This window comes from Actinoplanes sp. NPDC026623 (assembly GCF_040638275.1).
Classification (GTDB): domain Bacteria; phylum Actinomycetota; class Actinomycetes; order Mycobacteriales; family Micromonosporaceae; genus Actinoplanes.
Map to the genome: position 1 here is coordinate 1 of NZ_JBEZXZ010000053.1, position 46,832 is coordinate 46,832.

The window sequence follows — 46,832 nt, forward strand, 5'->3', positions numbered from 1 at the left end:
GGCGTCGGCGTCCGCAAGGCCGGCGAGATCTACTACAACGCCATGCAGTCGAAGACCTCCACCTGGAAGTACGCCAACATCCGCACCGCGACCCTCGCCTCCGCGAAGAACCTCTACGCGCCGAGCTGCGCCGAGTTCAACGTGGTCAAGGCGGCCTGGGCCGCGATCAGCGTCCCGGCGCAGTCCGGCGAGGCGACCTGCACCGGCGGCACGCCGACCAACGACTTCTCGGTGTCGGCGTCGCCGGCGTCGGGCAGCGTCGCGGCCGGCTCGTCGGCCACCACGACGATCGGCACCGCCACCACCGCGGGCTCGGCGCAGACCGTCGCGCTGAGCGCCTCCGGCCTGCCGAGCGGGGCCACCGCCTCGTTCAGCCCGGCCTCGGTGACCTCCGGCTCGTCGTCGACCCTGACGATCGCCACCACGACGGCGACCCCGTCGGGCACCTACCCGGTCACCGTGACCGGCACGGGCTCCGCGACCCACACGGCCACGTACACGCTGACGGTCACCGGCGGCCCCAGCGGCAGCTGCGCCGGCACCAACGGCACCGACGTGTCCATCCCGGACGCGGGTGCCGCCGTCACGAGCACGATCACGATCAGCGGCTGCGGGCGCAACGCGTCCTCGACGTCGACGGTCGCGGTGAACATCGTGCACACCTACCGCGGTGACCTGGTCGTCGACCTGGTGGCCCCGGACGGCAGCGCGTACCGGCTGAAGAACAGCAGCAGCTCGGACAGCGCCGACAACGTCAACACGACGTACACGGCGAACGTGTCCTCCGAGGCGGGCGACGGAGCCTGGAAGCTGAGGGTGCAGGACGTCTACAGCGTCGACACCGGCTACATCAACACCTGGACGTTGACCCTCTGACGTTCGCGCGACACCACACGGGCCCGTGGCGTCTGCCGCGGGCCCGTGTTGTGTCCGGAAACACGGCCGCCGGGCGCGACCGTCTGACCAGGACATCGGCGACGCAGGGTGACCCCCGATACGGGGATCCGGTGGTCCAGCTCACTTCGGTATCGAGAGTTTTACCTGCTTGGTTTGGTGTCGAAGTCGTGGACCTGGATGGTTGTCCCGGAAGCGATGAGGCTTCGTCGTCACTTTCGGTGAGGGGAACGATCATGAAGCTCAAGACCAGGATGCGCGGCCTGCGCGCCCGGCTGGCCGGCCGTCGCGCCGAGCGGGTCGTCCGGCTCCGGCTCAGCGACGAGCTCGCCGCCTACCAGACCCCGGCCGAGCGCGCGGAGCTCGACCTCATCCTGGGCCGGCACACCCGCGAGGAGACGCGGGAGATCCGCGCGATTCTCGCCCGCCAGGACTCCGAGCGGCAGCGCGCGGGCAACCTCATCGCAAGCCCGCGCGGCTGACGGTCACCCCGTACCCGAGACGGCCCCGGCAGCGTCGCCGGGGCCGTCTCGGTTTTACGACTCCGGGTGTTCCTCCTCGCGGGCGCGCAGGCTGCCGGCGTGGGCGACCGTGTCGGGGTCCCGGCGCACCTTGATCAGGCTGGCCACCGTCGTGACGACGAGCACCACGAGGATCACCAGCAGCGAGACCGGCGTGCTGATCTCCGGCACCGACGTGCTGATGTCGGAGTGCGCCCAGTGCAGCACCAGCTTGAAGCCGATGAACGCCAGAATGATCGACAGTCCGGTGGAGAGGTAGACCAGCCGGTCCAGCAGGCCCTTCACGAGGAAGAAGAGCGCCCGCAGGCCGAGCAGCGCGAACGCGTTGGCGGTGAGGACGATGAACACCTCTTCCGTCACGCCGAACACCGCGGGGATCGAGTCGAGCGCGAAGAGCAGGTCGGCGCTGCCGATCGCGATCAGCGTGATGAACAGCGGCGTGGCGGTCCGCTTGCCGTCGATCTTCGTGAAGAACTTTCCGCCGACGAACTCGTCGGTGACCGGGAAGATCCGCTTGGTGGCCCGGACCACGGCGTTGTCGGGGTCGGGGTCCTCGTCGCGGTGCCGGAACAGCTGCACCGCCGTGTAGATCAGGACCAGGCCGAAGATCAGGAACATGAACGAGAAGAGCGACAGCAGCGTCGCGCCGAGCGCGATGAAGATGACCCGGAGCACCAGCGCGATGATGATGCCGAAGGTCAGCACCTCCTGCTGGTACTTCGCCGGGACGGCGAACGTGCTCATGATGATCACGAACACGAACAGGTTGTCGACCGACAGGCTCTTCTCGACGATGTAGCCGGCGAAGTACTGGGTGCCGTAGTCCCAGCCCGCGACGGAGCCGAACACGACGCCGAACGCGATGGCGACGCCTATGTAGAAGATCGACCAGGCGGTGGCTTCACGGAAACCGACGGCGTGCGGTCGCAGCACTCCGAGGGTCAGATCGAGGGCGAGCAGGGCGACGATGACCGCGATGGTCAGCGTCCAGCCGAGCGCGGTGACCTCCAGCATGTAAGAGAGACCTCCGGGCGTCTGATGCGGGGAATCGGCGCGATGCACTTACAAGATTCCCTGCTCGCGCTGGGAGAATCCTGAAAGGCCGCGGATTTCACGCCCGAGCCGTACCCGGTCAGGCGACCTGGAACGAGCGTTTGGACAGGCCCATCCAGAAGCCGTCGATCGGCTGCTCGGGGCTCTGGCCGGGGTCCGCCGAGGCGCCGAGGGTGAGAAACATGGGCGCCATGTGCTCGATGGTCGGGTGGGCGTACGGCATGCCGGGCGCCCGGTCGCGGAAGTCGGCGAGCTCGTCGACCGCGCCGCGGGCGAGGGTCTCGGCGGCCCAGGCGTCGAACTCGCGCGACCATCCCGGCGCCTGCGCGTCGGTGCGGAAGTCGCGCAGGAACGGCAGCCCGTGCGTGGTGAAGCCGGAGCCGACGATGAGCACCCCCTCGTCGCGCAGCGGGGCGAGCCGCCGGCCGATCTCCAGCAGCCGGTCGGGCTCGAGGGTGGGCAGCGACATCTGCAGCACCGGGATGTCCGCGTCCGGGTACATGACGGTCAGCGGCACGTAGGCGCCGTGGTCCAGGCCGCGGTCGGTCCGGGTGACGCGCTCGTGGTCGGGCATCAGCTTCTCGACGCGTTCGGCCAGGCCGGGCGCGCCGGGCGCGGGGTAGCGCACCTCGTAGTAGTGGCGGGCGAAGCCGCCGAAGTCGTAGACCAGCGGCACCGTCTCGGTGGCGCCGAGCATCAGCGGCGCCGACTCCCAGTGCGCCGAGGCCATCAGGATCGCCGTGGGCCGGGGCAGGCCGGCGGTCAGTTCTTGGAGCTGGGCGACCCAGGCCGGGTCGTCGACCAGCGGTGGGGCGCCGTGGCTGAGGAAGAGGGCGGGCATGGTGCTCACGAGGACCTCCAACTTGATGCTTCAACTACTGGGTCGACGGTACGTCCTTTTACTTGATTCGTCAACTAAAGTCGAGGCGGCCGGCTCGGCGCCGGCTCGCTCGGCCGCGTCGGCCTCAGCGGCCGCCGGTTTCGAAGGTGAGCCCGGCGGGGCGGGTGGGACACCGTGGCACGGTCTGTCATGACGGCGATGCCAGGGCGGGCGGGACAAGCGTTCGGTGAGGACGCCGTTCGGCCCCGGTTCGGGGCGCCATCCCACGTGACGATCGTGTTAACTATGTCGATTGTGATGATGGAGAAATGCCAGCTCGTCGGCATTGTCCACGATGCATTCGAGATCCGGCCACTCTGGACATTGCGCGGCGTGCGAGGCGCTGGCAAGCTACGCGGGGTCGCGCGGAAGCCGCTCACCGTAACGGTCTGCGGCGACCCTCGACACCCATGCGGTAACCGTCACCGCCGGTCACCGCGATCAGCGGTGACTCGACCATGCCCGCACCAGGGTGGAAGGAGAGTTTCGCCAGTGGCGTCAAGCCAGCTGCCGCTCGCCGACGATCTCTACCTCGCCGCGCACGACTCGGCCCGCGGCCGGTGCCTGCTCAGCCCGGCGACCCTCGGAATCGGCCTCGCCGCCGGCCTGCTCGCCGAGCTCGTCCTCTGGCGCCGCATCGATGTGCTCGACACCAAACTGGCCGTCGTCGACGAGCGGCCCACCGCCGAACCGGCGACCTCCGCCGTCCTCGAACAGCTGCTGCGCGAGAGTCACCACCGGCTGGTCCGGGACTGGATCTCCTTCCTGGCCACCGGCGTCGCCACCGACCTGGTCGAGCGCCGGCTCGCCCGCGCCGGGCACGTGCGGCGCGAGGAGAAGCGCGGCCTGCTCGGCACCAAGGTGCGTTTCGTGCCCACCGACACCTCCATCGCCGGCTGGCCCGGCACCCGCATCCGCATCGCCTCCAGCCGCGGCGAGTTCCTCGACCGCCCCGATCTCGTGCTGACCGGGCTGGTCCTCGCCACCGGCCTCGACCAGCACGTGCTTGTCACGCTCGAGGCAAGCGAGCGTGAGCAGTTGTTCGACCAGCTACGCCGGCGGCTGCCGGTCATGCTGCAGCAGCTCATCGGCCACGCAGAGGCCGCAGTCGGCGACGCCGTGATGGCCCGCCGAGCCTGACACCCCTTTGGAGATCCCCGTGTCCACCACCTCCACCAAACCCGCCAGACCCAGCCAGCTCTCGACCGCCCTCGCCGCCGACCGGCTGGGCGTCGCGTCCGTCGTCTTCTTCGTGATGTCCGCGGCGGCACCGCTCACGGTCGTCGCCGGAGTCGTCCCCACCGGCCTCGCCGTCACCGGGCTGACCGCCATCTCCATCGCCTTCCTCGCCGTCGCGGTCGTGCTCGCCATCTTCTCGGTCGGCTACGTCGCGATGGCCCGGCACATCGCCAACGCCGGCGCCTTCTACGCCTACATCGCCCGTGGCATCGGGCGGCCGTTCGGCGTCGGCGCCTCGTGGGTCGCGCTGCTCGCGTACAACAGCTTCCAGGTCGCCTCGTACGGTGGCTTCGGCGCCATCGCCGCCCCGCTGTTCGCCGACTGGTTCGGCGTCGAGATCCAGTGGTGGATCATCGCCCTGGCGGCGTGGGCGCTGGTCGCCGTGCTCGGCGTCCGCGACGTCGCCGTCAACGGCAAGGTGCTCGCCACCCTGCTGGTCGCCGAGATCGTGCTCGTCACCGTCTTCAGCGTCGTCGACCTGTTCACCGACAACTTCGCCCCCTCGGGAGCGGCGATGGACCCGAGCAGCCTGGTCGGTGCCGGCGCGGGCGCCCTGCTCGTCATGGCCGTCACCGGATTCGTCGGCTTCGAACAGTCCGTCGTGTTCAGCGAGGAATCCCGGGACCCGCGCCGCACGGTGCCGCGGGCCACGTACATCGCGGTGGCGCTGATCGCCGTGCTCTACGCGTTCTCCTCCTGGGCGATGATCTCCGCGACCGGCGGCAACGCCGTCGAGCGCGCCCGGACCGAGGGCCCCGAGCTCTTCTTCAACCTGGCCTCCGAACGCCTCGGCAGCGTCGCCCTGCACCTCGGCCACGCCCTGTTCCTGACGTCGCTGATCGCCGCGATGATCTCGTTCCACAACATCATCGCCCGGTACGCCTTCTCGCTGGGCCGCGAGGGCGTCCTGCCCCGGGCCTTCGGCCGCACGGTCCCCGGCACGGGCGCGCCGAAGAACGGCTCGCTCGCCCAGTCCGCGTTCGGCCTGATCGTCATCCTGGTGTACGCGATCGCGGGCTGGGACCCGCTGGTCCAGCTCTTCTTCTGGGGTGGCACCACCGGCGGCATCGGCGTGCTGCTGCTCATCACGGTCACGTCGGCCGCGGTCGTCGGCTACTTCGCCCGCCACCGCGAGGGCGAGGACTTCTGGCACCGCGTCGGCGCCCCCGTGCTCGGCACGGTGCTGCTGCTCGTGGTGACGTACCTGGCGCTGACGAACATCGACATCCTCTTCGGCGTCGCGCCCGGCTCCACGCCGACGTGGGCGGTGCCGCTCGCGTACGCGGTGCTGACCCTGGCCGGAGTCGCCTGGGCGCTGATCCTGCGCCGCAGCCGGCCCGAGATCTACCAGGGCATCGGCATGGGCGCGCGCAGCGCGTCGACCACCCTGTCCTTCAGCGACCCCGCCCCGGAGGCACAGAAATGACGCCGATCGTCCGCCCCGCCGCCGAGGCCGAGCTGCCCGCCGTCGGCAAGCTCATCGCCCTGTCCTTCGACCACCTGGAGCAGAACGCCTCACTGGTACCGGACCCGGCGGCCCGGCTGCGGGTGATGGGCGACTTCTTCACGATGCTGACCGTGCACGCGCCGCTCTGCGGCAAGGTCGACGTCATCGACGACCCGGACGGCGGCCTGGCCGCCGCGGCGGTCTGGTTCGACCGCACCCGCGAGCTGCCGGAGATCGCCGACTACGACGATCGCCTGGCCGCGCTGGCGGGGGAGTGGCTGCCCAACTTCCAGGCCCTCGACGAGGTCTTCGACAAGAACCATCCGCAGGACCCGCACTGGCACCTGGCCTTCCTGGCGGTGCACCCGGCGCATCAGAGCCACGGCCTGGGCGGCACCCTGATGGACAGCACCCACGAGGATCTGGGCCGCATCCCGGCGTATCTGGAGGCGACGAACGAGGACAACATCCGGCTCTACCGCCGGTACGGCTACACGGACATGACCCCGTTCGACATCCGGCTGCCGGACAACACCCCGTTCTACCGCATGTGGCGAGCCTGATCGCAGCGTTTCGGGTGCGGCCCGGCCGCGGGCCGCACCCGTCGATCGCTCAGCGAAGCCACGGCGGCGGCACCCGTACCGCCGCCATGCCCGCCGCCGTGGCCGCCGCGATCCCCAGCTCGGTGTCCTCGAACACGAGGCACTCCCGCGGCTCGGTGCCGAGCAGCCGCGCGGCGAGCAGGTACGCCTCCGGGTCCGGCTTCGGCCTGGCGTAGTCGCCCGCGCAGACCAGCACGGGGAAGCGGTCGAGCAGGCCCAGCGCGATGAGCGAGGCGGTGACCGAGGCCCGGGTGCTGCCCGAGACCACGGCGAACGGCACCCGGCGGTAGGCGTCGTCGATATGGGCGAGCACCCCCGGAACCGCCCTGATCTCCGGCAGGCTCTCCCGGAACAGCGCCTCGCGCCGATCCGCCACGGCCGCGACCGGCATGGCCAGCCCGGTGCGCCCGTTCAGATCCTCGATGATCTCATCGACCGTGCGGCCGCCCCAGGCGTAGAAGAGCTCCTCGGGAAACGCGCACCCCCACTCGCCGAGGGCCCGCGTCCAGGCCCGGTAGTGCGCCGGCATGGAGTCGGCGATCGTGCCGTCGCAGTCGAACAGATAGGCCTGGAAATCCCCGGGCGGAATGGGTAGTCGCACGCGGCGCAGGCTACCCGGTGGGCCCTGCCCCACCGCCGGGCACCGCCACTGGCATCGCCGCCCGGCAGAACCGGTCCTCCCGTCCGGCTGTCCGAAATGATGGTCGCCGCTCGTCATAATGTCGAAGCCGGGACGGCAGCTTCGACGTCCCGAGCACAGAGGGGAGTCAGCCATGACCACGAACGAACTTTCCGGGCGCCCGCCGATTGTCGGCATGGACAGCTGGCAGGCAGCTCGGGACGAGTTGCTGATCCGGGAGAAGGCCCACACCCGCGAGGGTGATGCGATCGCCGCGGCGCGCCGCCGGCTGCCCATGGTCGAGATCGACGGTGGCGTCGAGGTCGTCGGCCCGGACGGCCCGGTGCCGTTCCGGGACCTGTTCCAGGGCCGCGATGAACTGCTGGTCTACCAGCACATGTGGCACGACGGCGCGCCGCACCAGGGGCAGTGCGAGGGCTGCACGCTGTCGGCCTGGCATCTGCGGGACGCCGCCTACCTCAACGCGCGCGGCGTTTCATTCGCCGTGCTCGCCGCCGGCCGTTGGGACGAGGTGGCCCCGTTCGTCGAGTTCATGGGCTACACCCAGCCGTGGTATTCGGTACGCGACGTGCCGCCGCCGGTCGGCGGCGACATGGGCTATTTCAGTTGCTTCCTGCGCGACGGCGAGCGGGTGTTCCTCACCTACCGCACGACCGGCCGGGGCACCGAGCCGGCCATCGGGTCGTTCGCCCTGCTCGACATGACGCCGTACGGGCGAGCCGAGGCTTGGCAGGTCAGCCCGGAGGGCTGGCCCGACGGCGGGGAGCCCTGCTGGTACTGGCGTGCGGACGCGGACGGCAAGGCCACGCGGGGCCCGACGAGCCGCCCGGTTCCCCAGTGGACCCGGGCGGGAGCAACGCCGGAGACGACCCTCGGCCGCACCGGTGCGCACCACTGACCCGGACAGGTCCGCCGGCGCGGTCCCCGCACTCCCTCGATGTTCCGACCGGGGAGGCGGGGACCGCCCAGCAAGCCTGCGCGTAGTCCGCGACCGTGGTCATTTCCGGGCTCCGGTCCGGTTGATGACGGGGGTGAAGCGGTCGGGGTCGGCGTCGGCCCAGTCGGCCGCCCAGTCCTCGGGCGCCTCGGACAGCAGCTCGCCGAGTTCGAGCCAGTCGTACAGCTCGTCGTAGGTGCGGGTGGTGGTGTGGTCGATGCGGCGGTGCAGCATGGCCGGGGTCAGCTCGTGCGGTCCGGACAGGCCCATCGCCGCGATCAGTTGCTGGGCCTGGGAGATCGTGGCCTGCTGGTAGCGGCGCACCCGCTCGCTCTTGTCGGGCACGTCCAGCGCCCGCGCACGCCGAGGGTGCTGGGTCGCGACCCCGACCGGGCACCGGTTCGTGTGGCACATCTGGGCCTGGATGCAGCCGGCCGCCATCATCATCGCGCGGGCCGCGTTGGTGTAGTCGGCGCCCTGGACGATCCGTTTCACCACGTCGATCCCGGTGGAGACCTTTCCGCCGGCGCCGATCCGGATCCGGTCCCGTAAGCCGGTCCCGACCAGCGCGTTGTGCACGGCGATCAGCCCGTCGGTCAACGGCACCCCGACGTGGTCCTCGAACTCCAGCGGCGCCGCGCCGGTCCCGCCCTCTGAGCCGTCGACCACGATGAAGTCCGGGGTGATGCTTTCGGCGCGCATCGCCTTGCAGATCGCCAGCAGCTCGCGGCGCGACCCGAGGCACAGTTTGAAACCGACAGGTTTGCCGCCGGCCAGCTCCCGCATGCGCGCGAGAAACAGGACCAGCTCGCGAGGCGTGCGGAACACCCGGTGCGCGGCCGGGCTGACGCATTTCTCGCCCTCCGGGACGCCGCGCGCCTGAGCGATCTCCCTGGTCACCTTGGCGGCCGGGAGCACGCCGCCGATGCCCGGCTTGGCGCCCTGGCTCAGCTTCAGCGACACGCACTTCACGGCCGGGTGCGCGGCCTTGTCGGCGAACATGTCCGGGTCGAAGTCGCCGTTGCCGGTGCGGGCTCCGAAGTAGCCGCTGCCCAGCTCCCAGATCAGATCGCCGCCGCCCTCGAGGTGGTATTCGGTCAGGCCGCCCTCGCCGGTGTCGTGGGCGAACCCGCCCGCCGCGGCGCCCCGGTTCAGCGCCCGCAACGCGTTCGCGCTCAGCGCCCCGAAACTCATCGCCGACACGTTCAGCAGCGCCATGTCGTAGGGCTGGGTGCAGTCCGGGCCACCGACCCGCACCCGCGGCTGCTCCTCGGGCGCCTGCTGCGGGGCCGTGGAGTGCACCACGTACTCGTAGCCGACCGCGTTGACGTCCCGCTCGGTCCCGAAGGCCTGCTCACCGTGGATGCCCTTGGCCCGCTCGTACACCACCGTCCGGACATCGCGGTCGAACGGCCGGCCGTCGTAGTTGCGCTCGATGAAGTACTGCTGGATCTCGGGCCGGATCTTCTCCAGCAGGAACCGGGCATGACCCAGCAACGGGAAATTCCGCAGGACCGAATGGCGGCGTTGCACCAGATCGAAGCAGCCCAGCAACAGCAGCATGCCCAGCACCACGACCGCCACCAGCCACCAGAGCGACACCGTGACCGTCGCCCACACCATCAGAGCGACAAGCACCACCAGCCCGAGGAGGATCAGGAGTCCCATCACCACAACCACCGCACATTTTCTCGATGCCCGCACCCGACGTCCTGGCGTGCGAATCCGCGCCCTAACTTGCCCACCGCGGCTCGCCTTCAACCCGCTTCAACGGCCGTGCGGCAGCGTCTTGACCTGCGGTTATCGGAACAGCCTGCCCGACCGGACCCCCGTCGACGACGAGCCGCGGCGCCGGGCGGCCGGCAACAGCCGCGAAGGCGAGAGACGAAGGTGGTGCGGTGCCGTGAGGAACGCATCGACATGGCACCTGACGACCGACGCGAGATCAGGGACGGTCCGGGTCGTTCTCCAGCAAGCGGCGCACGGCTGCCCGCGCGCCGAGGAACGCGATCACCAGCAGCGTGACCGAGACGAATCCGCCGAGGCTCACGGCGTCCCCGAAGACGACATCCACGAGCTCCAGGGCGACCTTGAGCAGCACGGCGGTGAGCAGCGTCAGGGTGAAACCCTCGCTGATCACCGCCGGGACGTACTCGATGGCGAGGTTCAGGACCACGACGTAGACGAAGACATCGATCACATCGCTCGGATTCCCGCGTACCCACCGCCGCACCGGGCCGATGCGGCGGCCGGCCGGCGGTTTTCGTCCTGCTCGAGTCACCGTCTGAGTGTGGGCCGTCGGGGCATGGGTGTCGTGCACCTTCTCGCCCGGGGTGCGTACAAACCGTACATAATCTCAGCGTAAGGTCACCGCCATGATCCACCTGGTGAGCCCCCGATCGGTACGCCGATGAGAATCGCGCATCACCCCCCGAGCGCGGTAGCCGGGAATGACGGGCCCGCACGCCTCACCGTCGGCCAGGTCCGGCGCCGGGCACTGCTGGTTTCGGCGTCCTGGTGGCTCGCCGCGGCGGTGGTCTACGTGCTGGTCGCGTTCTCCTTCGCCGGCGCGCCGCTCGGCTGCGGCGGGGTCCAATGCCTCAGCACCCGGGGCATGCTGCTGGCCATGGGCGGGCTGATCGGTCTGCCGGTGATGCTGATCGGGATGGCGCTGAGCGCGGCCGTCATCGCCGCCCTGTCCCGGTCGGCCCGCTCGGGGGTGGTGCTGGGAACCCTGGTCGCCGGCGCCGAGATCGGCGTCGTGCTGGCGCTGGCGACGACGTTCGCGCTGACGAGCATCTGATTCCTGCGCAGCGCCGGGGTCGGCGCCACCCGGCCGGGGCTGCTCGTCCGGGGACGTCGACGCCGCACGCGGCCGCGCGATCGGGGCCGGCGGTGTCGAGGTTCATCCCCCTGTCGATTTCGCCTGGAGGCCGCGGACGTCCTGCGTCCGTGACCCCGACGGGAACGTCGTCGACCTGAGCCAGGCGTGAGGCCCGCGGGATGCCGGTCATCCCGCCGAGAGGTTGAGTTCGAAGCTGTAGCGGCTGGCCCGGTACAGGTGTGAGCCGTATTCCAGGGCCCGGCCGGTCGCGTCCCATGCCGTCCGGGTCATGGTCAGCAGTGACGCGCCGCGCTTCTCCCGCAGGGTGCGGGCCTCCGCCGTGTTCGCCGACCGGGCGCCGATGACCTGGGTGGCGATGCGGGGCACGTATCCCGCGCGGCGCAGCAACTCGTAGAGGCCGTGCGTGGCCAGGTCCTGCTTCTCGAGCCGGATCAGGTCCACCGGGATGGCGTTGTGCATCAGCGCGAGCGGCTCGCCGCCGGCGTAGCGCAGCCGCTCGATCCACGTCACCTCGGTGCCGGGCTCCAGCCCGAGCGCCACCGCGGCGTCGGCCGGTGCCGGGACGACCCGCAGGTCGAGGACCTCCGTACGCGGTTCGCGGTCCGAGCTGACCAGGTCGTCGTAGAGGCTGGACAGCTCGACCGGGCGGCGGACCTTGGGGTGCACCACCTGGGTGCCGACGCCGCGTTTGCGCACGAGCATGCCGCGCTCCACCAGGTACTGGATCGCGCGGCGGGTCGTCGGCCGGGAGACGCCGAGGCGTTCGGCGAGGTCGACCTCGTTCTCGATGCGGGCGCCGACGCCGATCTCACCCCGCTCGATGAGCTCCTGCAGGCGGCTCGCCACCTGGAAGTAGAGGGGCACGGGGCTGGTCCGGTCCACCTCGACGGGGCGGACCGGACTGCGTGGAGGAGAGAGATCGGGTGCCACGGTACCCCCTTGGTTTTTCAGTTTGTCATGACAAACTATTGACGTGGAAGCCCTCACGTTATTACATCGAAACGAGCCCAGGTGCCAGCGCCGGCCCCCCACCCCCGGCGACAAGGTCCTTTTCACCGCGCCGTAACCAGCACGGCATCCGCGGCGACACCGCGCGCCCGAAATCTCCCGCACCGTCCATCTGTCTATCGCTTGGGGGGCGCATGCCCGCAGACGAGGTACTGACCATGGGACGTATCGGCGTCGACCTGTACCCACAACAGGCCGGCGTGTCGCTGCGCGAGGTCCGGACGTTCGCGAAGTTCCTCGGCGGCAGCCCCACCAACGTCGCCGTCGCCGCCGCCCGCTACGGGCGCCGCAGCGCCGTCATCAGCCGCACCGGCGACGACCCGTTCGGCGAGTTCATCCACGACGCGCTGCGCGGATTCGATGTGGACGACCGCTTCGTCGCGCCGGTCGCGTCGCTGCCGACGCCTGTGACGTTCTGCGAGATCTTTCCGCCGGACGACTTCCCGCTCTACTTCTACCGCTTCCCCAAGGCGCCGGACCTGGAGATCTTCGAGTCCGAGCTGGATCTCGAGGCGATCCGCGCCGCGGACGTCTTCTGGGTCACTGTGACCGGGCTGTGCCAGTCGCCCTCCCGGGAGGCGACCCTCGCCGCGCTGCGGGCCCGCGACCGGGCCGGCATCACCGTCCTCGACCTCGACTACCGCCCGATGTTCTGGCAGTCGCGGGAGGAGGCCAGGCACTGGGTGCGGCAGGCCCTGCCCTACGTGAGCGTCGCCGTCGGCAACCTCGACGAATGCGAGACCGCGGTCGGCGTCCGTGAGCCGCGCGGCGCGGCCCGGGCGCTGCACGACGCGGGCGTCGGCCTCGCCGTCGTGAAGCAGGGGCCGCTCGGCGTCCTCGCCTCCGGCGACGACGGCAAGGAGGAGATCCAGGTGCCGCCCGTGCCGGTCGAGGTGATCAACGGGCTCGGCGCCGGTGACGCCTTCGGCGGGGCACTCTGCCACGGGCTGCTCGCCGGCTGGGACCTGGAGGCGACCATGCGCTTCTGCAACGCCGCCGGTGCCATCGTCGCCACCCGGCTCTCCTGCGCCGACGCGATGCCGACCGAGTCCGAGGTCCGCGACCTGATCGGCGGTGAGCTGGATCGTGCGTGACGTTCAGGAGCTCGTGGCGGCCCGCGCGGACCGGCCCGGCGCGATCGCGGCCGCCGCGGCCGCCCGCCGCCGGCCCGCCTCGTGGCGCGGCGAGCACGGCCGGATGATGATCATCGCCGCCGACCATCCGGCCCGCGGCGCGTTGCGCGCCGGCGCCGACCCGCTGGCCATGGGCAACCGTGCCGACCTGCTGCGGCGCATCTGCACCGCGCTCGAGCGGCCCGGCGTCAACGGCGTGCTCGGCACCCCGGACATCCTCGAGGATCTGCTGCTGCTCGGCGCGCTCGACGACAAGGTCGTCATCGGCTCGATGAACCGGGGCGGCCTCGCCGGCACCAGCTTCGAGCTCGACGACCGGTTCACCGCGTACGACGGGGACAGCCTCGCCGCGGCCGGGTTCTCCGGCGGCAAGATGCTGCTGCGCATCGATCCCGACGACGCCGGCACCGTCGCCACGCTGGAGAGCTGCGGGCGGGCCGTCGGTGACCTCGCCGCGCACGGGCTGATGGCGATGGTCGAGCCCTTCATCTCGCACCGCTTCGACGGCCGGGTCCGCAACGAGCTCACCGCTGAGGCGATGATCCGGGCCATGACCGTCGCCGCCGGACTCGGCACGACCTCGGCGTACACGTGGCTCAAGGTGCCCGTCGTCGACGAGATGGAGCGGGTCATGGCCGCCACGACGCTGCCCGCGCTGATCCTCGGCGGCGAGGTGTCCGACGACGCCGACGCCGCGTACGTGCAGTGGAGCAAGGCCCTGGTTCTGCCCACCGTGCAGGGCCTGGTGATCGGGCGCAGCCTGCTCTACCCGCCGGGCGGTGACGTCGCGGCCGCGGTCGACCGGGCGGTGAGCCTGCTATGACGCATCTGCGCAGGGGTGACGGCGAAGCCCGGCCGTTCGAGACGGTGGTGACGCCGGAGAGCGCCGGCTGGGGTTTCAGCGGATTGCGCATCCTCGACCTGGCCATCGGGACCCGGGCCACCTTCCACACCGGCGACGACGAGATGATCGTCCTGCCGCTCTCCGGCAGCTGCGACGTCACCTGCGACGACGAGCGGGTCACCCTGACCGGCCGGCGCTCGGTCTTCTCCCGGGTCACCGACTTCGCCTACCTGCCGCGCGACTCGTCCGTCATCGTGCGGACGCCCAACGGCGGCCGGTTCGCGCTGCCCGGCGCCCGCGCCGACCGGCGGCTGCCGTTCCGCTACGGGCCGGCCGAGGCGGTGCCGGTCGAGCTGCGCGGCGCCGGCCAGGCCAGCCGCCAGGTCAATAATTTCTGCACCCCGGAGTCGTTCGAGGCCGACCGCCTGATCGCGGTCGAGGTGCTCACCCCCGGCGGCAACTGGTCGTCCTACCCGCCGCACAAGCACGACGCGCCGGGCGAGGACGAGTCCGCGCTCGAGGAGATCTACTACTTCGAGGTCGCCGCCTCCCCGATGGGCGCCGCGGGCGTCGGCTATCAGCGCGTGTACGGCCACCCGGACCGCCCCATCGACGTCTGCGCCGAGGTGCGCAGCGGCGACGTCGTGCTGATCCCGTACGGGTGGCACGGCCCGTCGATGGCCGCGCCCGGCTACGACCTCTACTACCTCAACGTCATGGCGGGAGCGGGGGAGCGCAGGTGGCTCTTCTCCGACGACCCGGCCCACGCCTGGGTACGCGGCTCGTGGAGCCACCAGGAGCCGGACCCCCGGCTGCCGCTCACCTCGACAAGGGAAAGGAGGCGCCCGTGAGGCTCACTGTCGCGCAGGCCCTCGTCGCGTTCCTGGCCAATCAGTGGACCGAGCGCGACGGCGAACAGCGGCGCGCGGTCGCGGGCTGCTTCGGCATCTTCGGCCATGGCAACGTCGCCGGGGTCGGCCAGGCGCTGCTGCAGGCGCAGCGGACCGGCCGGGACGGGCCGGGCCTGCCCTATCACCTCGCCCGCAACGAACAGGCCATGGTGCACGCGGCGGTCGGCTACGCCCGGATGAGCGACCGGCTGTCCACGATGGCCTGCACCGCCTCGATCGGGCCCGGCTCCACCAACATGCTGACCGGCGCGGCGCTCGCCACGGTGAACCGGATTCCGGTCCTGCTGCTGCCGAGCGACGTCTTCGCCACCCGGGCCGCGTCCCCGGTGCTGCAGGAGCTGGAGGATCCGCGCTCCTACGACGTGTCCGTCAACGACGCGTTCCGGCCGCTGTCGCGCTTCTTCGACCGGGTCTGGCGGCCCGAGCAACTGCCGTCGGCGCTGCTGGCGGCGATGCGGGTGCTCACCGATCCGGTCGAGACCGGCGCGGTCACCGTCTGCCTGCCCCAGGACGTGCAGGCGGAGGCCTTCGACTTCCCGGACGCGCTGTTCGAGCGGCGGGTGTGGCACGTGGCCCGTCCGGTGCCGGAGCCGGCCGCGATCGCCCGGGCCGCCGAGGTCATCCGGTCCGCCCGGCGGCCGCTGATCATCGCCGGTGGCGGCGTGATCTATTCGCGGGCGTCCGCGGAGCTGGACGCCCTCGCCCGGGCCACCGGGATCCCGGTCGCCGACACGCAGGCCGGCAAGGGCGCGCTGAGCTGGGATCATCCGAGCTCGGTCGGCGGGGTCGGCTCGACCGGCACCCCGGTCGCCAACCGGCTGGCCCGGGACGCCGACGTGATCATCGGCGTCGGCACCCGATACAGCGACTTCACCACCGCCTCGCGGACCGCGTTCGCGAATCCCGCGGTCCGCTTCGTCAACGTCAACGTGGCCTCGTTCGACGCGGCCAAGCAGTCGGCGGTGCCGGTGGTGGCCGACGCGCGGGAGGCGCTGACCGCCCTCACCGCGGCGCTCGACGGCTACGTCTGCGACGTCGCCTACGCCGGCGATGTCGCCGCGTGGCAGCGCAGGGTCGACGAGGCATACCACCTCGGCCACGGCCCGCTGCCGGCGCAGAGCGAGGTCATCGGCGCGGTCAACGACGCCTGCGGCGAACGCGACGTCGTGGTGCAGGCGGCCGGCAGCATGCCCGGCGACCTGCAACTGCTCTGGCGGGCCCGGGACCCGAAGCAGTACCACGTCGAGTACGGCTACTCCTGCATGGGCTTCGAGATCGCCGGCGCGCTCGGCATCAAACTCGCCGACCCGGACCGCGAGGTCTACGCGCTGGTCGGCGACGGCTCATACCTGATGATGGCGCAGGAGATCGTCACCGCCGTCGCCGAGGGCATCAAGCTCGTCATCGTCCTGGTGCAGAACCACGGCTTCGCCTCGATCGGCGCGCTGTCGGAGTCGCTCGGCTCGCAGCGCTTCGGCACCAGCTACCGCTACCGCGGCGACCACGACGACTACGACGGCGCCCGGCTGCCGGTGGACCTGGCGGCCAACGCCGAGAGCCTGGGCGCCAACGTCATCCGCTGCCGCACGATCGCCGACCTCACCGAGGGCCTCAAGCGGGCCCGGGACGCCGACCGGCTCACGGTCGTGCACATCGAGACCGACCCGCTGTCCCCGGTGCCGTCGAGCGAGAGCTGGTGGGACGTTCCCGTCTCCGAGGTCTCCGAGCTCGACACCACGCGCGCCGCGCGCGCCGCCTATGACGCCGCCAAGCGCGGCCAGCGGCCGTACCTCTAGAAGGGACCCGAGTTGACAACCATCGAGCACTGGATCGGCGGCGGGGCCACCGCCGGGGCCGCGACCCGCCGCGGCGCGGTCTACAACCCCGCGACCGGGCAGCGGCAGCACGAGGTGGTGCTGGCCACCGCGGGCGATGTGGCCGCGGCCGTCTCGGCGGCGAAGGCGGCCTTCGCCACCTGGAGCCAGGCGTCGCTGAGCGCCCGCACGAAGATCATGTTCAACTTCCGGGAGCTCGTCAACGCCAACGTCGGGCGGCTCGCGGAGCTCGTCTCGGACGAGCACGGCAAGGTGCTCAGCGACGCGGCCGGCGAGGTGCAGCGCGGCCTCGAGGTGGTCGAGTTCGCCTGCGGCATCCCGCAGCTGCTCAAGGGCGACTACTCGGACCAGGCCTCGACCGGCGTGGACGTGTTCAGCTTCCGGGAGCCCCTGGGGGTCTGCGCCGGCATCACCCCGTTCAACTTCCCGGTGATGGTGCCGATGTGGATGTACCCGGTGGCGATCGCCTGCGGCAACACGTTCGTGCTCAAGCCCAGCGAGCGGGACCCGTCGGCCTCGAACTACATCGCGGACCTGTGGCGCCGGGCCGGGCTGCCGGACGGGGTCTTCAACGTGGTGCACGGCGACCGGGTCGCGGTCGACGCGCTGCTCGAGCACCCCGACGTCGCGGCGGTCTCGTTCGTCGGCTCCACGCCGATCGCGCGTTACCTGCACGGGAAGGCCTCGGCGGCCGGCAAGCGGGTGCAGGCCCTCGGCGGCGCCAAGAACCACGCGATCATCCTGCCGGACGCCGACCTCGAATACGCCGCGAACCACCTGACCGCGGCCGCCTTCGGCTCGGCCGGCGAGCGCTGCATGGCGATCTCCGCGGCGGTCGCGGTCGGCGCCGCCGGTGACCCGCTGACCGACATCCTGACCCGCAAGGCGAACGAGATCGTGGTCGGCTCGGGCCGCGACCCGAAGAGCGAGATGGGCCCGGTGGTCACGGCCGAGGCCCGCGACCGCATCGAGGGGCTCATCGGCACCGGCGAGCGGCAGGGCGCCAAGGTGCTTGTCGACGGCCGCGGCCACAAGGTGCCCGGCTTCGAGGATGGCTTCTTCGTCGGCCCGACGGTCATCGACCAGGTTCAGTCCTCGATGGACGTCTACACCGAGGAGATCTTCGGGCCGGTCCTCTCGGTGGTGCGCGGCGACAGCGTCGAGGCCGCGATCGACCTGATCAACGCCAACCCGTACGGCAACGGCACCGCCATCTTCACCAACAGCGGCGAGGCCGCGCGGCGCTTCCAGCGCGGGGTCCGGGTCGGCATGATCGGGATCAACGTCCCGATCCCGGTGCCGATGGCCTACTACTCCTTCGGCGGCTGGAAGGACTCCCTCTTCGGCGACAGGCACATCCACGGCCCCGAGGGCGTCTCGTTCTACACCCGCGGCAAGGTCGTCACCTCCCGCTGGCCGCACGTCGAGTCCGCGCACGGCGCCAGCATGCACTTCCCGACCGCTTCCTGATCCTTCGCACCGTCCCCCAACCGGAGGCCTCAATGCCCAGGAGATCCGTTCGAACAGTGAGCATCGCGCTCGTCGCCTGCCTCGCGGTGGCCACCGCCGCCTGCAGCAGCCAGGGCGGCAAGCAGGAGGAGGAGAAGAGCTCGGGCGGCGGCGGCACCAACACCGCGGCCGGCCCCAGGCTGAAGATGGCCATGGTGACGCACGCCCCGGCCGGCGACACGTTCTTCGACATCATCCGCAAGGGCGCCGACGCGGCCGCCGGCAACGACAACGTCGAGTACACGTACTCCAACGACGGCGACCCGACCCGCCAGGCCACGCTGATCGAGAACGCGGTCAACTCCCACCCGGACGCGTTGCTGGTCTCGGTGCCGGCGCCGGACGCGCTCAAGGCCGCCATCCAGAAGGCCGTCGCGGCGGGCATCCCGGTCATCGGCTTCAACGCCGGCCGCGAGACGTACCAGCAGTGGGGCGCCACCATGTACTTCGGCCAGGACGAGAGCATCGCGGGCAACGCGGCAGGCGTCCGGCTCAAGCAGGAGAGCGCCGGCAAGGTGCTGTGCGTGATCCAGGCGCAGGGCCAGTCGCAGCTCGAGGCGCGCTGCAACGGCGTGAAGGCCGGCTTCGGCGGCAGCGTCGAGAACATCAACGTCAACGGCACCGACCTGACCTCCGTACGCTCGACGATCGAGTCGAAGCTGCGCCAGGACCCGGCGATCACCCACGTCATCACCCTCGGCGCGCCGTTCGCCCTGACCGCGCTGCAGGCCAAGCAGGCCTCGAACAGCAAGGCCACCATCGTCACCTTCGACACCAACGCCGAGCTCGTCGGCAAGATCGAGTCCGGCGACATCGCCTGGGCGGTCGACCAGCAGCCGTACCTGCAGGGCTACATGGCCGTCGACGCCGCGGCCTTCTACCTCCGCAACGGCAACGTGCTGGGCGGTGGGAAAGAGGTCCTGACCGGACCGGCCTTCATCGACAAGAGCAACATCGCCGCCGTGAGCAAGTACGCCAAGGCGGGTACCCGCTAGCCCGTCGGCGGGGCCAACGGGCGCGACCCGGCGGCCCCGCCACCGCACCGGAGGAGATTCGGATGAGTCAGACCTTGGTGGCGCCGCCCCCGGCGCCCTCGACCGACGAACGGCTCGCACAGAAATCGATGCTCGGGCGGCTGATGGCCAGACCCGAGGTCGGGGCGCTGGCGGGCGCGGTGGTCATCTTCGTGCTGTTCTTCATCGTCGCGCCGCCCTTCCGCGAGGCGCCCTCGCTGGCGACCGTCCTCTACCAGAGCTCCCTGTACGGCATCCCCGCGGTCGGCGTGGCGCTGCTGATGATCGGCGGCGAGTTCGACCTGTCGGCCGGCGTCGCGGTCATCACCTCGTCGCTGGTCGCCTCCATGACGGCATACCAGCTCAGCGTGAACGTCTGGGTCGGCGTGCTGGTGTCGCTGGTGGTGGCGCTCGGCATCGGCCTGCTCAACGGCTACCTGCTGGTCAAGACGCGGCTGCCCAGCTTCCTCGTCACCCTGGCCACGTTCTTCATGCTCACCGGCCTCAACCTGGCCGTCACCAAGATCGTCTCCGGCGGGGTGGCCACCAAGGACATCTCCGACATCGACGGCTTCGACAGCGCGCACGCGTTCTTCGCCTCGGAGACCGTCATCGGCGGGATGAACCTGCGGATCACGCTCTTCTGGTGGGTGGTGTTCGTCGCCGTGGCCACCTGGGTGCTGCTGCGCACCCGTACCGGGAACTGGATCTTCGCCGTGGGCGGCGCCGACGCCAGCGCGCGTGCGGTGGGCGTACCGGTGCGGAAGGTCAAGATCGGGCTGTTCATGACGGTGTCGTTCGTCTGCTGGTTCACCGGCATGCACATCCTGTTCTCGTTCAACACCGTGCAGTCCGGCCAGGGCCCCGGCAACGAGTTCCTCTACATCATCGCGGCGGTCGTCGGCGGCTGCCTGCTCACCGGCGGTTACGGCTCGGCCGTCGGCGCCGCGATCGGCGCCTTCATCTTCGGCATGACCGAGCAGGGCATCGTGCTGGCCGGCTGGGAGGCCGACTGGTTCAAGTTCTTCCTCGGCGCGATGCTGCTCGGCGCGACCCTGCTCAACGTGTACATCCGGCGACGGGCGGAGACCAGGAAATGACGACGGAAGAGAAGGTCGAGACCCCGCTGGTCAAGCTCACCGGCGCGGGCAAGAACTACGGCAACATCAACGCGCTCGGCGGCATCGACCTCGAGGTCGGCGCGTCCGAGGTGACCTGCGTGCTCGGCGACAACGGCGCCGGCAAGTCCACCCTCATCAAGATCATCGCGGGTCTGCATCAGCACTCGTCCGGCACCTACGAGGTGGCCGGCAAGGAGGTCCACTTCAACTCGCCCCGCGAGGCGCTCGAGCTCGGCATCGCCACGGTCTACCAGGACCTCGCCGTGGTGCCGCTGATGCCGGTCTGGCGCAACTTCTTCCTCGGCAACGAGGTGCGCCGGCGCTTCGGCATGGACATCGCGTTCATGCGGCAGACCACCAAGAAGGAACTGCTCGACATGGGCATCGACCTGCGCGACGTCGACCAGCCGATCGGCACCCTCTCCGGCGGCGAGCGCCAGTGCGTCGCCATCAGCCGGGCGGTCTACTTCGGCGCCAAGGTGCTGATCCTCGACGAGCCCACCGCCGCGCTCGGCGTCAAGCAGTCCGGCGTGGTCCTCAAATACATCCTGCAGGCCCGCGAGCGCGGCCTCGGCGTCATCTTCATCACCCACAACCCGCACCACGCGTTCCCCGTCGGCGACCGGTTCCTGCTGCTCAAGCGCGGCCGGCCGCTCGGCTACTACCGCAAGAACGAGATCACCCGCGACGAGCTGACCGCGCTGATGGCCGGCGGCGCGGAGCTCGAGGAGCTCAGCCACGAACTCAGCGCCCAGGAGGGCGCGGTGTCGGCGGCCGCGGCGAAGATGCTGGAGGAAGAAGTGCACGACCTCGGGATCACGGGGAAGACGCCGTGAACCGGTTTCGGCTCGGCAGCTGCCCGGACTCCTGGGGCGTCTGGTTCGCCGACGATCCGCGGCAGACGCCCTGGCAGCGGTTCCTCGACGAGCTCGCCGGGGTCGGCTACCGGTGGCTGGAGCTGGGCCCGTACGGATATCTGCCGACCGACCCGGCGCGGCTGCGCGACGAGCTCGCGTCCCGGGAGCTTCAGGTCTCGGCCGGCACGATGCACGGCTACAGCGCGCTGCACCGCGCGGACGCCTTCCCGGAGATCCTGGAGCGCACCCGGGCCGTCGCCGAGCTGACCGCCGCCATGGGGGCCCGGGACCTGGTCTTCGTGCCGGTGCCCGGCTTCCGCGACGACACCACCGGCGACTACCTGGAGGCCGGGACCCTCGACGACGACGGGTGGAAGACCCTGGTGCGCTCCACCAACGACCTCGGCCGGGTGCTGGCCGAGGACTACGGGGTGCGCCTGCAGTTCCACCACCACGCCGACAGCTACGTCGAGACCCGGCCGCAGATCGACCGGCTGCTCGCCGACACCGACCCCGCGTACGTGTCGATCTGCCTGGACACCGGGCACCTCGCGTACGGGGGAGCGGACGCGGCGCAGCTGATCGCCGACCACCCGGACCGGATCGGCTACCTGCACATCAAGCAGATGGACCCGGCGATCGTGGCCCGGGCGCGGGCCGAGGACCTGGCGTTCGGCCAGGCGGTGGCGCTCGGCGCGAGCTGCGAGCCGCCGGCCGGGATCCCGGACATCCCCTCGGTGGTCCGCGCGCTCGAACAGAGAGGCACGGACACCTTCGTGATCGTCGAGCAGGACATGTACCCCGTCGAATTCGACGTGCCGGCGCCGATCGCGGCCCGCACGTACGCCTATCTCCGCGCCGCCGGAGTCGGAGGGACGTCATGACGCTGCGGGTGGGGGTGATCGGCACCGGCATGATCGGCCGGGACCACATCCGCCGGATGACCACGGTGCTGGCCGGGGTGACGGTCACCGCCGTCACCGACGTCGACGTGGAGACGGCCAAGAAGGTCGCCGAGGGCCTGCCGGGCGCCGTCCTGCACGCCACCGGCGAGGACCTGATCGCCGACCCGGCCGTCGACGCGACCGTCGTCTGCTCGTGGGGGCCGACCCACGAGCAGTACGTCCTCGCGTCCATCGCCGCCGGCAAGCCGGTCTTCTGCGAGAAACCCCTGGCCACGACGCAGGACGCCTGCCTGCGCATCGTCGAGGCCGAGGTCGCGGCCGGCCGGCGGCTGGTGCAGGTCGGCTACATGCGCCGTTACGACGCGGCGTACCGGGCGCTCAAGCGGGTGGTCGACAGCGGCCGGATCGGCACGCCGCTGATGATGCACTGCGCGCACCGCAACGCGGACGTCCCGTCCTTCTACGAGAAGGAGAGCGCGATCACCGACACGGCCGTGCACGAGATCGACATGGTGCGCTGGATGTTCGGCGAGGAGATCATCGCGGCCCGGGTGCTGATACCGCGCAAGAGCCGCAACGGCGGGCCCCTGCAGGACCCGCTCCTGCTGATCCTCGAGATGGCCGGCGGCGCGCTCGTCGACGTCGAGATCTCCGTCAACATCCGGTACGGCTACGACATCCGCGGCGAGGTCGTCGGCGAGGACGGCACGGCGGCGCTGGGCGAGCTCAGCCCGGTGCTGGTCCGCGGCGCCGGACAGGCGGCGACGCCGGTGCCGGTGGACTGGCGGGAACGGTTCCTGCTCGCGTACGACGTGGAGATCCAGGAGTGGATCGACTCGATAGCGGGCGGGGGAGTGCCGCTGGGCCCGAGCGCCTGGGACGGCTACGCGGCGGCGGTGGTCTCCGACTCCGGTGTCGAGGCGCTGCGCGGCGGTTCCCGCGTACCGGTCACCCTCGCGCCCCGGCCCGCGCTGTACGACGCGGCGGTGGGGGTGCCGCGGTGAAGATCGCGCTGGATCCCTACATGCTGCGCCGGGTGCCGCTGCTCTCGCTGCCCCGGGTGGTCGCCGACCTCGGCTATCACCACATCGAGCTGTCGCCGAGGGACGACTTCATGCCGTTCTTCCTGCACCCGCGCGCCTCCTCGGCGGACGTGGCGGCGTTCCGGCGGGAGCTCGCCGCGGCGGAGGTCTCGGTGGCCTCGGTCCTGCCGCTGTACAGGTGGTCGGGCCCGGACGAGGACGAACGCCGCGCGGCGGTCCGGTACTGGAAACGCGCCATCGAGATCACCGTCGACCTCGGCGTGGACGTGATGAACTCGGAGTTCAACGGCCGCCCGGAGTCGTCGGCGGCGAGCGAGGCCCAGTTCTGGCGATCGCTGGAGGAGCTGCTGCCGATCTTCGAGCGCGAGGGCGTCCGGCTGGTCCTGGAGCCGCACCCGGACGACTTCGTCGAGGACGGCATCGAGGCGGTGAACCTGGTCAAGGGGATCAACTCGCCGCTGGTGACGTTCCTGTACTGCGCGCCGCACACCTTCCACCAGGGCGGCGACCTGGCCGCGGTGATGCGCCACGCGGGGCCGCTGCTGACCCACCTGCACATCGCGGACAGCTTCGACCACCGCGGCTCGTCGGGCCTGCGCTACATCGTGAACCCGCCGGGCTCGACGGTCCGCATCCACCAGCACCTGGACATCGGCCAGGGCGAGGTGGAATGGGACCTGTTCTTCCGGACGCTGGCCGAGACGGGTTTCGACGGCATCGCGACCGTCTGCGTCTTCGCCTGGGAGGAACGGGCCGAGGAGAGCTCCCGCTACAACCTCGCCCAGGTCGAGCAGTACCTGTCCAAGTACGCGACGACGTGATGCCGGTGGGTCACGCCAGCCCGGCCCGGGCGTCCGCCAGGCCGGCCTCGTTGCCGGCCTGGCCGTCGATTCCGGTGAGATCACCCGTCGCGATCCGGCGGGCGAAGTAGTCGGCCTGCACCGCCCACCGGAACCGCACAAGCGCCGGCAGGCCGCGCTCGACCTCGGCCGCCGTCACCACCCCCTGATCGAGATAGGCCCGGATCAGGGGGTGCGCGCGGTCCGGGCCGCCGGCGTACATCGCCGCCGACGCCAGGTCGTACAGCAGCGGGCCGGCGACGGCCGTGCTCCAGTCGATCACGCCGCAGACCCCGGTGGCCCGGTCCAGGCGGAACGCCTCCGGGGCCGGATCGGTGTGCAGCAGCCCCCACGACAGGGTCCGCGGATCAAGCTCGTCGTAGGCCGAGACCGCCGCGGCGACGGCGCCCCGGATCCACGGGCGGACGCCCAGGTGCTCGCCGCCCACGTCGACCCAGTGGAACCGTTGCTCGCCGGGGACCGACACGTCGCGCAGCGCCCGGTGCACCCGTGCCAGGGTCGCGCCGATCAGCCGCTGGTCGTCCGTGCCGGAAAGCTCCTCGCCCGGAACCCACGTCAGCAACGCCAGCGGCACCCCGCCGGCGTCGGCGACCCACTCCGCGCGGCGGGTCGGCTCCGGGGCGCCCGCCGGGATCCCCGCGCCCTCGAGCGCCGCCGCGACCGCGAGCCCGGCCGCGAAGCAGCGGCGTGAATCGGGCCGGACGGCCTTGGCGACCCAGCGCCGGTCGCCCTCGCTGACCAGCCAGGTCGCGGAGTTCATCCCGCCGTTGTGCACGTCGATGGTCGCCCTCGAAAGCCCCCACGAGTCCGCGAGGCAGGCGCGCAGTTCGACATCGCCGATCATCCGTGGCAGTCAACCAGCCCCGGGCAAGGGGCGGGGTGGCCGGTCCCGGGCCTCCCCGCCCCTCGTACGGCGGCGTCAGCCGAGCAGCGACCACCACTGGCTGCTGCCGGTGAACCGCTTGACCGGGTTCCCGTTCGTGGAGATCGAGTAGGACGGGGAGCCGCTGTCGGCGTACCCGTTCAGGGTGATCGACTCCATGTTCCAGTTGTCGTCGGTCTGGAACGTGCCGTTGTGCGAGACCATGCGCACCTTGATGCCGGTCACGTTGCAGCTGCTCACGTGCCAGTTGGTGTTCTGGTATGCGAGCTGGTAGCTACGGTTGCTCCAGTTGCCGATCCCGCCCGAGATGTGCTGCAGCTCCACGTCGCCGCCGCCGCGCTGGGTCAGCCACACGGTGACCTCCGAGTTGTCCCGCAGGTCGTCGCCGCCGGTCCCGAGGTTCAGGTAGAAGGCGCGCAGCTCGGCGCAGCCCCCGATGGGACCCGCCTGGGCGGCGGGTGCGGTGACGGCGAGGCCCGCGGTGGCGGCCAGGGCGGCGGTGACGCCGACGATGGTGCGCTTCAGGGCCGATACGGGGTTCTTGACCATTGTGGAGATCCTTTCGTCGCCGGCGTTCGGTGCCGGACGTCTGCCGAAGACAATCCGGCCCGTGAGCCCGTACCGGAAGGCTCGGCGGGGTTGTCCGGACAGGCCCGGACGGGGCCTGGCGGTTATCCGGACGGGGCCGTACGGCACGGCGGCCGGTATCCGATGCCAGGGAAGTGACGCGCCCATTCGGCACGGGTGAGCGTCGGGTAGGCGAGCGCGCAGACGCGGCCGGCCACCCGTTCGAGGCTCAGGTCCCAGGTCCGGACCGTGCCGTCGGCGCCGGCCGTGGCCAGGCGCCGGCCGTCCGAGGTGAAGGCCACGGCGCTGACGGTGGCGGTGTGGCCGGTCAGGGTGGCGATCTTCGCCGGCCGGCGGGGGTCGCCGACGTCCCACAGCCGCACGGTGTGGTCGCCGCTGCTGCTGACCAGCGTCCGGCCGTCCGGGCTGAACCGGACCTCCTCGATGTACGCGGTGTGCCCGGTCAGGGTGGCGAGGGCGGACGGGCGGTTGGGGTCGCTCACGTCCCAGAGCCAGATGGTGCCGTCGTTGGCGCCCGTCGCGAGGATCCGTCCGGCGGGGCTGAACGCGGCGGTGTTGACCGCGTCGGTGTGGCCGGCGAGCGTGCCCGCCTCGACCGGACGGCGGGGGTCCGTCAGGTCCCACAACCGTGCCGTGTGGTCGAGGCTGGCGGTCGCCAGGAGGCGGCCGTCGGTGCTGAAGACGGCCATGTTCAGCGCGTTGGTATGGCTCCTCGCCGAGAACGAGGACAGGGTGACCGGGTGGCGGGCATCGGCGATGTCCCAGAGCCGCACGGCCCGGCTGCGCGCGCCGAGCACCGCCAGCAGACGCCCGTCGGGGCTGCACACGGGCAGCGGGACGTCGCCGGCCAGGCGGTGCGGCACCTGCGACAGCTTCTTGACGTGCCGCGGGTCGTCCAGATCGGACAGCCGCACGGTGGTCGCGTTCGCGGAGACCAGCAGCCGGGAATCCTGGCAGAAGGTCACCGAACCGTCCGTGCGGACGTCGAGCGGGTCGGTCAGCCCGGAGGTTTCACCGGCCGTCCACGCCCGTACCGTAGGGGCCCGGCCGGGGCCGAGCAGCAGCCGGCTGTCGTCCCCGCCGAACTGCAACGGCCGGACCGGGTCCGATTGCCCGGTCGGCGCCGGACCGGTCAGCTCCCACAGCCGTACGGTGTAGTCGTAGCTGCCGGTGGCCAGGGTCTGGCCGTCCGGGCTGAACGCGACCCCGGCGATGGCGTTCGTGTCACCGGGTTCGTCGGCGTGACGGTCGAGGACGGTGATCGGCACCGGCCGGCGGGGATCCGTCACGTTCCACAACCTGGCCGTGGCGTCGCCGCTGCCGGTGGCCAGGGTCCGGCCGTCCGGGCTGTACGCGACCGAGTACACCAGGCCGGTGTGTCCCCTGATCACGCTCGACGAGATGCCGCGGGCGAGGTCCCACAGCCGGGCGGTGTGGTCATAGCTGCCGGTCGCCAGCGTCCGGCCGTCCGGACTGTACGCGATCATGCTCACCACATCGGTGTGCCCGGTCAGCACGCCGGCGCCGGCGGGCCGCCGCGGGTCGGTGACGTCCCAGAGCCGGACATCGCGCTCGTCGCCGCCGGCCAGGGTCCGGCCGTCCGGGCTGAACGCCACGGCGAACCACGCCCGCTTGCCGGGGAGGGTGGCGATCGGCCGGGGGCGCCGCAGATCCGTGACATCCCACAGCCGGATGGTTCGGTCCGAGCTCGCGGTGGCCAGGACGCGGCCGTCCGGGCTGAACGCCGCCTGGTCGACGGACCCGCGATGACCGGCGAGGACGGCGATCCGGGTGACGTTGCCCGGGTCCCGGACGTCCCACAGGCCCACCATGCGATCGGCGCTGGTCGTGACGAGGGTGGCGCTGTCCGGGCTGAACGTCACCGACGACACGTAGTCCGACGCCGCGTCGAGCACGGCCCGCAGCGTCGGGCGGTGCGCGACGCTGGTGTCCCACAGCCGGACGGTCCGGTCGCTGCCGGCGCTGGCGAGCAGCCGCCGGTCGGGGCTGAACTTCACGTCGTGCACGTACCCGGTGTGCCCGGTCAACCGGATCGAGTACGGCGCCGCGAACGAGCTGAGCAGCGCCCCCCGCGCCTCCGGGGTCCGGGCCAGACGGTACGCGGCCAGGCTCAACTGGTTGGCCAGGGCCGGATTGTCGCCGCGGAGCGGGTCGGCCTCCTGGGCGACCTGCCGGGACACCGCCTCGTCCCGCTGCCGGGTGGAGATCCGATCGCTCCGCGCCGCCACCACGGTCATGGTCGTGGCGAGCAGGAACAGCACGGTGAGCGCGGCCACCAGCTGGCGCAGGCGCCGGGTCCGGCGCCGGGCGGCGTGCTGCTCGGCGAGTTCGCGGGCCACCGAGGCGGCCAGGAACTCGCGGGCCACCGGGTTGAGCGCCGGCGCACCGGTGCGCTGCGCCCACTCCCGCGCCACCGCCAGCCGGGCACCCCGGTACAGGGCGGTGTGGCAACGCTGTTCCCGCTGCCAGGTGGTGGCGGCCTCGACGACGTGGCGGCGGGTGAGCATGCCGGCGCGGTCGACCTCCAGCCAATCGCGCAGCAGCGGCCAGGCGGTCAGCAGCGCCTCGTGGCTGAGCTGGACCCGGTCGGCGTCCACCGTGATCAGTCGCTGGGCGACGAAACGGTCGAGCACCTCGGTCACCTGGTCGGTCGAGCCGTCGCATTCGGTGACGAGCTCGGCCCAGTCGCGCCGGCGCCGGGTGTCCGGTGCGTCCGCGGCGATGTGTACGAGGCCGAGGAACACCTGCCGCGCGAGGTGACGCTGGTGCTCGTCGAACTCCGCGTACACCGCGTCGGCGGAGGCCGCCACGGCGCGATCGATGCCGCCGACCTCGCGATAGTCGGAGACGGTGAGCCTGCGGTCGCGGCTGTGCTGCCACGTCGCGAGCAGCGCGTGCGACAGCAGCGGCAGCACGGCGGCATCATGGGCGCGGGTGGAGACCTCTCCGGAGCCGACCTCGGCGAGCAGCAGCTCGACGAGACCGTCCGTCACCTCGACCCCGGCCTTGCGGGCCGGTTCGGTGATCGCGCGCCGCAGCTCCGCGTCCGCCATCGGGGCGACCGTGAGCTGATTGGCGCGTACCGCGGCGACGAGGTCGGGATGCCGCAGCAGCGGAGCGTAGAAGTCGGCCCGGAGCCCGATCACGATCAGGGCCCGCCCCGGCCCGGCCGCGGCGCACAGCGCGGCGACGAAAGCCTGCCGCTGCGTGCCGTCGACGCAGGTGGTGAACGCCTCCTCGAACTGGTCGACCACCAGCAGCAGGCGGTGCGAGCCGGGATCGGCGCGCCGGGCGTAGTCCGCCGCGCGGCCGGGGCAGCCGCGCAGGTCGGCCGCCACGTCCTCGGCCGGCAGCCCGGTCGCGGCGGCGAGCTGGGCCGCGAGCTCGTCCAGCGGCGAACGGCCCGGGGTGAACAACCGCACCGACCAGCCGCCGCCGGCGAGCCTGCCCCCCAGGACCGCGTGGATCAGCCCGGCGCGCAGCAGCGACGACTTCCCCGAGCCGGACGCGCCGACGACGATCTGCATCCCGCCGCCCGCCGCGTACCCGGCAGCGAGCCGATCGATCAGCTCGGCGGTCAGGGCCTCCCGCCCGAAGAACCAGTCCGCGTGCTCGGGTTCGAAGCTCGCCAGGCCCCGGTACGGCTCGGGGCCGAGCGGGCGGGGCCCCGGCGTCTGCCGCAGCCGCTGCCAGACCGCCACCCAGGCGGCAAGCGGTACGGGGTCGGTGACGCCGCACGCCCGCAGCACCTGGACGAGCAGCTCCCGCGAGGCCGCGGCGGGCAGGCCCCGGCCGGCGAACCAGTCGCCGATGGTGCTGTGGTTGCGGTAGCTACCGGTCTGGGCCGCGACCTGACGCACGCTCAGCCCGGCGCCCTGACGTAACAGGGTCAGCTCCCGGCCGAAGTCGTCCCGGGTCACGATCCGATCCGGATCGGCATCCGGTGCGGGCGGCGCCGCGGCCGATGAACCCCTTACTGCCATTCATCCCCCATCCATCCGGCCCGACAACCGCGCCGACGACAGGCCCCCCGGTCGACGCAGGTCGATGCACCTCAGACACGGGGCCGGACACTACCGTGACGCCGCAACGCCCCACAGACCGGTGGCAACCGTGAGTCGCGCTTCATACGCGCAGAGTCGTGGCCAATGTGGAGCGTCGGTTGCTGCCCCGATCGCCCGGTCGCTGTCCCGGTCGGCGAGAATCCACGCGTGGGGATCCTGCACGTCTTCGACATGGACGGGACTCTGCTGCGCGGCTCGACGGCCGGCCTGCAGGTGGCCCGGATGCTCGGCGGCGTCGAGGATCTGGTGGCGCTGGAGGCCCGCTACGGGCTCCCGCGGTCCCGCTGCGTCGCCTACGGCGACTCGATGTCCGACGCGCCGCTGTTCCGCCACCTCGGCGCGACGGTCGCGGTGAACGCCGACGAGCACCTGGACGGCCTCGCGGCGGCGACCTACCACGGCGACGACCTCAGCCGCCGACGCGGATCCGGGTCATCCCGTGCTTCCGTGATCTACCCTGCTCAGCTCCGAACAGATCCGGAGGATGAACGTCGATGGCACGAACCCGGCTTTACCTCGTCCGTCACGGTGAGCAGGATCCGGCCTCCGACCACGCGCCGGAGGGTGGTCTCTCGCGGCTCGGACGCGAGCAGGCGGACAGGCTGGGCCGACGGCTGCGCACGGTGCCCTTCTCGACCATCCACTACAGCCCGCTGACCCGGGCGGCCCAGACCGCGGACGTCGTCGCCGGCCATCTCCCGCGGGTGCCGAAGCATGCCTGCGATCACGCGGCGGACCGAACACCGGTGCCTTCCGCCGAGCGCCGGGGCCTGTACCCGGACCGGTGGCATGCCTGGCTCGACGGCGTGCCCGCCGACGAGCGCGACGAGGACGCGGTCGCCCTGCGGGCCGCGGTCCACCACCTGGGCGTCACCGGCGACGAGGACCGCCACGAACTGCTGATCACCCACAACTTCGTGATCGGCTGGTTCGTCCGCCACGTGCTCGACGCCCCGGACTGGCGTTGGATCGGCCTCGACCAGGCCAACTGCGGCATCACCACCGTGCAGTGGGACTCCGATCGACCACCGGCCCTGCTCAGCTTCAACGACACCGGCCACCTGTAATCCCTGCTGCCTGCCGGGCTGCCGGGCTGCCCGGTTACCCGGCTGCCCGGCCCGTCCGCTCGGCTGCCTGTCTGTCCGGCTGCCTGCCTCGTAGGAGCCGAAGGCGGTGCCGAGGCCCGTCGGCGCCGCCCGGGCCTCGGCCTTCTCCAGGTTGCGGCTGGCGACCGCGACGAACGCGCCCGGGTCGGCCGCCACGACGGTGCGGCCGATCGCGGCGGTCGACGGCAGGCCCCAGCGGACTCGGGCCCTGGTCAGACTCCGGCCCTTTCACCGGCCGCGAGCAGGTTTTCGGCGGCGAGGCGCAGGCCCTCGACCTGGTCGAACTCCTGGTCCTCGTGCTCGATGTTTACCGCCATGCCGGGATCGACGGCGTGCAGGGCCTGCAGGAACGGAACCCAGAAGTCCTCGATGCCGTGGCCGCGACCGACCGCCACGAACTCCCAGGACGGGTTCTGCGGCCACCGGTTGAGGGTGTTGACGCCGCCGAGGTTAACCGGGTTGGCGTCGGCCGGCGTGCGGGTGAACCGGTCGTCGAGCACGCCGTAGAGCTTGACGTTGCCGGGGTTGATGCGGGTGTCCTTGGCCGCCGCGTGGAAGACCAGCTCGCCCAGGTGCTCCACGCAGGCGACCGGGTCCATGCCCTGCCAGAAGAGGTGGCTGGGGTCCAGCTCGGCCCCGACGTGGGTGGCGTTGGTCTGCTCGACGAGGCGTTGCAGCGTCGGCGGGTTGAAGACGAGGTTCTGCGGGTGCATCTCGATGCAGATCTTGACGTCGGCGGCCGCCGCACGGGCGTTGACGTCCTTCCAGAACGGGATCGCCACCTGCTGCCACTGGTAGTCGAGGATGTCGAGATATTGGCTGTCCCACGGGTTGACGACCCAGTTTGCGACGGTGCTGCCCGGGTGCGCGGCGGGCAGGCCGGACATCGCAACGATCCGCTTCACGCCGAGCGCGGCCGCCACGTCGATGGCGCGGTGCAGGTCGGCGGCGTGCCGGGGGCCGACCCGGGGATCCGGGTTGAGCGGGTTGCCGTTGACGTTCAGGCCGGTAAGGGCGATGCCGGCCTGGGCGAAGCGGCCGAGGTAATCCTCGCGGGCCCCGGCGCCGGCCAGGATGTCGTCGATCGGCAGGTGCGGTGCGGGCACGAAGCCGCCCGCGTTGATCTCCGCGCTGTTCAGCCCCAGCTCGCCGAGGATCTTGAGGGTGTCGTCGAGGGAGCGGTCGTGCAGGCAGGCGGTGTAGGCACCGAGCTTCATGCGGGGGACCTTTCCGGGAGCAGGGCCGGGATCAGAGATGGACGGGCTTGTCGGTGGCGGACACGATCGCGTCGAGCACGCGCAGGTTGTGCAGCCCGTGCGCCAGGTCGGGGCACGGCGGGAGCTGCTCGATGCCGGCGATCTGGTCGAGGAAGCTGCGGGCCTGGAACACGAAGAAGTCGTTCTGCCCGTGGCCGACGGTGGGGAAGTCCATGGGCAGGCCCCGGGCGATGTATGGATGCCAGGGCCCGATGTAGACCTGCCGGGCACCGTTGACCTCCTGCTCGGGACCGCCGTCGACGATGCTGAACTCGGCCGGGCGGGTCAGGTCGAACGACGCGGTCCCGTTTTCGCAGAACAGGTCGAGGCGCAGGGAATTGGCATGCCCGAAGGCCACCCGGGACAGCGAGAACGTGCCGAGCGTGCCGCCGTCATACGTCGTGGTGAAGGTGCAGATGTCCTCGTTTTCCACGGCGACCCGCTCATCGCTGACCTTGACGCCGCCGGAGTGTCCGACGGCCACCCCGAGCGGCTTCGGCCGGGAGGTGATCAGCGTGCTGAGTGCTGTGCCCTGGACGCCGGTGGTCGGGCCGCAGAAGAACTCGGCGAGGTCGACGAGGTGGCTGCCGATGTCGGCGAGCACGCCGGAGCCCGGACCGCCGAGGTAGCGCCAGCTCATCGGGCGCTGCGGATCGAATCCGTAGTCGGTCCAGTAGTTGCCGACGAGGTGCCGCACCCGGCCCAGCCCGCCGCGCAGGATCTGCTCGCGGATGGCGTTGATGGCGGGGGAGCGGCGGAAGGTGAAGCCGACCGCGGCGACGAGGTCGGTGGCCGCGGCGGCGTCGGCCATGGCCTGGGCGTCGGCGACGCTCGGCGCGAGCGGCTTCTCGCAGAGGACGTGTTTGCCGGCGGCCAGCGCCGCCTCGACGATCTCGCGGTGCAGGTTGTTGGCGACGGCGACGCTGACCGCGTCGACGTCGGGCGCGTCGATGACGGCGCGCCAGTCGGTCTCGGCGCGGGAGTAGCCGTAGCGCCGGGCGGTGTCGGCCGCGAAGGGCTCGTGCACGTCGGCGATGGCGACGAGGCGCGGCGCCGGGCCGGCCTCGAAGACGGTGGCGGCGTTGCGGTAGGCGTTGGCGTGTGCGCGGCCGACCATGCCGGCACCGATGACGGCCACGCCGAGGGACGGATGTGCCATGTGCGAGGACCTCCGGCTGAGGGGAGCGGAGTTCGGGTCGGGGCTCTTAAAGCGCTTTAACTTCGAGTACTATCCGAGTCGATCTCGTTGGGTGTCAAGGGTGTCAGCGGAGGTTCTGTAGTGGATCAAAGGCCCCGGCTCGATGACGTCGCCGCCCGCGTCGGCGTCTCCACCGCCTCGGTCTCGCTGGTGTTGCGTGGCGCGCCCGGCCCGAGCGCGGAGACCCGGCGCCGCGTGCTCGAGGCGGCCGCCGAGCTGGGCTATCGTGCCGACCGCACGGCGAGCCTGCTGGCCCGCAGGCGGCGGCACCTGCTCGGCGTCATGCTCGACATCCGCAGCGCCTTCCACGCCGAGCTGGTGGAGGAGATCCAGGCCGAGGCCGACCGGGTCGGCTACGAGGTGGTGCTCTCCACGCTCACCCGGCACCGCGACGAGAGCCGGGCGGTGGAGACGCTGCTCGACTTCCGCTGCGAGGCGCTGCTCCTGCTCGGCCCGGACGCGGCCGATCAGCGCCTCGCCGCGCTCGCGGCTCAGGTCCCGGTGGTGTCGATCGGCCGTCGCGTCGCCGCCGGCGACGTCGACGTGGTCCGCACGGCCGATCACATAGGGGTGTCGGAGGCGCTTGACCATCTGATCGGTTTCGGCCATCGGCGCATCGCCTTCGTGGACGGGGGCCGCGGCGTGGTCGCCGCCGCACGGCGGCGCGGATACCGCGACGGCATGCGCCGCGCGGGGCTCGCCGGCGAGATCAGGATCGTGCCCGGTGACCACACCGAGGAGGGCGGCATGCGCGCGGGCCGGCAACTGGCGGCGGGCCGCGACCGGCCGTCGGCCGTCGTGGCCTCCAACGACCGCTGCGCCGTCGGCCTCATGGACGCGTTCCTGCGCGCCGGCCTGGCCGTCCCGGGAGAGATCTCGATCATCGGGTACGACGACAGCACGCTCGCGCGCCTCGCCCACATCGACCTGACGACGGTCAACCAGGACCCGGCGGCGCAGGCCGCGCACGCGGTGCTCGCCGCGGTGCAGCGGCTGGACGAGGGCCGCAAGCAGCGGATGGAGGTGGTGCTCAACCCGCGCCTGGTCTTGCGGGCGAGCACCGCCCGGGTGGTGCCCGAGGGCGCGTCGTGACCGGGCGGGCCGGCCGGATCAATTCCTTCAATTCGGTAACGGCGGGTGAAGTCGGGCACGTGTCGGGGCCCGCTGTCAATAGCGTGGGCGGATGCGCTGGAGGTGGGCCTGTCTGACCGTTCTCGCCGCGTCCGCCCTGGCGGTACCGGTGCCGTCCGCTGGGGTCTGGCTGCGTGTCCCGGCGCGCCCGGTGGTTCTCACGATTCCGCGGGCCGTGCCGGCGCCCGCGGGGCTGCCGGTGATCGACTACCTGACGGGGCCGCGGGGCCTGCCGGCGGATTCGGGCCCGCTGTCCACCACGGGCCTGCATCCCGACCGGAACGTCGTCGTCTACGACGCACCGGGCGGCCGGCCGCGGGCCGTCCTGCCTCCGGCCATCGGCGGGCTGCAGGTGGTCCTGCCTGTCGTCTCGCGGCAATCCGGCTGGGTGGCGGTGCTGATGCCGACGGCGAACCGGCGGATGGGCTGGCTGCCGCCGCACGGGTGGTCCTCCCGGCCGCTGCATGACCACCTGGTGGTGCGGCGCGGTGCGCACGAACTGACCTGGTTCCGCGACGGCGTACGGCAGGCCGGCTGGACCGTCGCCACGGGCGCGAAGGCGACGCCGACGCCGCTGGGACGCACCTTCGTGCTGGGCGCGACGGGCACGCGCGGCTCTGCCTACGCGGGGCTGGATGCCCTGGTGCTCGGCTCGGTGCCCGAGGACAGGGGCGCGGTCGCGTGGTCCCTGCGCGGCGCGCACACGGGGGTGCACGGCTGGTACGACGAGAACGCGTTCGGCCGCAGCGTCTCCAACGGGTGCATCCGGATGCCGGCGGCGGGTCAGCGCAAGCTGCTGCGCAACATCGCACCGGGAACCCCCGTCACCGTCGTCGACTGAACCCCCCACCCGGCGGTCGAGAGTCGGCAGTGGGTGGCGGCACACCGCCGCCGGCCGGCCACTTGGGGCGTACGAAATCGGTCGGAACTTTTGTGGGACGGGTAGCGACCAATGACCGTGCCCGGCGCCCCGGCCGGGTTTGATCCGGAAGGTTTTCGATGTCCCTGTTGAAGCGTTCGGCCGTGGTGGCCGGGATGGTCGCCGCGTTCACCCTCGCCCTCGCGGTGCCCGCGTCAGCGCACGTCACGGTGAATCCGAACACGGCCGTCCAGGGTGGTTACACCAAGGTCACTTTCCGGGTTCCGAACGAGACCGACAACGCCAACACCGTCAAGGTCGAGGTCAACCTGCCCATCGACACCCCGTTCGCGTCCGTGTCGCTCAAGCCGGTCGCCGGGTGGAGCATGGTGGCCGAGAAGGCGAAGCTGGCCAAGCCCATCGACGCGCACGGCACGCAGATCAACGAGGCCGTCGCGAAGATCACCTGGACCGCGACCGGGGACGCCGCGATCAAGCCGGGGCAGTTCCAGGAGTTCGACGTCTCGCTCGGGCCGCTGCCGGAGGTGCCGCGGGTGGTCTTCAAGGCGCTGCAGACCTACTCCGACGGCACCGTGGTGCGCTGGATCGACGAGCCCACCACCGACGGCACCGAGCCGGAGAAGCCCGCGCCCGTGCTGACGCTCACCGCCGGCTCCGGCGACGCGCACGCCGCCGCGAGTGCGCCGGCGAAGGCCGCGCCGGCGGAGACCGAGGGCGACGGCAACGGGACCTGGGCCGGGCTGGTCGCCATCGCGCTCGGGCTGGTCGCCCTGGTGCTCGCGCTGCTGGCGTACCGCCGTGCCGGGGCCGCCCCGGCGAAGGCGGAGTGACCGACGAGCAGGTGACCGGGCGGGCGCCGGCCGCGGCGTTCGTCCGGGCGACCCGGTCGGCGGGCTTAGCGAGGGCGCCGGGTCAGTCTCCGGCGTAGGCCGCGTAGGTGCGGTCGGCGCGCTCGCGGGCGGTGACCGGGTCGGTGCCGTCCGCGATCGCCTCCGCGGCCCAGGCGTCGCTGCTCAGCCGCGAGAACCGCTTGCCTTCGTCGGAGACGATCCAGGCCATCGCGTCCTTGGGATCCAGGGCCGAGCCGGGGTCCGCCAGGTGCATGGCCAGTCCGTGCAGGGCCATGTCCCAGCCGATGCCGGTCGCGCCGGGGCCGAACTTGTCCCAGAACTCCTGCGCGACGTGCGCGACGTGTTCGAGCTCGAAGCGGGTCCGGCCGTCGCCCTCCGGGGTCAGGCGCACCTCGATCCAGCTGACGTCGCCGCCGTATTCCCAGGTGGCGGCGTAGCCGTGCGGTGCGTCGCAGCGCGAGATGGTGCCGCCGGCGTGGCCCTCGAGCTGGTACTTGCCGCCCTCGCGCAGCTCGCCCGAGACCGGCATGAACCAGCGGGGAATCCGCTCGGCGCTGGTGACCGCGTCCCACAGGTCGTCGATGCCGGTGTCGTAGACCTGGCTGATCGTCGAGATGCGGGCCTCGCCGGCCTCCAGCTGCCGGGCGCCGACGGTCCGGCGGACCGAATTGATCTGCTGCTGCACGTCAGGCATCGTGGTGTCCTTCGTCGGAGGAGTCGATGGGGTCGGCCGGGTCGGCGGCGAGGTGGCGCCGGCGTTTTCCGCGGGCGACCTCGGTCGCGAGGGCCGCGAGGTGTGGTGTCCAGAATCGCCGGAACCGCCCCAGCCACGCGTCCGCCTCGCGCAGCGCGCTGTCGTCGACCGCGTAGAGGCGCCGGGTGCCGTCCGGGCGCACGGTCGCGAAGCCGTTCTCCCGCAGCACCCTCAGGTGCTGGGAGACGGCGGGCTGGGTGATGCCGAACTCGGCCCGGATGATCTCGGTGACGGCGCCGGAGGTCTGCTCGCCGTCGGCGAGCAGCTCCAGGATCCGCCGGCGCACCGGGTCGCCGAGCACGTCGAACGCATGCACAGCCGCAGGCTATCAGTGCACTCTTATATAAGCAAAATCTAATTCAGGAGGCGTACCGCTTGGCGGCGCGTTCCCTCGCCTTGGCGGCCTCGACCTCGCGGTCCTTCGGCGGCGCGGTGGTCACCAGCGCCTCCAGCAGCGTGGCGGTGGCCGCCGCGACCGCGGCGACCGCCAGGTCGAAGGCCTCGGCGTTGCGCTGCGACGGCTGGGTGGTGCCGGCCACCTTGCGCACGTACTGCAGGGCGGCGGCCTGCACCTCGTCCGGGGTGGCGGGCGGCTCGAAGTTGTGCAACTGACGAATGTTTCGGCACATGCCATCGAGCCTAACCGGGCGGTACCGTGGCTTGGCCGGTGCCGCACGGGTCCGGATAGGTTCTCGGAGTGACCGTGGATCTAGAGGAACCGCCGACCGTCGCGCCGCCGCCCCCGCGGCCGCGCCGCCGCCCCCGCTGGCTGATTCCGCTGCTCGTCGTGGTGCTGCTCGGTCAGATGGCGGTCGCCATGGTGGTCACGGCGGTGCAGCAGACCCCGACCATCGACGAGCCGGTGTACGTCGGCACCGCGGTCACCTACCTGGAGCAGCGCAGCCTGCGCTACAACCCCGAGCACCCGCCGCTGGGCAAGATGATCATCGCGGCCGGGGTGGCGTTCGCGCACCCGCATCTCGATCCGGCGTTCCGGGGCTACCAGGGCGAGCTCGGGCGGCACGTGCTCTACGAGGCCGGCAACGACCCGTACGAGTTGATGTTCCTGGCCCGGCTGCCGATGATCATCCTCACGCTGCTCTTCGGGCTGGTGGCGTTCGCGTTCGCCCGCGACCTGGTGGGCCCGCTCGGCGGGCTGCTGGCGCTGACGCTGTACACCTTCTCGCCCGACGTGATCGCGCACGGGTCGCTCGCCACGCTCGACGTACCGGCGGCCGGGTTTCTGCTGACCGCGCTGTGGCTGTCGTGGCGGGCGCGGGCGCGCCCGTACCTGTATCTTCCGCTCGCCGGGGTCGCGCTCGGCGCGGCCCTGGCCACCCGGATGAGCGCGCTGCCGATGGTCCCGGTGGTGATGCTGCTGGCCTTCCTGGCGCTCAGGCGCCTGCGCGGGGTGGCCGCCGCGGTCGGGGTGGCGGTCATCGCGTTCGCCGTCATCTGGGTGGCCTACCTGATCGTCGACCCGCGGCTGGGGTGGGTGGAGCCGACCGGGATGCCCGTCGTGTCGGGGCTGCGCGGGCTGGTCGTCGACCTGCTGCCGGTGCCGGAGCCCTACCGCGACGGCCTGCGGATCCAGTTCGCCTTCGAGGACAAGGCGTTCCGCGGCTTCCTGTTCGGGCACCTCTACCGGGGTTCGCTCTGGTATTACCTGCCCGCCGCGCTGCTGGTGAAGACCCCGATCGGGATGATGCTGCTCTGGCTCGCCGGCACCGTGTCGATGCTGACCGTGCGCCGGCTGCGCGTGGCGGCGCTCTACCTGGTCCTGCCGGCCGGGCTGCTGCTCGCGGTCGCGATGACCGGCGCGCGCGACTACGGCACCCGGTACGCGATCTTCATGCCGATCTTCGGGGCCGTGGTCGCGGCGGCCGTGGTCGCCGTCAAATGGCGCTGGGCGCGGGTGAGCGCCGCGGCACTGGCGCTGTTCGTCGCGGTGAGCTCGCTGCGGACGTTCCCGTACTACCTGCCGTACTCGAACGAGGCGTTCGGCGGGCCGTCGGCGACCCACCTGCGGCTGCACGACTCGAACGTCGACTGGGGGCAGGACCTGGGGCGGCTCGCCGACCGGCTGCGCGAGCGCTACCCCGGCGAGCGGGTCTGGCTGGTCTACCGGGGCTCCGGCTCGCCGGCCGCCTACGGCATCACCGCGACCAGCCCGTACCGGGTGCCCGCCGACCAGGTGCACGGGCTGCTGGTGGTCTCGGACAGCTCGGTGGCGAAGGCCGGCACCGCGCTCAAGGCGCTGATCGCCTCCAGCGGGGAGCCGATCGACGAGGTCGGCCACTCGATCACCATCTACCGCCGCTGAGCGCTCAGCCGGCGGACGTCACCAGGGTGAACCCGTCGCCGTGCGCCTTCAGCAGCAGGAACTTCGCGTCGCGGCGGGAGCCGTCGGCGTTGAAGCTCATCCGGCCCGACAGCGTGGTCAGGTCCGTGGTGCTGATCGCCTTGCGGATCGCCTCGGGGTCGAGGCTGCCGGCCCGCCTGATCGCGTCCAGCGCCACGTTCACGGCGTCGTACGCCTCGACCGTCGACGGGCCGGGCGGGGTGCCGGCCGCGGCGCGGTAGCGGGCGGACCACTGCGCCAGCTCCGGCATGAACGCCGGTACGAGCAGGGCGGTGCCGTACACCTCCCGGCGCTGGGCGGCCGGCAGGTTCTGCAGCAGCGGGCCGTCCGTCGCGCCGTCACCGACGACGATCCTGCCCTTGAAGCCCCGGACGCGCAGGTCCTTGATCAGCTGGTTGGCCTCGCCGTAGTAGCCGGTGTAGTAGACGATGTCGGCCCCGTCGGCGAGCACCGACCCCGCGATCCGGGAGTAGCTCGACGCGCCCTGGCTGAGTTCCAGATCACCGGTGACGGCGAGGCCGCCGGCGTGCTTCGCCGCGGCGACCGTCGACTCGGCCAGGGTGACCGGGAAGCTGGTGCCGTCGTGCACGACCGCCAGCCGCTTGGCGCCGGTCCGCTTCATCCAGTCGACGGCGAACCTGGCCTCGGCCGCGACCGTGCCGCAGACCAGGAAGACGTTGTCGTACTTCGGCGCGAGCAGGTCCGTCGAGTTGGACTGCGCCACGATCATCGGCACCTGCGCCGCCCGGAAGGACTTCAGGGTCGGCACGGTCGCGCTGCTGCAGTAGCTGCCGACCGAGACCGAGATGCCCTTGTTGATCAGTGTGCGGGCGGCGGTGACCGCGGTGCCCGGGTCGCAGGCGTCGTCCTCGACGAGCAGCTCGACCTGGCGGCCCAGCACGCCGCCGGCCGCGTTGGCCTCGCTGACCGCCATCTTCGCCGCGGCGACCATCGCCTCGCCCGAGGGGCTGTTGCGACCGGAGAGCGGCACGAGCGTGCCGAGGCGGATGACCTCCGGCGCGTCGGTGCGGGCGGTGTCACCGGCCTGGTCCGCGCCGCCGCACCCCGCCAGGGCGGCCATCACGACTGCCACCGCGGCAGTGGAAAACAACTGTCGGCTGCGCATGGAACTCCCCGTCTTTTCGGCTCGGTGGTCTCATCGGTATCCGTCGCAGCCACATGAGCCCATTGCCTTCACCGCTGCCGATCGCTGCCGAACTTAGGGCCGTGATGAGGCGCATTCGGGGACGCAGTGTGGCGACGACCGCTGCCCTGGCTGGTGTGCTGCTGGCGCTGGCGGCGTACGTGATCCAGGGGACCGTGCACACCACCCGCGCGACCGAACAGCAGAGCCATGCGCTCGTGGTGGATTCGCTCTTCGCCGAGGCCCGGATCGCGATCGCGATGCAGGAGGTGAACCTGCGGCACTACCAGGTCGAGCCGTCGGTCGCCGTCAAGAAGCGCTTCGACCAGGTCGTGCGCACGGCCAACAACACGCTCACGCAGATCGCCTCCGGCGACGACGGCACGGCGCGGCGGGACGCGCTGCGCCTGCACGCCGAGCAGCTCGCCTATCACGCACTCGCCGAACGGCTGATCCTGCTGATCGCCGACAGCAACCCCGATCACCTTCAGCTCGATCAGCTCGAGGTGACCCCGGCCTTCTACACCCTGCAGGACGACGTCGACACGGTGGCGCGCGCCTACCACGATGCCGCCCAGCGGCAGGTCGCGGCGCTGCGCCTGACCCAGGGGCGGCTGCTGTTCGGCACCTGTCTCGGTTTCGGCGTCGGGCTCTGCCTGGTCGGCGTGATCCTGCGGATGATCCTGGGCTATCAGCGCCGGCTGCTCGAGCAGGCCACCGAGAGCCGGCACCTGGCCCTGCACGACCCGCTGACCGGCCTGCCGAACCGCACGCTGTTCACCCAGCGGATGCAGGGCGCGCTGGACGACGCCGCGGCGGCGGGGGACCGGCATGTCGCGCTCATGGTCGTCGACCTGAACGGCTTCAAGGCCGTCAACGACACGATGGGCCACCACGCCGGCGACCGGGTCCTGATCGAGTCCGGCCGGCGGCTGGCCGCCGGGGTCGGCGCGGACGGCGTCGTGGCCCGGCTCGGCGGCGACGAGTTCGCGGTGCTGCTGCCCCGGGTGACGGGCATCGCCGCGGCCACCGAGCTCGCCGAGGTGCTGGTCGCCGCGCTGCGCCGCGACTTCCTGCTTGACGAGGGACCGGCGGCGATCAGCGGCAGCCTCGGCATCGCGATCGGCCCCATGCACGGCGCCGGCGACGAGCTGTTCCGGCACGCGGACGCGGCGATGTACCGGGCGAAGAGCAACGGCGGCGGCGTCGCCGTCTACGACGCCGCCTCGGACGCCGAGATGCCGGACCGGATGGGCCTGTTCGCGGACCTGCGGACCCTGCTCGAGACCGCGGACCCGGGCGGTCAGCTGCGGCTCTACTACCAGCCCCAGGTACGCCTGAGCGACGGCGCCGTCACCTCGGTGGAGGCGCTGGTCCGCTGGCAGCACCCGGTGCGGGGCCTGCTGATGCCGGGCACGTTCCTGCCGATCGCGGAGAGCAGTGGCCTGGAGGTCCGCCTCACCTACCACCTGCTCGGCGTCGCCGTGCGCCAGGCGGCCGCCTGGCTGCGCGACGGACGGCAGTACAGCGTCTCGGTGAACGTTTCGCCGGGCTGCCTGATCGACCCGGGCTTCGTGGCCCGGGTGCTGAACACCATCGACGAGGCCGGGCTGCCGCCGGAGTTGCTGCGCCTCGAACTGACCGAGACCAGCATCATGGCCGACCCGGAGCGGGCGGTGCGCGCCCTGCACGAGGTCCGCGAGCACGGCATCAGCGTCTCGGTGGACGACTTCGGCACGGGCTTCAGCTCGCTGGCGCAGCTGCGGCGGGTACCGGCCGACGAGCTGAAGATCGACCGCACCTTCGTCCGTGACCTGACCGCGGGCACCCCGGACGCGGTCATGGTCCGCAGTGCGGTCGACCTGGGCCACAACCTCGGCCTGTCCGTGGTCGCCGAGGGCGTCGAGGACGTGGAGGCGCTGCTGCGCCTGCGCGAGATGAGCTGCGAGTTCGCCCAGGGCTACGCGCTGAGCCACCCGGTGCCGGCGGACCGGCTGCCGCAGGCCTGCCAGCAGGCCCAGCAGGTCGTCACGGAGGCGATCGCGCCGCTCGGCTCGATCGCCTGATCAGCGCTTGCCGGCCTCCCGCGCGGCCCGCTCGACCCGGTCGCGGTAGCCGCGCCACCAGGCCTCGTCGCCGGGCGGCATGTTGGTGGCGCCGAGCCGCATGCCCACCTCGCCGTCGATCAGCTCCCGGACCAGGTCGGCCTGGCCGGTGTGCCGGGCCGTCTCCGTGATCATGTGGACGATGATCCGGTGCAGGGTGGCGGTGGCGTGCTCCTCGGGCCACCAGGGGACCCGCCCCTTCGTGTCCAGCGGCAGCGCCTCGATGGTGGCGTCCGAATGCGCCCAGACCCGCCGGTAGAGGCCGATGACGTCGCCGCGTGACTCGTCCGCGGTGGCCCACATGTCGGCGTTCGGCTCGGCGTCGTCGTCCAGCCACGGCAGCGGCTGCGGGAACGGGCGGCCGAACGTGTCGCCCAGGTAGCCGGCCTCGATGCTGGCCACGTGCTTGACCAGCCCGAGCAGGTTGGTGCCGGTCGGCACGAGCGGCCGGCGTACGTCGTACTCGCAGAGCCCGTCCAGCTTCCACAGCAGAGCCTCGCGGGTGTTGCGCAGGTACCGGTGCAGGTCCGCCTTCTGATCATGATCAGTCATGCGGCACAGCATGCCAGCAGCCGGCCGGGTGCCGGAGTCAGCCGGCCGGCGAGGTCTCGTCGAAGGCGGCGCGGGCGCGGTGCACCCGATCGATGTTGGTCTCCGCCCAGCCCTTGATCGCGCGTTGCAGCGGCAGCAGGTCATCGCCCAGCTCCGTCAGCGCATAGGACACCCGCACGGGGACCGCGGCGGTGACCGTCCGGGCGATCAGGCCGTCGCGTTCCAGCTTGCGCAGCGTCTGGGTCAGCATCTTCTGGCTGGCGCCCGGTATCGCCCGCGACAGCTCGCCGTAGCGCAGCGGCCCGTCGGCGAGCGCGCTGACCACCAGGGTCAGCCACTTGTCGCTCAATGTCGCCAGTAGATCGTGGCCGGGGCACTCGGCCAGCGCGGCGTTGTAGGCGTCGCGGGCCTCTTCGCGGCGCTGCGCGGCGGACGTGGTGGTCATGTTCTCCGGGCCCCTTCCGGTGCGGTACGCACTCACAGGTGCGTCCTTACCGGCCGACGATAACGCTCCTAGCGTCGACGGCATGAGAGCTGTGATCGTGCGCCGCTTCGGCGGCCCGCAGGTGCTGGAAGTGGCGGAGCTGCCCGAGCCGCGGCCGGGGCGTGGCCAGGTACGGATCCGGGTCGCCGCCGCGGCCGTCAACCGCATCGACCTGTCCACCCGGTCCGGCGCGCTGACCGAGGCCGGGCTGCTGGCGCCGGCGCCGGCGGTGGCGCTCGGCTGGGACGTCGCGGGGGTGATCGACGAGGTCGGCCCCGGTGTCCGGCGCGGCGCGGACGGCGACGCGGTCATCGGCCTGCGTGACGTGCTCTCGGCGGGCGGGGCCCAGGCCGAGTGGGTGGTCCTCGACGCCGCCGCGACGGCTCCCGCGCCGTCCTCGGTGTCGGCGGCGCAGGCGTCCGCGCTGCCGCTCGCCGGCCTCACCGCCGATCGCGCGCTGAGCCTGACCGGCCTGGTCGCCGGGCAGAATCTGCTGGTCACGGGCGCGGCCGGCGGGGTGGGCGGCCTGCTGCTCGAACTCGCGGCGCTGCGCGGGATCCGTACGGTGGCGGTCGCGGGCGAGGCGGACGAGAAGACGGTGCGAGGGTTGGGCGCGGACGAGTTCGTGGCCCGCACGGATCGGCTCGGCGCGGCGGTGCGGGAGGTGGCGCCGGGCGGGGTCGACGCGGTCGTCGACGCCGGGGTCGCCGGGATCGCGGCGCACGAGGCGCTGCGCGGCGGGGGCACGTTCGTCGCCCTGGTCGCGCCGTTCGCCCCGCCGCCGTTGCGCGCCACCCGGGTGCTCGTGCAGGAGGTCTTCGCCGACGGCGCCCGGCTCACCGAGCTCGCGGCGCTGGTCGACGCCGGCCGGCTGACGCCGCGGGTGGCCGGCACGCTGCCGCTGGAGGAGGTCGCCGGCGCCCACGAGCGGATGTCCGCGGGCGGGCTGCGCGGCCGCCTGGTGCTCGTTCCTTGATCGGTGTTTACCCGCCCGCCATAATGCATATCAATTTGATAGGTAATGTGGCGCCATGACGACAGCAGCGGTGCGCCTGCCGGGCGTGGAGGAGACGGCCTTCCGGCGTCAGTTCGAAAGGGACGCCGTCTGGAGCCGGATGATCGCTCCCGGCGCTCGGGTCCCGGCCCTGCCCCTGATCGAGGTGGACCTCGGACCGATCCACCTGGACCGGTTGCTGCACACCGGGCCGGTGGTGCTGGTCTTCTTCCCGTACGACGGCTCGGCGTCCTGCGACGCCCTGCTGGCCGGCTGTCAGCGCGATCTGCTGCCGCGCTGCGCCGACGCGGACGCCCACCTGGTCGCGGTGAGCCCGCAACGCGCGGACCTGCTGGCCGGGGTCAAGCGCCGGCACGACCTCGGCTACCTGGTGGCGTCGGATCCCCGGCACGCCCTGATTGACGCCTTCGCGATCGGCTACCGCAGCCCGGAGGCGAGCGGGGCGCTGGGCACCGGCCGCTCGATCCTGCCCTACCCGGCCGTGGTGGTGGCGGACCGCACGGGAACCGTCCGCTACGTCGACATCCGCCCGGAGGGGGCTCCGCCCACCCCGGCGGCACCGGTCATCGCGGCCCTCGGATTTATATAAGCACTGTTATATTGGCCGCATGACCGAACCCGACCTGCTCGACAGCAGCTACTACGGCGACCTGTTCCGGCTGCTCGCCGAGATGGACCACGACATCGCCGGCCTGTACGCCGAGGCCGGCATCGAAGGCGTCCGGACCCGGTTCGTCGGGCCCCTCATCGACCTCGGCCGGCGTGGGCCGCTGACCATCCAGGAGCTCGCCGACGCCCGCAAGGTGACCCACTCGGCGATGAGCCAGACCGCGGCCGCGATGCGCAAGGCCGGGCTGGTGGAGCCCGCCGAAGGCGCCGACGGCCGCACCCGCCGGGTGCGGCTCACGGAGCGGGCCCGGGAGCTGGTGCCGTTCCTGCAGTCCGAGTGGCGCGCCACCGAGGCGACCGTCCGGGCGCTCGACGCCGAGCTGGCCCACCCGCTGATGCGGGCGGTCGCCGACGTGCGTGCCGCGCTCGCCGCCCGCCCGTTCGCGCAGCGGCTGCGCGACCACCTCGAGCAGCAGCCGTGAGCGCCGCCGTCCTGGTCGACCTGCGGCCGCTGCGGGAGAACCGGGTCTTCCGCCGGCTCTGGCTCGGCACGACCGCGTCCGGATTCGGCGGGCAACTGGGCGCGTTCGCCGTCGTCTACTACATCTGGGAACGCACCCACAACGCCGCGATGGTCGGCCTCGCGGGCCTCGCCACCGCCGTGCCGCTGATCGTGCTCGCCCTCGTCGGCAGCGCCTTCGTGGACCACGTCGACCGGCGGCGGCTGGCGCTCGGATGCGCGTTCGGGCAGATCGCGGTCAGCGTGTGCATGGCCGCGGTGGCCGCAACGGACGCCGGCGGCGTGCCGCTCATGCTGGCGCTCGCGGGCCTCGCGTCGGCGCTCTCGGCGCTCGGCGCGCCCGCCCGGCACACGTTCGTGCCGGCGCTGCTCGCCGGCGACCGGCTCGCCGCCGGCCTCGCCCTCAACCACCTGTCGTTCCAGCTGTCGCTGCTGCTCGGCCCGGCCGCGGCGGGCCTGGTCACCGCCGGCTGGGGTACGGCCTGGTGCTTCGCCGTCGACGCGGCCACCTTCGGCTTCGCGCTGATCGGCATCGCCGGACTGCCCCGCGGCCTGCCCCGCGCCGAGGGCCGTCCCGGCGCGGCGGCGGTCGCCGACGGCTTCCGCTTCTCCGTGCGTACGCCGCAGGTGCGGGGCGCGTTCCTCGCCGACCTGGCGGCGACCGTGCTGGCCATGCCGTTCGCGCTGTTCCCGGTGATCAACCAGGAGCGGTTCGGTGGCCGGCCGGAGATCCTCGGCCTGTTCCCCACCGCCGTGGCGGTCGGCGGGGTGCTGGCCTCGCTGCTGTCCGGACTCGCGACGCGCCGCCGCCACCCGGGCCGGACGCTGCTGGCCTGCGGCGCGATCTGGGCGGTGTCGCTGGGCGCGGTCGGGCTGAGCGGCCACCTGCCGGTCGTGCTGGCCCTGCTCGCGGTGGCCGGTGGCGCCGACACCTGGGCGGTCGTGTCCCGGGGCACGGTCGTGCAGTTCTCGACGCCGCCCGGCTACCGGGGGCGGGTCTCGTCGCTGGAACACATCGTCGGATCGGCGGGGCCGCAACTGGGCAGCCTGCGCGCGGGTCTGGTCGCCGCGGCGAGCTCCGGTGCGGCGTCGCTGGTGCTCGGCGGGGTCCTCGGCCTGCTGGCCACCGCGCTGATCGCGGTGACGACGCCGGCGCTGCGCCGGTTCACGGTGCCCGATCCGGTCGCCGAGCGGGCGCGGCGCGCCCCGGCG

The 46,832-nt window shown here is 72.0% G+C and carries 45 protein-coding genes; 28 read left to right on the forward strand and 17 right to left on the reverse strand.

From position 1 onward, the window contains the following. Both AB0F10_RS17885 and AB0F10_RS17890 read left to right on the forward strand, forming a co-directional pair. On the forward strand, positions 1-876 hold an 876-nt coding region (locus AB0F10_RS17885), incomplete at its 5' end, for a proprotein convertase P-domain-containing protein (protein WP_360625559.1). A 254-nt stretch (positions 877-1,130) separates the two neighbouring features. Next, entirely contained in the window at positions 1,131-1,376 is a 246-nt protein-coding gene (locus AB0F10_RS17890) for a hypothetical protein (RefSeq protein WP_360625562.1), read from the forward strand. Between the two features lie 54 nt (positions 1,377-1,430). Here the strand turns inward: AB0F10_RS17890 and AB0F10_RS17895 are convergent, their stop codons facing one another. Both AB0F10_RS17895 and AB0F10_RS17900 read right to left on the reverse strand, forming a co-directional pair. Further along, on the reverse strand, positions 1,431-2,429 hold the full coding sequence (locus tag AB0F10_RS17895) for a TerC/Alx family metal homeostasis membrane protein (RefSeq protein WP_360625565.1): 999 nt from the start codon (positions 2,427-2,429) through the stop codon (positions 1,431-1,433). A 118-nt stretch (positions 2,430-2,547) separates the two neighbouring features. Then, positions 2,548-3,309, reverse strand: coding sequence for a class III extradiol ring-cleavage dioxygenase (locus tag AB0F10_RS17900; RefSeq protein WP_360625688.1), 762 nt, complete (start codon positions 3,307-3,309; stop codon positions 2,548-2,550). A gap of 531 nt (positions 3,310-3,840) precedes the next feature. Here AB0F10_RS17900 and AB0F10_RS17905 point away from each other — a divergent pair. Genes AB0F10_RS17905 through AB0F10_RS17915 form a run of 3 tightly spaced genes read left to right on the forward strand, consistent with a single transcriptional unit; the run spans position 3,841 to position 6,597 of the window. Beyond that, positions 3,841-4,488 (forward strand): GPP34 family phosphoprotein, encoded by a 648-nt coding sequence (locus AB0F10_RS17905; protein ID WP_360625568.1) that lies wholly within the window; start codon positions 3,841-3,843, stop codon positions 4,486-4,488. 19 nt (positions 4,489-4,507) lie between these two features. Then, entirely contained in the window at positions 4,508-6,013 is a 1,506-nt protein-coding gene (locus AB0F10_RS17910) for an APC family permease (RefSeq protein ID WP_360625571.1), read from the forward strand. After that, positions 6,010-6,597 (forward strand): GNAT family N-acetyltransferase, encoded by a 588-nt coding sequence (locus AB0F10_RS17915; protein WP_360625574.1) that lies wholly within the window; start codon positions 6,010-6,012, stop codon positions 6,595-6,597. The genes AB0F10_RS17910 and AB0F10_RS17915 overlap by 4 nt, the downstream gene beginning before the upstream one ends. 49 nt (positions 6,598-6,646) lie before the next feature. Here AB0F10_RS17915 and AB0F10_RS17920 read toward each other — a convergent pair whose 3' ends face one another. Next, positions 6,647-7,237: an HAD family phosphatase gene (locus AB0F10_RS17920; RefSeq protein WP_360625577.1), complete on the reverse strand. Its 591-nt coding sequence runs from the start codon at positions 7,235-7,237 to the stop codon at positions 6,647-6,649. A 172-nt stretch (positions 7,238-7,409) separates the two neighbouring features. Here AB0F10_RS17920 and AB0F10_RS17925 point away from each other — a divergent pair, with 172 nt between their 5' ends. Next, a complete protein-coding gene (locus AB0F10_RS17925; RefSeq protein WP_360625580.1) occupies positions 7,410-8,174 on the forward strand; it encodes a DUF899 family protein in 765 nt (254 codons plus the stop codon). Between the two features lie 99 nt (positions 8,175-8,273). Here the strand turns inward: AB0F10_RS17925 and AB0F10_RS17930 are convergent, their stop codons facing one another. Then, a complete protein-coding gene (locus tag AB0F10_RS17930; RefSeq protein WP_360625583.1) occupies positions 8,274-9,881 on the reverse strand; it encodes an FMN-binding glutamate synthase family protein in 1,608 nt (535 codons plus the stop codon). Positions 9,882-10,158: 277 nt separating this feature from the next. After that, positions 10,159-10,494 (reverse strand): hypothetical protein, encoded by a 336-nt coding sequence (locus AB0F10_RS17935; RefSeq protein WP_360625586.1) that lies wholly within the window; start codon positions 10,492-10,494, stop codon positions 10,159-10,161. Positions 10,495-10,623: 129 nt separating this feature from the next. On the opposite strand from AB0F10_RS17935, the gene AB0F10_RS17940 reads away from it, so the two are divergent. Beyond that, positions 10,624-11,016 (forward strand): hypothetical protein, encoded by a 393-nt coding sequence (locus AB0F10_RS17940; protein ID WP_360625589.1) that lies wholly within the window; start codon positions 10,624-10,626, stop codon positions 11,014-11,016. Positions 11,017-11,223: 207 nt separating this feature from the next. Here AB0F10_RS17940 and AB0F10_RS17945 read toward each other — a convergent pair whose 3' ends face one another. After that, complete coding sequence (locus AB0F10_RS17945) at positions 11,224-11,988, reverse strand: GntR family transcriptional regulator (protein WP_360625592.1); 765 nt, start codon at positions 11,986-11,988, stop codon at positions 11,224-11,226. A 212-nt stretch (positions 11,989-12,200) separates the two neighbouring features. On the opposite strand from AB0F10_RS17945, the gene iolC reads away from it, so the two are divergent. The 11 genes from iolC to AB0F10_RS18000 all read left to right on the forward strand — a co-directional run bounded on the left by iolC (position 12,201) and on the right by AB0F10_RS18000 (position 24,058). Next, positions 12,201-13,160, forward strand: coding sequence for a 5-dehydro-2-deoxygluconokinase (gene iolC / locus AB0F10_RS17950; RefSeq protein WP_360625595.1), 960 nt, complete (start codon positions 12,201-12,203; stop codon positions 13,158-13,160). Continuing rightward, positions 13,153-14,022, forward strand: a complete 870-nt coding sequence (locus AB0F10_RS17955) for an aldolase (protein WP_360625598.1) — start codon at positions 13,153-13,155, stop codon at positions 14,020-14,022. The genes iolC and AB0F10_RS17955 overlap by 8 nt, the downstream gene beginning before the upstream one ends. Then, positions 14,019-14,894, forward strand: a complete 876-nt coding sequence (gene iolB, locus AB0F10_RS17960) for a 5-deoxy-glucuronate isomerase (RefSeq protein ID WP_360625601.1) — start codon at positions 14,019-14,021, stop codon at positions 14,892-14,894. Before AB0F10_RS17955 ends, iolB begins: the two co-directional genes overlap by 4 nt. After that, the gene (gene iolD, locus AB0F10_RS17965; RefSeq protein ID WP_360625605.1) at positions 14,891-16,750 is read left to right on the forward strand and encodes a 3D-(3,5/4)-trihydroxycyclohexane-1,2-dione acylhydrolase (decyclizing); all 1,860 of its coding nucleotides are present in this window, start codon (positions 14,891-14,893) and stop codon (positions 16,748-16,750) included. The genes iolB and iolD overlap by 4 nt, the downstream gene beginning before the upstream one ends. Positions 16,751-16,762: 12 nt before the next feature. Beyond that, positions 16,763-18,259 (forward strand): CoA-acylating methylmalonate-semialdehyde dehydrogenase, encoded by a 1,497-nt coding sequence (locus AB0F10_RS17970; protein ID WP_360625608.1) that lies wholly within the window; start codon positions 16,763-16,765, stop codon positions 18,257-18,259. A gap of 56 nt (positions 18,260-18,315) precedes the next feature. Next, a complete protein-coding gene (locus AB0F10_RS17975; protein ID WP_360625611.1) occupies positions 18,316-19,293 on the forward strand; it encodes a substrate-binding domain-containing protein in 978 nt (325 codons plus the stop codon). Between the two features lie 62 nt (positions 19,294-19,355). Next, the gene (locus AB0F10_RS17980) at positions 19,356-20,411 is read left to right on the forward strand and encodes an ABC transporter permease (RefSeq protein ID WP_360625614.1); all 1,056 of its coding nucleotides are present in this window, start codon (positions 19,356-19,358) and stop codon (positions 20,409-20,411) included. Next, on the forward strand, positions 20,408-21,268 hold the full coding sequence (locus AB0F10_RS17985) for an ATP-binding cassette domain-containing protein (protein ID WP_360625617.1): 861 nt from the start codon (positions 20,408-20,410) through the stop codon (positions 21,266-21,268). Before AB0F10_RS17980 ends, AB0F10_RS17985 begins: the two co-directional genes overlap by 4 nt. Next, entirely contained in the window at positions 21,265-22,173 is a 909-nt protein-coding gene (locus tag AB0F10_RS17990) for a TIM barrel protein (RefSeq protein WP_360625620.1), read from the forward strand. Before AB0F10_RS17985 ends, AB0F10_RS17990 begins: the two co-directional genes overlap by 4 nt. Further along, the gene (locus AB0F10_RS17995) at positions 22,170-23,198 is read left to right on the forward strand and encodes a Gfo/Idh/MocA family oxidoreductase (RefSeq protein ID WP_360625623.1); all 1,029 of its coding nucleotides are present in this window, start codon (positions 22,170-22,172) and stop codon (positions 23,196-23,198) included. The genes AB0F10_RS17990 and AB0F10_RS17995 overlap by 4 nt, the downstream gene beginning before the upstream one ends. Further along, positions 23,195-24,058, forward strand: a complete 864-nt coding sequence (locus tag AB0F10_RS18000) for a sugar phosphate isomerase/epimerase (RefSeq protein WP_360625626.1) — start codon at positions 23,195-23,197, stop codon at positions 24,056-24,058. The genes AB0F10_RS17995 and AB0F10_RS18000 overlap by 4 nt, the downstream gene beginning before the upstream one ends. Positions 24,059-24,068: 10 nt before the next feature. Here the strand turns inward: AB0F10_RS18000 and AB0F10_RS18005 are convergent, their stop codons facing one another. The 3 genes from AB0F10_RS18005 to AB0F10_RS18015 form a co-directional block, all read right to left on the reverse strand. Beyond that, a complete protein-coding gene (locus tag AB0F10_RS18005) occupies positions 24,069-24,941 on the reverse strand; it encodes a phosphotransferase (RefSeq protein WP_360625629.1) in 873 nt (290 codons plus the stop codon). 75 nt (positions 24,942-25,016) lie between these two features. Beyond that, positions 25,017-25,529 carry a hypothetical protein gene (locus AB0F10_RS18010; RefSeq protein ID WP_360625631.1) on the reverse strand — a complete coding sequence of 171 codons (513 nt, stop codon included), beginning with the start codon at positions 25,527-25,529 and terminating at the stop codon, positions 25,017-25,019. Between the two features lie 122 nt (positions 25,530-25,651). Further along, positions 25,652-29,509, reverse strand: coding sequence for a helix-turn-helix domain-containing protein (locus tag AB0F10_RS18015; protein ID WP_360625634.1), 3,858 nt, complete (start codon positions 29,507-29,509; stop codon positions 25,652-25,654). Positions 29,510-30,147: 638 nt separating this feature from the next. On the opposite strand from AB0F10_RS18015, the gene AB0F10_RS18020 reads away from it, so the two are divergent. Next, positions 30,148-30,720 carry a histidine phosphatase family protein gene (locus AB0F10_RS18020; protein WP_360625636.1) on the forward strand — a complete coding sequence of 191 codons (573 nt, stop codon included), beginning with the start codon at positions 30,148-30,150 and terminating at the stop codon, positions 30,718-30,720. A 251-nt stretch (positions 30,721-30,971) separates the two neighbouring features. Here AB0F10_RS18020 and AB0F10_RS18025 read toward each other — a convergent pair whose 3' ends face one another. Further along, positions 30,972-31,976 (reverse strand): sugar phosphate isomerase/epimerase, encoded by a 1,005-nt coding sequence (locus AB0F10_RS18025; protein WP_360625639.1) that lies wholly within the window; start codon positions 31,974-31,976, stop codon positions 30,972-30,974. A 31-nt stretch (positions 31,977-32,007) separates the two neighbouring features. Next, complete coding sequence (locus AB0F10_RS18030; protein WP_360625642.1) at positions 32,008-33,174, reverse strand: Gfo/Idh/MocA family oxidoreductase; 1,167 nt, start codon at positions 33,172-33,174, stop codon at positions 32,008-32,010. Positions 33,175-33,294: 120 nt separating this feature from the next. On the opposite strand from AB0F10_RS18030, the gene AB0F10_RS18035 reads away from it, so the two are divergent. The 3 genes from AB0F10_RS18035 to AB0F10_RS18045 all read left to right on the forward strand — a co-directional run bounded on the left by AB0F10_RS18035 (position 33,295) and on the right by AB0F10_RS18045 (position 36,054). After that, positions 33,295-34,305 (forward strand): LacI family DNA-binding transcriptional regulator, encoded by a 1,011-nt coding sequence (locus AB0F10_RS18035; RefSeq protein ID WP_360625645.1) that lies wholly within the window; start codon positions 33,295-33,297, stop codon positions 34,303-34,305. Positions 34,306-34,396: 91 nt separating this feature from the next. Next, entirely contained in the window at positions 34,397-35,185 is a 789-nt protein-coding gene (locus AB0F10_RS18040; protein WP_360625649.1) for a L,D-transpeptidase family protein, read from the forward strand. A 158-nt stretch (positions 35,186-35,343) separates the two neighbouring features. After that, a complete protein-coding gene (locus tag AB0F10_RS18045) occupies positions 35,344-36,054 on the forward strand; it encodes a YcnI family protein (RefSeq protein ID WP_360625652.1) in 711 nt (236 codons plus the stop codon). Positions 36,055-36,136: 82 nt separating this feature from the next. Here the strand turns inward: AB0F10_RS18045 and AB0F10_RS18050 are convergent, their stop codons facing one another. From AB0F10_RS18050 to AB0F10_RS18060, 3 genes are read right to left on the reverse strand one after another with little or no spacing between them, the layout of a single operon-like run. Next, positions 36,137-36,769 carry an SRPBCC family protein gene (locus AB0F10_RS18050; RefSeq protein ID WP_360625655.1) on the reverse strand — a complete coding sequence of 211 codons (633 nt, stop codon included), beginning with the start codon at positions 36,767-36,769 and terminating at the stop codon, positions 36,137-36,139. Further along, on the reverse strand, positions 36,762-37,145 hold the full coding sequence (locus AB0F10_RS18055) for a metalloregulator ArsR/SmtB family transcription factor (protein WP_360625658.1): 384 nt from the start codon (positions 37,143-37,145) through the stop codon (positions 36,762-36,764). The genes AB0F10_RS18050 and AB0F10_RS18055 overlap by 8 nt, the downstream gene beginning before the upstream one ends. A gap of 43 nt (positions 37,146-37,188) precedes the next feature. Beyond that, positions 37,189-37,458, reverse strand: a complete 270-nt coding sequence (locus tag AB0F10_RS18060) for a DUF2277 domain-containing protein (RefSeq protein WP_360625661.1) — start codon at positions 37,456-37,458, stop codon at positions 37,189-37,191. 68 nt (positions 37,459-37,526) lie between these two features. On the opposite strand from AB0F10_RS18060, the gene AB0F10_RS18065 reads away from it, so the two are divergent. After that, on the forward strand, positions 37,527-39,152 hold the full coding sequence (locus AB0F10_RS18065; RefSeq protein ID WP_360625664.1) for a phospholipid carrier-dependent glycosyltransferase: 1,626 nt from the start codon (positions 37,527-37,529) through the stop codon (positions 39,150-39,152). Positions 39,153-39,156: 4 nt separating this feature from the next. On the opposite strand, the gene AB0F10_RS18070 is transcribed toward AB0F10_RS18065, so the two are convergent. Next, entirely contained in the window at positions 39,157-40,284 is a 1,128-nt protein-coding gene (locus tag AB0F10_RS18070; protein WP_360625667.1) for a branched-chain amino acid ABC transporter substrate-binding protein, read from the reverse strand. 161 nt (positions 40,285-40,445) lie between these two features. Between AB0F10_RS18070 and AB0F10_RS18075 the strand changes: the two genes are divergently transcribed. Then, positions 40,446-42,401: an EAL domain-containing protein gene (locus tag AB0F10_RS18075; RefSeq protein ID WP_360625670.1), complete on the forward strand. Its 1,956-nt coding sequence runs from the start codon at positions 40,446-40,448 to the stop codon at positions 42,399-42,401. Here the strand turns inward: AB0F10_RS18075 and AB0F10_RS18080 are convergent, their stop codons facing one another. Continuing rightward, a complete protein-coding gene (locus tag AB0F10_RS18080) occupies positions 42,402-42,992 on the reverse strand; it encodes a DinB family protein (protein WP_360625673.1) in 591 nt (196 codons plus the stop codon). A 37-nt stretch (positions 42,993-43,029) separates the two neighbouring features. Further along, entirely contained in the window at positions 43,030-43,437 is a 408-nt protein-coding gene (locus AB0F10_RS18085) for a helix-turn-helix domain-containing protein (RefSeq protein WP_360625691.1), read from the reverse strand. An 82-nt stretch (positions 43,438-43,519) separates the two neighbouring features. Between AB0F10_RS18085 and AB0F10_RS18090 the strand changes: the two genes are divergently transcribed. The 4 genes from AB0F10_RS18090 to AB0F10_RS18105 form a co-directional block, all read left to right on the forward strand. Beyond that, on the forward strand, positions 43,520-44,452 hold the full coding sequence (locus AB0F10_RS18090; protein ID WP_360625676.1) for an NADP-dependent oxidoreductase: 933 nt from the start codon (positions 43,520-43,522) through the stop codon (positions 44,450-44,452). 55 nt (positions 44,453-44,507) lie between these two features. Next, positions 44,508-45,080 carry a redoxin domain-containing protein gene (locus AB0F10_RS18095; protein ID WP_360625679.1) on the forward strand — a complete coding sequence of 191 codons (573 nt, stop codon included), beginning with the start codon at positions 44,508-44,510 and terminating at the stop codon, positions 45,078-45,080. A 19-nt stretch (positions 45,081-45,099) separates the two neighbouring features. Continuing rightward, positions 45,100-45,582 carry a MarR family transcriptional regulator gene (locus AB0F10_RS18100; protein WP_360625682.1) on the forward strand — a complete coding sequence of 161 codons (483 nt, stop codon included), beginning with the start codon at positions 45,100-45,102 and terminating at the stop codon, positions 45,580-45,582. Next, positions 45,579-46,832 (forward strand): MFS transporter (locus AB0F10_RS18105; RefSeq protein ID WP_360625685.1); only part of this gene is annotated, 1,254 nt, incomplete at its 3' end. The genes AB0F10_RS18100 and AB0F10_RS18105, both read left to right, overlap by 4 nt.

Bases quoted from the DNA above. Each gene is read 5' to 3' on its own strand.
- AB0F10_RS18080 (WP_360625673.1), bottom strand. From the start codon at position 42,992: ATGACTGATCATGATCAGAAGGCGGACCTGCACCGGTACCTGCGCAAC.
- AB0F10_RS17985 (WP_360625617.1), top strand. From the start codon at position 20,408: ATGACGACGGAAGAGAAGGTCGAGACCCCGCTGGTCAAGCTCACCGGC.
- AB0F10_RS17895 (WP_360625565.1), bottom strand. From the start codon at position 2,429: ATGCTGGAGGTCACCGCGCTCGGCTGGACGCTGACCATCGCGGTCATC.
- AB0F10_RS18025 (WP_360625639.1), bottom strand. From the start codon at position 31,976: ATGAAGCTCGGTGCCTACACCGCCTGCCTGCACGACCGCTCCCTCGAC.
- AB0F10_RS18100 (WP_360625682.1), top strand. From the start codon at position 45,100: ATGACCGAACCCGACCTGCTCGACAGCAGCTACTACGGCGACCTGTTC.
- AB0F10_RS17930 (WP_360625583.1), bottom strand. From the start codon at position 9,881: ATGGGACTCCTGATCCTCCTCGGGCTGGTGGTGCTTGTCGCTCTGATG.
- AB0F10_RS18050 (WP_360625655.1), bottom strand. From the start codon at position 36,769: ATGCCTGACGTGCAGCAGCAGATCAATTCGGTCCGCCGGACCGTCGGC.
- AB0F10_RS17980 (WP_360625614.1), top strand. From the start codon at position 19,356: ATGAGTCAGACCTTGGTGGCGCCGCCCCCGGCGCCCTCGACCGACGAA.
- AB0F10_RS17995 (WP_360625623.1), top strand. From the start codon at position 22,170: ATGACGCTGCGGGTGGGGGTGATCGGCACCGGCATGATCGGCCGGGAC.
- AB0F10_RS17915 (WP_360625574.1), top strand. From the start codon at position 6,010: ATGACGCCGATCGTCCGCCCCGCCGCCGAGGCCGAGCTGCCCGCCGTC.
- AB0F10_RS18020 (WP_360625636.1), top strand. From the start codon at position 30,148: ATGGCACGAACCCGGCTTTACCTCGTCCGTCACGGTGAGCAGGATCCG.
- iolC (WP_360625595.1), top strand. From the start codon at position 12,201: ATGCCCGCAGACGAGGTACTGACCATGGGACGTATCGGCGTCGACCTG.
- AB0F10_RS17925 (WP_360625580.1), top strand. From the start codon at position 7,410: ATGACCACGAACGAACTTTCCGGGCGCCCGCCGATTGTCGGCATGGAC.
- AB0F10_RS18045 (WP_360625652.1), top strand. From the start codon at position 35,344: ATGTCCCTGTTGAAGCGTTCGGCCGTGGTGGCCGGGATGGTCGCCGCG.
- AB0F10_RS18005 (WP_360625629.1), bottom strand. From the start codon at position 24,941: ATGATCGGCGATGTCGAACTGCGCGCCTGCCTCGCGGACTCGTGGGGG.
- AB0F10_RS18095 (WP_360625679.1), top strand. From the start codon at position 44,508: ATGACGACAGCAGCGGTGCGCCTGCCGGGCGTGGAGGAGACGGCCTTC.
- AB0F10_RS17900 (WP_360625688.1), bottom strand. From the start codon at position 3,309: ATGCCCGCCCTCTTCCTCAGCCACGGCGCCCCACCGCTGGTCGACGAC.
- AB0F10_RS18010 (WP_360625631.1), bottom strand. From the start codon at position 25,529: ATGGTCAAGAACCCCGTATCGGCCCTGAAGCGCACCATCGTCGGCGTC.
- iolB (WP_360625601.1), top strand. From the start codon at position 14,019: ATGACGCATCTGCGCAGGGGTGACGGCGAAGCCCGGCCGTTCGAGACG.
- AB0F10_RS18060 (WP_360625661.1), bottom strand. From the start codon at position 37,458: ATGTGCCGAAACATTCGTCAGTTGCACAACTTCGAGCCGCCCGCCACC.
- AB0F10_RS18085 (WP_360625691.1), bottom strand. From the start codon at position 43,437: ATGACCACCACGTCCGCCGCGCAGCGCCGCGAAGAGGCCCGCGACGCC.
- AB0F10_RS18030 (WP_360625642.1), bottom strand. From the start codon at position 33,174: ATGGCACATCCGTCCCTCGGCGTGGCCGTCATCGGTGCCGGCATGGTC.
- AB0F10_RS17890 (WP_360625562.1), top strand. From the start codon at position 1,131: ATGAAGCTCAAGACCAGGATGCGCGGCCTGCGCGCCCGGCTGGCCGGC.
- AB0F10_RS18090 (WP_360625676.1), top strand. From the start codon at position 43,520: ATGAGAGCTGTGATCGTGCGCCGCTTCGGCGGCCCGCAGGTGCTGGAA.
- AB0F10_RS18040 (WP_360625649.1), top strand. From the start codon at position 34,397: ATGCGCTGGAGGTGGGCCTGTCTGACCGTTCTCGCCGCGTCCGCCCTG.
- AB0F10_RS17940 (WP_360625589.1), top strand. From the start codon at position 10,624: ATGAGAATCGCGCATCACCCCCCGAGCGCGGTAGCCGGGAATGACGGG.